At 61.8% G+C, this 56035-nt stretch carries 57 protein-coding genes and 1 tRNA gene (2 of these 58 only partly in view); 36 read left to right on the top strand and 22 right to left on the bottom strand.

Annotated features, from left to right (window positions below):
- The 3 genes in view from ahbB (DARO_RS16715) to ahbB (DARO_RS16705) are tightly spaced (each overlapping or abutting the next) and all read left to right on the top strand, a layout consistent with a single transcriptional unit that may run on beyond the window.
- Positions 1 to 47, top strand: the 3' portion of a protein-coding gene (ahbB, locus tag DARO_RS16715) for a siroheme decarboxylase subunit beta (RefSeq protein ID WP_011288995.1). The gene continues 922 nt to the left of window position 1, outside the view; the window shows 47 of its 969 coding nt (coding positions 923-969); its start codon lies beyond the left edge, outside the window; it ends in the stop codon at positions 45 to 47.
- A complete protein-coding gene (locus tag DARO_RS16710; RefSeq protein ID WP_011288994.1) occupies positions 40 to 498 on the top strand; it encodes an AsnC family transcriptional regulator in 459 nt (152 codons plus the stop codon). Before ahbB (DARO_RS16715) ends, DARO_RS16710 begins: the two co-directional genes overlap by 8 nt.
- Positions 495 to 971, top strand: coding sequence for a siroheme decarboxylase subunit beta (ahbB, locus tag DARO_RS16705; protein ID WP_011288993.1), 477 nt, complete (start codon positions 495 to 497; stop codon positions 969 to 971). The genes DARO_RS16710 and ahbB (DARO_RS16705) overlap by 4 nt, the downstream gene beginning before the upstream one ends.
- Before the next feature lie 75 nt (positions 972 to 1046).
- On the opposite strand, the gene DARO_RS22550 is transcribed toward ahbB (DARO_RS16705), so the two are convergent.
- The 6 genes from DARO_RS22550 to DARO_RS16680 form a co-directional block, all read right to left on the bottom strand.
- The gene (locus DARO_RS22550) at positions 1047 to 1253 is read right to left on the bottom strand and encodes a hypothetical protein (protein WP_083761547.1); all 207 of its coding nucleotides are present in this window, start codon (positions 1251 to 1253) and stop codon (positions 1047 to 1049) included.
- Between the two features lie 46 nt (positions 1254 to 1299).
- Positions 1300 to 2112: a ferredoxin--NADP reductase gene (locus DARO_RS16700; RefSeq protein ID WP_011288992.1), complete on the bottom strand. Its 813-nt coding sequence runs from the start codon at positions 2110 to 2112 to the stop codon at positions 1300 to 1302.
- A 232-nt stretch (positions 2113 to 2344) separates the two neighbouring features.
- A complete protein-coding gene (gene cphA, locus DARO_RS16695; protein WP_011288991.1) occupies positions 2345 to 4918 on the bottom strand; it encodes a cyanophycin synthetase in 2574 nt (857 codons plus the stop codon).
- A gap of 15 nt (positions 4919 to 4933) precedes the next feature.
- Positions 4934 to 7189, bottom strand: coding sequence for a cyanophycin synthetase (locus tag DARO_RS16690; protein WP_011288990.1), 2256 nt, complete (start codon positions 7187 to 7189; stop codon positions 4934 to 4936).
- A 131-nt stretch (positions 7190 to 7320) separates the two neighbouring features.
- Complete coding sequence (locus DARO_RS16685; protein WP_011288989.1) at positions 7321 to 7791, bottom strand: cyanophycin metabolism-associated DUF1854 family protein; 471 nt, start codon at positions 7789 to 7791, stop codon at positions 7321 to 7323.
- A 3-nt stretch (positions 7792 to 7794) separates the two neighbouring features.
- Positions 7795 to 10089: a cyanophycin metabolism-associated ABC transporter gene (locus DARO_RS16680; protein ID WP_011288988.1), complete on the bottom strand. Its 2295-nt coding sequence runs from the start codon at positions 10087 to 10089 to the stop codon at positions 7795 to 7797.
- Between the two features lie 126 nt (positions 10090 to 10215).
- Between DARO_RS16680 and nirJ the strand changes: the two genes are divergently transcribed.
- Positions 10216 to 11355 carry a heme d1 biosynthesis radical SAM protein NirJ gene (gene nirJ, locus DARO_RS16675; RefSeq protein ID WP_011288987.1) on the top strand — a complete coding sequence of 380 codons (1140 nt, stop codon included), beginning with the start codon at positions 10216 to 10218 and terminating at the stop codon, positions 11353 to 11355.
- The gene (locus DARO_RS16670) at positions 11352 to 12938 is read left to right on the top strand and encodes a cytochrome D1 domain-containing protein (protein ID WP_011288986.1); all 1587 of its coding nucleotides are present in this window, start codon (positions 11352 to 11354) and stop codon (positions 12936 to 12938) included. Before nirJ ends, DARO_RS16670 begins: the two co-directional genes overlap by 4 nt.
- Positions 12939 to 13326: 388 nt before the next feature.
- Here DARO_RS16670 and DARO_RS16665 read toward each other — a convergent pair whose 3' ends face one another.
- Both DARO_RS16665 and DARO_RS16660 read right to left on the bottom strand, forming a co-directional pair.
- Complete coding sequence (locus tag DARO_RS16665; RefSeq protein ID WP_049758755.1) at positions 13327 to 13629, bottom strand: hypothetical protein; 303 nt, start codon at positions 13627 to 13629, stop codon at positions 13327 to 13329.
- 78 nt (positions 13630 to 13707) lie between these two features.
- Positions 13708 to 14394 (bottom strand): carboxylesterase, encoded by a 687-nt coding sequence (locus DARO_RS16660; RefSeq protein WP_011288984.1) that lies wholly within the window; start codon positions 14392 to 14394, stop codon positions 13708 to 13710.
- Positions 14395 to 14915: 521 nt separating this feature from the next.
- Between DARO_RS16660 and DARO_RS16655 the strand changes: the two genes are divergently transcribed.
- The 7 genes from DARO_RS16655 (at position 14916) to DARO_RS16625 (ending at position 19750) form a co-directional block, all read left to right on the top strand.
- Entirely contained in the window at positions 14916 to 15632 is a 717-nt protein-coding gene (locus DARO_RS16655) for a L,D-transpeptidase family protein (RefSeq protein ID WP_157037239.1), read from the top strand.
- Between the two features lie 172 nt (positions 15633 to 15804).
- Complete coding sequence (locus DARO_RS16650) at positions 15805 to 17049, top strand: spore maturation protein (protein ID WP_011288982.1); 1245 nt, start codon at positions 15805 to 15807, stop codon at positions 17047 to 17049.
- Between the two features lie 88 nt (positions 17050 to 17137).
- Positions 17138 to 17221 (top strand) — tRNA-Leu (locus DARO_RS16645).
- A gap of 147 nt (positions 17222 to 17368) precedes the next feature.
- Positions 17369 to 18064, top strand: coding sequence for a hypothetical protein (locus DARO_RS16640; protein WP_011288981.1), 696 nt, complete (start codon positions 17369 to 17371; stop codon positions 18062 to 18064).
- 144 nt (positions 18065 to 18208) lie between these two features.
- Positions 18209 to 18784 (top strand): pseudouridine synthase, encoded by a 576-nt coding sequence (locus DARO_RS16635; RefSeq protein WP_011288980.1) that lies wholly within the window; start codon positions 18209 to 18211, stop codon positions 18782 to 18784.
- On the top strand, positions 18777 to 19220 hold the full coding sequence (locus tag DARO_RS16630) for a DUF192 domain-containing protein (RefSeq protein ID WP_011288979.1): 444 nt from the start codon (positions 18777 to 18779) through the stop codon (positions 19218 to 19220). Before DARO_RS16635 ends, DARO_RS16630 begins: the two co-directional genes overlap by 8 nt.
- Positions 19220 to 19750: a chorismate--pyruvate lyase family protein gene (locus DARO_RS16625; protein ID WP_011288978.1), complete on the top strand. Its 531-nt coding sequence runs from the start codon at positions 19220 to 19222 to the stop codon at positions 19748 to 19750. Before DARO_RS16630 ends, DARO_RS16625 begins: the two co-directional genes overlap by 1 nt.
- Positions 19751 to 19865: 115 nt before the next feature.
- Here DARO_RS16625 and DARO_RS16620 read toward each other — a convergent pair whose 3' ends face one another.
- Positions 19866 to 20483, bottom strand: a complete 618-nt coding sequence (locus tag DARO_RS16620; protein WP_011288977.1) for a TetR/AcrR family transcriptional regulator — start codon at positions 20481 to 20483, stop codon at positions 19866 to 19868.
- Positions 20484 to 20782: 299 nt separating this feature from the next.
- Here DARO_RS16620 and DARO_RS16615 point away from each other — a divergent pair, with 299 nt between their 5' ends.
- From DARO_RS16615 to DARO_RS16505, 23 genes are all read left to right on the top strand, one after another.
- The gene (locus DARO_RS16615; protein WP_011288976.1) at positions 20783 to 21604 is read left to right on the top strand and encodes an alpha/beta fold hydrolase; all 822 of its coding nucleotides are present in this window, start codon (positions 20783 to 20785) and stop codon (positions 21602 to 21604) included.
- Between the two features lie 13 nt (positions 21605 to 21617).
- Complete coding sequence (locus DARO_RS16610) at positions 21618 to 21917, top strand: hypothetical protein (RefSeq protein WP_011288975.1); 300 nt, start codon at positions 21618 to 21620, stop codon at positions 21915 to 21917.
- An 18-nt stretch (positions 21918 to 21935) separates the two neighbouring features.
- Positions 21936 to 22772: a DODA-type extradiol aromatic ring-opening family dioxygenase gene (locus DARO_RS16605; protein WP_011288974.1), complete on the top strand. Its 837-nt coding sequence runs from the start codon at positions 21936 to 21938 to the stop codon at positions 22770 to 22772.
- Positions 22773 to 22781: 9 nt separating this feature from the next.
- Positions 22782 to 23126 carry a non-heme iron oxygenase ferredoxin subunit gene (locus tag DARO_RS16600; protein ID WP_011288973.1) on the top strand — a complete coding sequence of 115 codons (345 nt, stop codon included), beginning with the start codon at positions 22782 to 22784 and terminating at the stop codon, positions 23124 to 23126.
- 18 nt (positions 23127 to 23144) lie between these two features.
- Positions 23145 to 24515 carry an aromatic ring-hydroxylating dioxygenase subunit alpha gene (locus DARO_RS16595; protein WP_011288972.1) on the top strand — a complete coding sequence of 457 codons (1371 nt, stop codon included), beginning with the start codon at positions 23145 to 23147 and terminating at the stop codon, positions 24513 to 24515.
- Entirely contained in the window at positions 24512 to 25048 is a 537-nt protein-coding gene (locus DARO_RS16590) for a 3-phenylpropionate/cinnamic acid dioxygenase subunit beta (protein ID WP_011288971.1), read from the top strand. Before DARO_RS16595 ends, DARO_RS16590 begins: the two co-directional genes overlap by 4 nt.
- Before the next feature lie 7 nt (positions 25049 to 25055).
- Positions 25056 to 25850 (top strand): 3-(cis-5,6-dihydroxycyclohexa-1,3-dien-1-yl)propanoate dehydrogenase, encoded by a 795-nt coding sequence (gene hcaB, locus DARO_RS16585; protein ID WP_011288970.1) that lies wholly within the window; start codon positions 25056 to 25058, stop codon positions 25848 to 25850.
- A gap of 58 nt (positions 25851 to 25908) precedes the next feature.
- Positions 25909 to 26913: a nitronate monooxygenase gene (locus tag DARO_RS16580; protein WP_011288969.1), complete on the top strand. Its 1005-nt coding sequence runs from the start codon at positions 25909 to 25911 to the stop codon at positions 26911 to 26913.
- A 24-nt stretch (positions 26914 to 26937) separates the two neighbouring features.
- Entirely contained in the window at positions 26938 to 27720 is a 783-nt protein-coding gene (locus DARO_RS16575; protein ID WP_011288968.1) for a fumarylacetoacetate hydrolase family protein, read from the top strand.
- Between the two features lie 63 nt (positions 27721 to 27783).
- Positions 27784 to 28929 carry an ABC transporter substrate-binding protein gene (locus DARO_RS16570; RefSeq protein ID WP_011288967.1) on the top strand — a complete coding sequence of 382 codons (1146 nt, stop codon included), beginning with the start codon at positions 27784 to 27786 and terminating at the stop codon, positions 28927 to 28929.
- 12 nt (positions 28930 to 28941) lie between these two features.
- Positions 28942 to 30741, top strand: a complete 1800-nt coding sequence (locus tag DARO_RS16565; protein ID WP_011288966.1) for a feruloyl-CoA synthase — start codon at positions 28942 to 28944, stop codon at positions 30739 to 30741.
- A 74-nt stretch (positions 30742 to 30815) separates the two neighbouring features.
- On the top strand, positions 30816 to 31760 hold the full coding sequence (locus DARO_RS16560; protein ID WP_011288965.1) for an acetaldehyde dehydrogenase (acetylating): 945 nt from the start codon (positions 30816 to 30818) through the stop codon (positions 31758 to 31760).
- An 11-nt stretch (positions 31761 to 31771) separates the two neighbouring features.
- A complete protein-coding gene (gene dmpG / locus DARO_RS16555) occupies positions 31772 to 32833 on the top strand; it encodes a 4-hydroxy-2-oxovalerate aldolase (protein WP_011288964.1) in 1062 nt (353 codons plus the stop codon).
- A gap of 5 nt (positions 32834 to 32838) precedes the next feature.
- Positions 32839 to 33840 carry an FAD-binding oxidoreductase gene (locus DARO_RS16550; protein ID WP_011288963.1) on the top strand — a complete coding sequence of 334 codons (1002 nt, stop codon included), beginning with the start codon at positions 32839 to 32841 and terminating at the stop codon, positions 33838 to 33840.
- A 22-nt stretch (positions 33841 to 33862) separates the two neighbouring features.
- Positions 33863 to 34912, top strand: a complete 1050-nt coding sequence (locus DARO_RS16545) for a branched-chain amino acid ABC transporter permease (protein WP_011288962.1) — start codon at positions 33863 to 33865, stop codon at positions 34910 to 34912.
- Between the two features lie 2 nt (positions 34913 to 34914).
- A complete protein-coding gene (locus tag DARO_RS16540; protein WP_198134195.1) occupies positions 34915 to 36702 on the top strand; it encodes a branched-chain amino acid ABC transporter ATP-binding protein/permease in 1788 nt (595 codons plus the stop codon).
- The gene (locus DARO_RS16535) at positions 36699 to 37445 is read left to right on the top strand and encodes an ABC transporter ATP-binding protein (RefSeq protein WP_011288960.1); all 747 of its coding nucleotides are present in this window, start codon (positions 36699 to 36701) and stop codon (positions 37443 to 37445) included. Before DARO_RS16540 ends, DARO_RS16535 begins: the two co-directional genes overlap by 4 nt.
- Before the next feature lie 2 nt (positions 37446 to 37447).
- On the top strand, positions 37448 to 37867 hold the full coding sequence (locus DARO_RS16530) for a PaaI family thioesterase (RefSeq protein WP_011288959.1): 420 nt from the start codon (positions 37448 to 37450) through the stop codon (positions 37865 to 37867).
- 21 nt (positions 37868 to 37888) lie between these two features.
- A complete protein-coding gene (locus tag DARO_RS16525; RefSeq protein WP_011288958.1) occupies positions 37889 to 38326 on the top strand; it encodes a hotdog fold thioesterase in 438 nt (145 codons plus the stop codon).
- Positions 38327 to 38398: 72 nt separating this feature from the next.
- Positions 38399 to 39085 carry a dienelactone hydrolase family protein gene (locus DARO_RS16520; protein WP_011288957.1) on the top strand — a complete coding sequence of 229 codons (687 nt, stop codon included), beginning with the start codon at positions 38399 to 38401 and terminating at the stop codon, positions 39083 to 39085.
- A 7-nt stretch (positions 39086 to 39092) separates the two neighbouring features.
- Positions 39093 to 39962: an alpha/beta fold hydrolase gene (locus tag DARO_RS16515; RefSeq protein ID WP_011288956.1), complete on the top strand. Its 870-nt coding sequence runs from the start codon at positions 39093 to 39095 to the stop codon at positions 39960 to 39962.
- A 305-nt stretch (positions 39963 to 40267) separates the two neighbouring features.
- Entirely contained in the window at positions 40268 to 41851 is a 1584-nt protein-coding gene (locus DARO_RS16510; RefSeq protein ID WP_011288955.1) for an alkaline phosphatase family protein, read from the top strand.
- A 103-nt stretch (positions 41852 to 41954) separates the two neighbouring features.
- Complete coding sequence (locus DARO_RS16505) at positions 41955 to 42677, top strand: hypothetical protein (protein ID WP_011288954.1); 723 nt, start codon at positions 41955 to 41957, stop codon at positions 42675 to 42677.
- A 50-nt stretch (positions 42678 to 42727) separates the two neighbouring features.
- Here the strand turns inward: DARO_RS16505 and DARO_RS21910 are convergent, their stop codons facing one another.
- The 7 genes from DARO_RS21910 to gspG are packed head-to-tail and all read right to left on the bottom strand — an operon-like array spanning position 42728 to position 48441.
- A complete protein-coding gene (locus DARO_RS21910; protein ID WP_011288953.1) occupies positions 42728 to 43249 on the bottom strand; it encodes a hypothetical protein in 522 nt (173 codons plus the stop codon).
- Entirely contained in the window at positions 43246 to 43803 is a 558-nt protein-coding gene (locus DARO_RS21905) for a GspMb/PilO family protein (RefSeq protein WP_198134060.1), read from the bottom strand. The genes DARO_RS21910 and DARO_RS21905 overlap by 4 nt, the downstream gene beginning before the upstream one ends.
- Positions 43800 to 44330: a PilN domain-containing protein gene (locus tag DARO_RS21900; RefSeq protein WP_049758751.1), complete on the bottom strand. Its 531-nt coding sequence runs from the start codon at positions 44328 to 44330 to the stop codon at positions 43800 to 43802. The genes DARO_RS21905 and DARO_RS21900 overlap by 4 nt, the downstream gene beginning before the upstream one ends.
- On the bottom strand, positions 44323 to 45090 hold the full coding sequence (locus DARO_RS16485) for a hypothetical protein (protein WP_011288950.1): 768 nt from the start codon (positions 45088 to 45090) through the stop codon (positions 44323 to 44325). The genes DARO_RS21900 and DARO_RS16485 overlap by 8 nt, the downstream gene beginning before the upstream one ends.
- On the bottom strand, positions 45071 to 46765 hold the full coding sequence (locus DARO_RS16480; RefSeq protein ID WP_011288949.1) for a GspE/PulE family protein: 1695 nt from the start codon (positions 46763 to 46765) through the stop codon (positions 45071 to 45073). The genes DARO_RS16485 and DARO_RS16480 overlap by 20 nt, the downstream gene beginning before the upstream one ends.
- A 9-nt stretch (positions 46766 to 46774) precedes the next feature.
- Positions 46775 to 47959, bottom strand: a complete 1185-nt coding sequence (locus DARO_RS16475; protein ID WP_011288948.1) for a type II secretion system F family protein — start codon at positions 47957 to 47959, stop codon at positions 46775 to 46777.
- Positions 47960 to 47970: 11 nt separating this feature from the next.
- On the bottom strand, positions 47971 to 48441 hold the full coding sequence (gspG, locus tag DARO_RS16470) for a type II secretion system major pseudopilin GspG (protein ID WP_011288947.1): 471 nt from the start codon (positions 48439 to 48441) through the stop codon (positions 47971 to 47973).
- A gap of 78 nt (positions 48442 to 48519) precedes the next feature.
- On the opposite strand from gspG, the gene DARO_RS16465 reads away from it, so the two are divergent.
- Entirely contained in the window at positions 48520 to 49158 is a 639-nt protein-coding gene (locus DARO_RS16465) for a lytic transglycosylase domain-containing protein (RefSeq protein ID WP_011288946.1), read from the top strand.
- Here the strand turns inward: DARO_RS16465 and DARO_RS16460 are convergent.
- The 6 genes from DARO_RS16460 to DARO_RS16435 form a co-directional block, all read right to left on the bottom strand.
- A complete protein-coding gene (locus DARO_RS16460) occupies positions 49127 to 49660 on the bottom strand; it encodes a type II secretion system protein (protein WP_011288945.1) in 534 nt (177 codons plus the stop codon). The two genes, DARO_RS16465 and DARO_RS16460, sit on opposite strands and share 32 nt — an antisense overlap.
- A complete protein-coding gene (locus DARO_RS16455; protein ID WP_011288944.1) occupies positions 49654 to 50034 on the bottom strand; it encodes a type II secretion system protein in 381 nt (126 codons plus the stop codon). The genes DARO_RS16460 and DARO_RS16455 overlap by 7 nt, the downstream gene beginning before the upstream one ends.
- Before the next feature lie 2 nt (positions 50035 to 50036).
- Positions 50037 to 50516, bottom strand: coding sequence for a type II secretion system protein (locus DARO_RS16450; RefSeq protein ID WP_011288943.1), 480 nt, complete (start codon positions 50514 to 50516; stop codon positions 50037 to 50039).
- Positions 50513 to 52516, bottom strand: a complete 2004-nt coding sequence (locus DARO_RS16445) for a secretin GspD/PilQ domain-containing protein (protein WP_011288942.1) — start codon at positions 52514 to 52516, stop codon at positions 50513 to 50515. The genes DARO_RS16450 and DARO_RS16445 overlap by 4 nt, the downstream gene beginning before the upstream one ends.
- Before the next feature lie 134 nt (positions 52517 to 52650).
- The gene (locus DARO_RS16440) at positions 52651 to 53946 is read right to left on the bottom strand and encodes a hemolysin family protein (RefSeq protein WP_011288941.1); all 1296 of its coding nucleotides are present in this window, start codon (positions 53944 to 53946) and stop codon (positions 52651 to 52653) included.
- 168 nt (positions 53947 to 54114) lie between these two features.
- Positions 54115 to 56035, bottom strand: the 3' portion of a protein-coding gene (locus tag DARO_RS16435; protein ID WP_011288940.1) for an OsmC domain/YcaO domain-containing protein. It continues 284 nt past the right edge of the window; 1921 of the gene's 2205 nt are visible here — the last part of the coding sequence; its start codon lies beyond the right edge, outside the window — the gene reads right to left on this strand; the stop codon is at positions 54115 to 54117.

Here is a 56035-nt window from a genome sequence, read left to right as displayed (position 1 = left end):
TGTTCTCTCTGACGCGCTTCAAGCAGAACGGTGCCCGCTATGCCTGAACTCTCCGATCTCGACCGGAAAATCCTCGCCCAATTGCAGGGCGACTTCCCGATCTGCGAACGTCCCTATGCCGAAGCGGCGGCACAACTCGGCATCGAGGAAGCCGAATTGCTGGCGCGCCTGCAAGCTTTGCTGGCCGACAAGGTGCTGACGCGTTTCGGGCCGATGTTCCAGATCGAGGAAATGGGTGGTGCTTTCGTGCTGGCCGCGCTGGCTGCACCGGAGGCGCGCTACGACGAGGTGACGGCGCTGGTCAATGCATTGCCCGAGGTTGCCCACAATTACCGCCGCGAGCATGAACTGAATATGTGGTTCGTGCTGGCCACCGAGACGAAGGAAGGTATTGCCGAGGCGATCGCCCGCATCGAGCGCGACACCGGCTTGCCGGTCTATGCCTTTCCCAAGGAACGCGAGTTCTTTGTCGAAATGAAGCTGGAGGCAAGGCGGTGATTGACGACATCGACCGTGCCCTGATCGTTGCGACGCAGGGCGGTCTGCCCCTTGTCTCGCGCCCCTATCACGCAATTGCCGAACAATTGGGCTTGAGTCCCGAAGAGGTCATGCAGCGCCTGCGGGCCATGCTGGCCTCGGGCATCATTCGTCGCATCGGTGCCGTGCCCAACCACTACGCCATTGGCTGGACAGCTAACGGCATGACGGTATGGGATGTTGCCGACGATCAGGTGGACGAACTGGGCGCCCGCATCGGCGCCCTGGATTTTGTCACCCACTGCTATCGCCGTCCGCGCGCCCTGCCAGCCTGGCCCTATAACCTGTTTGCCATGGTGCATGGTGCCTCACGCCAGGAGTGCTCGGCCAAGGCGGCTGAAATACACAGCCTGCTGGGCGATGCCTGTCGGACGAACGATATTCTCTACTCGACCCGAATCCTGAAAAAATCGGGTTTGCGCATCAGTCGCTGACGGAACGTTTCTGGCATATCTTTCCGGGGTCGGCAGAGGGAGAATGGGCCAGCTGCTTGATACGCGTCTGTCTCATCATGGGCGGCTATCCAGAAATGCCATCGGCGGCTCGCTTTCCTCATCAAGGATTCGCCAGGCATACATCAGGCTGGACTCGTTGAATTCCTGCCCGCTTTCCATGTCTCGCCACCAGACCTGGGAGCGAGCGTCCGCCCCGAGGTATCGCCAGCGACGAATCTCCCCGCTGCACAATTCGATGCGAAATATGGCTTGTGATCTCATTGCAGGCACAGCGAGCGCTTCCTTTCAGTTGGGCAGATCCCTTGCTTTACCAATAATTCTCGCAGGCAAAGTGGCCGGGGGCGCGCCCAAGGTCGGGGCGAAAGCCGCGTGCGGTCAGTACCTGGCGCACGTCGTCAAGCATTTGGGGGTTGCCACAGATCAGCATGCGAGCTCGCTCGGCATCGATGGGCAGGCCGATGCTTTTCTCCAGTTCTCCGTCGTGCAACAGGTCGGTCAGTCGACGATTCAGCATGCCGGGAACAGCTTCCCGCGTGACAATCGGGGCAAAGCGCAACTTGTGGCCATGCTCGGCGAAAGGCTCCTCCTGTGCGATGGAAGCAATCTCGTTTCGATAGGCGAGTTCGGAAATGTGGCGAACGCTATAGGCGAGCAGCAGATTGTCGTACTGTGCCCAGACCTCAGGGTCGCGCAGGATGGACAGGAATGGCGCAATTCCGGTGCCGGTGGCCAGCATCCAGAGATCCTGCCCGCCGACAAAGCGGCTTGTTGTCAGGTAACCGTAGGGCTGTTTTTCCACATAAAGGGTATCCCCGACCGAGGCTAGTGCCAGTTTTGTACTGAAGGCGCCATTGGGCACGATGATCGAGAAGAACTCCAGATGCTCATCGTAATTGGCCGAAACCATCGAGTAAGGGCGCCAGATCGTGCCGCCGCTGTCACTGGCGATGCCAATCCGCGCGAATTGGCCGGGCTGGAAGCGGAATGACACGTTGCGTGTCGTGCGCACGGAGATCAGCTTGTCGGTCCATCGCCGGATGTCGAGAATGCGCTCGGCAGTTGCTTTGTCGGTGGGCGCCGGAAGCGGGCCTCGGCGGAATGTTGAGGCGGGGGTCAGCATGGATGCGCTTTCAACTGTAGTCGTTACCGAACACCGTGTGACGTAGCGGCAATTTCTAGTCGCCCTATAGCGGGTGTTCCTATATAGGGTAGTCAGGCAATCCGCTAGCGAAGTTCCCAGCTGTACGATGTAATTCTGGGAAGGCCACCGGAACTATTCCAAATTCATGCTGGCTGGCCAAAAAAAGCCCGGCGTTGGCCGGGCTTTTGTCTTGCTTGGTGGGCCGCTTGCTTTAGCCGGCTGCTATCCGCTTTTCAATGTGCGCCAGAGCTTCTTCGACCTGATCGATCAGGATCAGGCAGAGGTCACCGGGTTGCAGGCGGTTCAGCGCAGTATCGATGGCCACGAATTCGCCGGTGATGGCGTCGATCTGCTTGGTGCGGCTGGCGTTGGCCAGGCCGTCACGCAACAGGCCGATCACTTCGCCATCGGCCCGGCCGCGCTGGCAGGCATCCTGATAAAGGATCACATCGTCGAAGGCTTCGCCGAGAATTTCGGTTTGCTGACGGATGTCTTCGTCACGACGGTCACCGGCGCCGCTGATGACGACTGAACGACGGACGGCCGGCATGTTTTCGACCGCCTTGACCAGCGCCTGGATGGCGTCCGGGTTATGGCCGTAGTCGGCAATCAGCGTTGCCCCCTTGAAATCGAACACGTTGAAACGGCCCGGCGCGGTCGTTGCATCGCTGACGAAATTAGCCAGCGCACGCTCGATGACCGGCCAGTCATAACCCAGGGCCCAGCCGGTGGCTGCCGCTGCCATGGCGTTCTCGACCTGGAAGCCGATGCTGCCGTTGCGGGTCAGCGGCACGTTGGCCAGTGGTACGCGGTGCTTCTTGCGGCCACCTTCGCCAAAAATGATCGCATCGCGTTCAACGTAGACGACCCGCTTGCCCTGCGCGCGGTGCGTGGCCAGAACGTGATGATTACGGTCGCGGGCGAAGAAGATGACATCACCCGGACAGTGGATGGCCATCGAGGCGACGATTGGGTCGGTTGCATTGAGCACTGCAGTGCCGTGCGGCGAAACATTCTCGACGATGACGCGCTTGACGACGGCCAGTTCATCGACCGTGGTGACGTAATTGAGGCCGAGGTGGTCACCGAGGCCGATGTTGGTGACGACGGCGACATCGCACAGGTCGAAGCCGAGACCTTCGCGCAGCACACCGCCGCGGGCTGTTTCGAAAACTGCGGCATCGACGTCCGGGTGCATCAGGACGTTGCGGGCGCTACGCGGGCCGGAGCAATCGCCGGTATCGATACGCTTGCCTTCGATGTAGATGCCATCGGTGCTGGTCATGCCGACGCGCAGGCCGTTCGATTCGAAAATGCGGCCGATCAGGCGGCTGGTCGTCGTCTTGCCGTTGGTGCCGGCGATGGCAACGACCGGAATGCGTGCATTGTCGCCATCCGGGAACATCATGCCGACGATGGCTTCGCCGACCGGGCGGCCCTTGCCGAAGGACGGGTCGAGGTGCATGCGCAGGCCGGGGGCGGCGTTGCATTCGACGATGCCGCCGCCTTGCTCCTCGAGCGGTTTGTGCATGGTGTCGCAGACGACGTCGATGCCGCAGATGTCCAAGCCAACCGTTTGTGCGGCAGCAACGGCAGCGGCGGCCAGTTCCGGATGGACGTCATCGGTGACGTCGGTGGCCGTACCGCCGGTGGACAGATTGGCATTGTTGCGCAGCACGACACGAACGCCGCGACCGGGTACGGAGTCAGCGCTGTAACCCTGCTCTTCGAGGCGGGCGAGGGCGATCTCGTCGAAACGGATCTTGGTCAGCGAGGTGGCGTGGCCGTCCGAGCGACGCGGGTCGCTATTGACGATATTGACCAGTTCGCGGACCGTGTGCGTGCCGTCACCAATGACCAGCGGCGGATCACGGCGGGCGGCGGCGATCAGCTTGTCGCCGATGACCAGCAGGCGCCAGTCGTGGCCGGAGAGGAATTTCTCGACCATGATGTCGTCGCGGTATTCGATGGCGACGCGGTAGGCACGACGGACTTGTTCCTCGGTGGTCAGATTGACCGAAATGCCCTTGCCCTGATTGCCGTCCTGCGGCTTGACGACGACCGGCAGACCGACTTCCTGGGCAGCGACCCAGGCGTCGTCCTCATCTTCGACCGGGCGGCCGTAAGGCACGGCAACGCCGGAGGCGTGCAGCAGCTTCTTGGTCAGTTCCTTGTCCTGGGCGATGGCTTCGCCGATGGCACTGGTGAAGCTGGTTTCGGCGGCCTGGATGCGCTTCTGCTTGCTGCCCCAGCCGAACTGGACCAGGCTGCCCTGGGTCAGGCGGCGGATAGGGATACCACGGGCAATGGCCGCAGAGACGATGGCGCCGGTTGAGGGACCAAGGCGGATGTCTTCGTCGAGGTCGCGTATTTCCTTGAGCACGCCATCGAGATCGAACGGGGTGTCGTCGAGGGCGGCCTGGCAAAGCTGCTCGGCGCGCTCGAAGGCCAGGAGGCCAACGTCTTCTTCGGAATACTCAACAACCACCTGATAGACGCCGGCATCGACCGTCTGGGTCGTCCGGCTGAAGGTGACCGGGCAGCCGGACTGGGCCTGCAGGCCGAGGGCACAGAATTCCAGGGCGTGAGCCATGGAAACGGTGTCAAGGTGATCCGACGGAATCAGGTCGCCGAGTTCCGGGAAGCGCTCGCGCAGGCGGGCTTCGAAGCCGGGCAGATCGGCAATGGCTAGTTCGGCACCTTCGCAGGTGACGATGGCCTGAATCGCGGTGTGGCGGCTCCACAGGTTGGGGCCGCGCAAGGCACGAATGCGGGAAACGTCCATGACGCTAAATCCTTGTTATTTCCGGGTGATCGCCGGCTTCTTGGCGGGTTGCGACTTGCGGGCGCTCTGCGGGAGCAGGGCTGCCGGGTCGGCGATTTCTAGGCTGAAAGTCTTGATACCGACGGTCAGCACTTCCTGGCTGAGGCCCATGGCCCAGCCTGCGGCAATGGCAGCCAGTACGTTGGCGATACTGGTCGGTTGCTTGGCCTTGCCGATATACGGTGCATCAACCAAGCGGCAAAGGCGGGTTTCATCGGCGCCGGAGCGCAGCACGATGCGGTTGTCGATCACCGTGACGCCGCGCTTGCCGGCCGCCAGATGGGCGACCAGCGTCGGATTGGCCGGGTCGCAGGCAAAGAAGATCACTTCGCCATCGCACAGTTCGGCGAAATCCGCGACCAGTTCGTCCTCGGCGTTGAGCACGGCATGGCCGTTCGGTAGCACGACATCGACCTGCGTCCGGTAGATCGAACGTGGCGTCGTATAGTACTCGCCGCCGGTCGGCTGGACATCCCAGCGCGACAGGTCTTCGACTTCAGACGAGATGTTGGTGACGATGCCAACCGAGCAGCGGTCGTAGGGCAGGCCTTCGCCGAGAATGACGTCGGGGCCGTTCTCGATCACGGCCGCTTGCGCGGCGCGATTGAGCAGCAGGCGACGTCCGCCTTCCCAGTTGGCGGCGCTGGTTTTCTGAACCTGGCGACGGGCCAGGAACATGCCGTCCGTGCAGGCCAGTCCGCCATGTTGGCCGGAAAGATAGATCAGGTGAGCAACCAGTTTGGCCACGGTGTTGCGGCCATGGGTGCCGGTGACGCCGACCAGCGGAATACGGCCACTTTCGTCGGCCGCAAACAGGTTATCGACGATGGCCTGGCCAACCGGACGCGGCTTGCCGATGCCTGGCTTGATATGCATCAGCAGGCTGGGGCCAGCGTTGACTTCAACAATGGCACCGCCTTGTTCGGCCAGCGGCTTCGAGATGTCCTTGCAGACCAGGTCGATGCCGGCGATGTCGAGGCCGACGACACGGGCGGCCAGCGAGGCAACAGCCGCAGTATCGGGATGGACTTCGTCGGTGCAGTCGAAAGCGTGGTTGGCGTTGCGCTGGATCAGTACTTCGCGGCCCTTGGCCGGCACGCTGTCAGCTTCCAGCTTCTGGCGTTCGAGTTCCATGCGGGCTGCCGTGTCGATCTTGATGATCGACAACGGGTGGAGTTCGGTGGTGCCACGGCGCGGGTCGGTATTGACCTGGCTGGCGATCAGTTCGAGCACGGTCGACTTACCGTCGCCAGTCACCGTGATCAGGTCGCTACGGTTGGCCGCGACCAGCTTGCCGCCGACGATCAGCAGGCGGTGTTCGATGCCCTGGATCGAGCGCTCGACGAGCACACCGGAGCCTTCCTCGGTCGCGATGGCATAGGCCTTGGCGACCTCTTCCTTGGTCGTCAGATCGATGAAAACACCACGGCCGTGGTTGCCGTCGGTGGGTTTGACGACGACTGGTACGCCGATGTCCTCGGCTGCTTCCCAGGCGTCGTCGGCGCTATCGACTTCACGACCTTCCGGCACCGGCACGCCGACCGAGGAGATCAATTCCTTGGTCAGGTCCTTGTCGCGGGAAATGGTTTCGGCGATGGCGCTGGTCTGGTCGGTTTCGGCCGTCCAGATGCGGCGCATCGCGGCACCGTAGCCGAGCTGGACCAGGTTGCCGTCGTCGAGCAGACGAATATGCGGGATGCCACGTTTTTCGCCGGCTTGCACGATGGCGGCGGTCGACGGGCCGAGGTACTTGCGGTCTACCCGGCGACGCAGCGGCTTGATCGCTTCTTCAAGGTCGAAGGGTTCGTTCTTGATCGCAGCCAGCAGCAGTTCGCGCCCGGTTTCGAGCGCCAGACGGGTACATTCTTCGTGGAAATTACTGACGACTAGTTTGTACACACCGCGGGTAGTGGTCTCGCGGGTGCGGCCGAAGCCGTCCGGCAGTCCGGCCAGCGTCATCAGTTCAAGGACGACGTGTTCGAGGATGTGACCGGCCCAGGTTCCTTCCTTCAGGCGCTGCAGGAAGCCGCCGCGTATGTCGTAGTTGCAGCGATGCTCAATCAGCCCGGGGAGCCAGGTAGACAGGCGTTCGTAAAGGCCGGGAATCTTGTCAGAAGGGAAGTCTTCAAGTTCGCCGATGTCGATCCAGGTTTCGATCGAAGGCGGGTAGGTCCAGATGCTCGGGCCGCGAAGCGAAATCGTGTCCCGGAAAATAATGTCCTTGTTCTTCATGCTCTTGGCTATGGCTCCAGTGGCCGGCAGTGATGAATGTCTTGTTTCAGCATTATTAACGCTTTCGCGTCGTTTGCGGCTGACCGCTGTGCAAAATTGTCACACTTCTGCACAGGCGGTTACACAACGAATTACAGGAAACGATCGAGCAGCTTGCGGCTGTTGCGATCAAGCAGGCTCAGGTCGCGGACCAGAAACTGGATACCGTTGGCGTCAGCGATCAGCAGACGCGTCTGGCTCAGGCGACGGATGTCTTCCTCGCCCTTGAGGATCAGTTCGGCCTTGCCGCGATTGGTGATGAGTTGCCAGGTGCTTGGGCAGGCGAAACTGGAGACTGCCTCAATGCGCTCGATTTCCGGCACAAACTCACGGCTGGCCAGGTCGGCCTCGATCAATTGGGCTATGGCCGGCGGCAGGTCGGCGAGATTCTCGATCCAGGCGACTTCATGGCCTTCGTAATTGACCAGCGACAAGCCTTCGTCGGGGGCGGCAATGGGAAAAGCGCGCACCGGGGTGACGCCTTCATGAAGGTTGCCGTTTTGGTCGGTCAAAACGAGTCGGCCGTAGCTGTCACGTTGCAGTTGGAAATTGGGGTTCGACATGGCTTATTCCGCGTGAGTCTTGGGCAGGCTGGTCGTACGCGGCAACATCGGTTCGGTGTCGACGTTGCGGGCCTGGGCCATATAGAGCTTGAAGTAATGGCCTTCCTTGGCCATCAGTTCGTCGTGGTTGCCCACCTCGACAATCTTGCCGCGATCCATGACGACCAGCCGGTCGGCCTTGCGCAGCGTGCTCAGACGGTGGGCAATGGCAATGGTGGTGCGGCCCTTGACCAGATTGTCGAGTGCCTTCTGAATTTCCTTCTCGGTCTCGGTGTCGACCGCCGAAGTGGCCTCGTCGAGAATCAGGATACGTGGGTCAATCAGTAGGGCGCGGGCAATCGAGATGCGCTGACGCTCGCCGCCGGACAGGCCCTGGCCTCGCTCGCCAACCAGCGAGTCATAGCCATGCTGCAGGCGCAGGATGAACTCGTGGGCGTGGGCGGCGCGGGCGGCGGCAATGATTTCCTGGCGCGTCGCGTTCGGCTTGCCGTAGGCAATGTTGTCGGCAATCGTGCCGAAGAACAGGAAGGGCTCCTGCAAGACGAGGCCGATGTGACTGCGGAATTCGGCGACCGGTACCGAGCGAACATCGACGCCGTCGATCAGTACCTGGCCTTCGGAAACGTCATAGAAGCGACAGATCAGATTGACCAGCGTCGATTTTCCGGAGCCGCTATGGCCAACCAGGCCGATCATTTCGCCGGGCTGGATGATCAGGTCGACGTCGCGCGTGACGGCACGGGTGCCATAGCGGAAGCCAGCCTTCTTCAGTTCGATCTGGCCGGTGACACCGGTCAGGTGAACCGGGCTGGTCGGTTCAGGAACGCTGGAGACATGGTCGAGAATGTCGAAAATGCGCTTGGTGCTGGAGGCCGCACGCTGGGTGGCCGAAACGATGCGGCTCATCGAGTCGAGACGGGTGTAGAAGCGGCCGATGTAGGCGAGGAAGGCAGTCAGCACGCCGACTGAACTGTTACCTTTGGAAATCTGCCAAATGCCAAAGACCCAGACGACCAGCAGGCCGACTTCGGTGAGCAGAGTGACGGTCGGCGTGAACAAGGACCAGGTCTTGTTCAGCTTGTCGTTCATCTGCAGGTTGTGTTCGTTGGCGGCGCGGAAACGTTCGCTTTCGCGCTTTTCCTGGGCAAAGGCCTTGACGACGCGAATGCCGGGAATGGTGTCGGCCAGCACGTTGGTCACTTCAGCCCAGACGCGGTCGATCTTCTCGAAGCCGGTACGCAGTTTTTCACGGACGAAGTGAATCATCCAGCCGATGATCGGCAGCGGCAGCAAGGTGACCAGGGCCAACCAGGGGTTGATGCTGAACAGGATGACGGCGGTCATCGTGATCATCAGCACGTCGGTGGCGAAATTGAGCAGGTCGAGCGATAGGAAGATGTTGATGCGGTCGGTTTCGTTGCCGATCCGCGCCATCAGGTCGCCGGTGCGCTTGCCGCCGAAATACTCCAGGGAGAGTCCCATCAGGTGTTCATAGGTGGTGGTGCGCAGGTCGCGGCCCATCCGTTCGGAAACCAGCGACAGGATGTAGGTGCGAATCCAGCCGAGCACCCAGGCCAGCATGGCGGCGCCGAACAGACCACCGAGATACATCGAGACCAGTGGCCAGTCGATCGGCTTGCCGTTCTGGAACGGGATCAGCACGTTGTCCATCAGCGGCATGGTCAGGTAGGGCGGGACCAGTTGGGCCGCGGTCGAGGCCAGCGTCAGCAGGAAGCCGGTGAGCAGTTGCCAGCGATAGGGGCGGGCGAAGCGCCAGAGGCGGAAAAGTGTCCAGGTGGACGGGGCGACGGTGGCTTCACGGTTGCAGATCGGGCACTCATCTTCACCCGGCGGCAACGGTGCCTTGCATTTTGGGCAGCAGTCTTCGGTGGTCCGCTGCACAGGTTGGCCGGACACGATGCTGTCGCGGTTCAGGTCAAATTCGCTGATGACGCGCAAGGCAGCCAGGTTCTTGGCCAGCGTGTAACGCCAGGTGGCCAGTTGGCCCTGTTCGTCGATCAGTTCGAGAGCGCCGACCCCGGCATGGTCGTGATGGTTCAGCGTCAGGCCGCCACGCAGTGGCCATTCCTGCCAGTCAGTCTCGCCCGCCGGCAGGGCAAGCAGGCGGCGATTGGTCACCAGGACCAGGCCGCTGGAAAATTTCAGGCGATTATCGAGGTCGATTTCCAGCCATGCCTGCGTTGTTTCGCCGGAGGTCAGCCTGGGCTCGATTGCGGCAGTCCAATGGCCGGGGAGCGCCAGCTCGGTGCTGGCTGAATTCAGTGGTTTCGCGCTCATCGTGGGAGTATACCGCAAGGGCGACGCCACGTACCTAGCCGCCCAATCTGGCCGTGATTGACGCAAGTCAAGGCATCGCGCGGCGTGCTGCCATTGAATGTCGCAGGACCCAACGTCAGGAAAATTATGTTTCGCATTTCACAATACATGCAGGAAATCGCCGAGCCAACGCCGCTTGGGCCAAAACGCAACCCGCCCGGTCCGGTGGTGATCTGGAACCTGATCCGGCGCTGCAATCTGACCTGCAAGCATTGCTATTCGATTTCCGCCGATACGAATTTCCCTGGCGAGTTGAGCACCGAGCAGGTTTTCACGGTGATGGATGACCTCAAGGGCTTCAAGGTGCCGGTGCTGATCCTCTCCGGCGGTGAGCCGCTGCTGCGACCAGATATCTACGACATCGCCAAGCGTGCCAAGGCCAAGGGGTTTTACGTTGGCCTGTCGTCAAACGGCACGCTGATTGACGAAAGCAACATCGGCAAGATCGCCGAGTGCGATTTCAACTACGTCGGCGTTTCGCTGGATGGCATTCGCGAAACGCACGACAAGTTCCGGCGTATGGATGGCGCTTTCGAGGCCTCGCTGAAAGGCATCCGCCTGTGTCGTGATCTGGGGCTGAAAATAGGCGTCCGCTTCACGATGACCCAGGACAACGCCCACGATCTGTCCGGTCTGCTCAAGCTGGTCGAGGACGAAGGCATCGACCGCTTCTATTTCTCACACCTCAATTACGCCGGGCGCGGCAACAAGAACCGCAAGGACGACGCCCAGCACAAGCTGACCCGCTGGGCGATGGACCTGTTGTTCGATACCTGCTGGGGTTACAACCAGCGCGGGTTGAACAAGGAATTCACGACCGGTAACAACGATGCCGACGGTGTCTATTTCCTGCACTGGGTGCGCCGGCGTTTCCCGGACAAGGCGGCGCATGTCGAAGCCAAACTGCGCCAGTGGGGCGGCAACTCGTCGGGCGTCAATGTCGCCAACATCGACAACCTCGGTAATGTGCATCCGGACACCATGTGGTGGCACCACAATCTGGGCAACGTCAAGGATCGGCCATTTTCGGAGATCTGGCCGGATACCTCGGATGAACTGATGGCCGGGTTGAAGCAGCACCCGCGGGCCGTCAAGGGGCGCTGTGGTACCTGTGCCTACCTGCAAATTTGCAACGGTAATACCCGCGTTCGTGCCCAGCAAATGACTGGCGATGCCTGGGCGGAAGATCCCGGTTGCTACCTTTCCGACGACGAGATTGCAGCATGAATTTACGCAGCATCGGGAAAATCCTGATCCCGGCCGGCTTTGCCGCCTATTTCCTGTTCGGTATGGCGCAACTGGCCGAAGCTGCCGATGTTGTCGCCAATTTCAAGCAGCATTGCGCCGCCTGCCATGGGGTAGATCGATTGGGTGGCATCGGCCCGGCGCTGTTGCCGGATAACCTGGCCCGGCTGCGCAAGCCGGAGGCCGAGAAGGTCATCCGCGAAGGCAGGCCTGCCACGCAGATGCTTGGTTTTGGCCAGCAACTGAATAACGAGGAAATTAAGGCGCTGGTTGAGTACGCCTACACGCCGATTACGCCGATGCCGGTTTGGGGCGAGAAGGAAATCAAAGCTTCGCGCATCGTCAATTTCGCCCCGGGCAGCCTGCCGGACAAACCGCAGTTCAAGGCCGACCCGTTGAACCTGTTCGTCGTTGTGGAATCGGGCGATCACCACGTGTCCATTCTCGATGGCGACAAGTTGGAGCCGATCTACCGTTTCCAGTCGCGCTTCGCCTTGCATGGCGGGCCGAAATTCACGCCGGATGGGCGCTACGTCTTCTTCGCCTCGCGCGATGGCTGGATCACCAAGTTCGATATGTGGAATTTGAAAGTGGTGGCCGAAGTCCGCGCCGGTATCAATACACGCAATGCGGCGGTTTCCGGTGATGGCAAGTGGGTGGCGGTGGCCAATTACCTGCCGCACAGCCTGGTCATTCTTGATGCCGAATTGAATATGGCCAAAATCCTGCCGGTGGCTGACAAGGACGGCAAGGTGAGCTCGCGCGTTTCGGCCGTCTACGATGCCTCGCCGCGTCAGAGCTTCGTCGCTGCGCTGAAGGACGTCAAGGAGGTCTGGGAGATCTCGTATAACCCGAAGGCGGATGCGATCCCGGCCGGCATGATCCACGACTACAAGTACCAGGAGGGCGCTTTTATTCCCGGCTTCCTCAACCCGCAGCGCACGCAGCTCGACGACTACCTCGACGATTTCTTCTTCACTCAGGGCTACGACGAACTGATGGGCGCTTCACGCAACGATTCGAAGAGTGTTGTCAGCGGCCAGGTGGTTAACCTCGATGCCCGCAAGAAAATTGCCGACCTCCAGCTACCCGGCATGCCGCACCTCGGTTCCGGCATCAGCTGGCAGTGGCAGGGCAAGACTGTCATGGCGACGCCCAATCTGAACGAAGGCCTGATCAGCATCATCGACATGAAAACCTGGCAGACGATCAAGCAGATCAAGACGCGCGGCCCAGGTTTCTTCATGCGCAGTCACGAAAACAGCCGCTATGCGTGGACCGATTCGATGATGAGCAAGGAGTTCAAGGACACCATGCAGATCATCGACAAGGAAAAGCTTGAAATCGTCGCCGAACTGAAGCCGGAACCGGGCAAGACTTTTGCCCACGTCGAATTTACTCGTGACGGCAAATACGTGCTGGCCAGCCTGTGGGAGATGGATGGTGCGCTGATCATCTACGACGCCGAGACGCTCAAGGAAGTGAAGCGCCTGCCGATGAAGAAGCCGGTCGGCAAATACAACGTGTGGAACAAGATCACCAAGTCGGAAGGGACTAGCCACTGACGAAACGCGTCAGCATTTCGATGCTGACGGGTATTCCGGAGAGATGGTGGTGGGCGGGGGCGGCAGTCTGCAGACCGTGGTCGCGGGTTATCCCTAGCTACCGTGACTTTTCACAAGCGCTATCCTTCGGTTCATGGCAAATCAATATATTCCATCGTGACCATTGAGCTGATGAGCACCATTGCTGCGTTGATCGTGGTACTCATTCTTTGGATTGCCCTGCGCAGCCACAAGCCACCTGGCGAGTAATTCGGGCAGGCATCAATTCGTCTTCGCTTCGATCGGGTAGTGTTGGCCATTGAAGCAGCGAAGCCGGGGCAAGGCGAGATTATGGCCAGTCCACATCGAGGGTAACGTCAGCGCTGCCGGAAGCATGCGTTGATTCGGCTCAGCCGTCAGAGGAGGGGCTGATCTTTTCTGCGGCCTTGTGCATGGCGTGATGAGTGGCTTCTGCTCCGCGCCGAATGCCTCGACCTGCCGCTGACAGGCCGACTTCAATGCCGTGCCCTGTCGCTTCTGCGCCGCGCTTGATCCCGTGACCGGCGGCTTCGGCACCACGTTTAATCCCGTGAATGGTGGCTTGGGTTCCCCGCTCGACAGCCGATTTTGTCTTGTCAATTACTCCGTCTTCTGCCTGTGCGGCGCCAAGCAGGCAGAGATTGAGAACAAGGATAATCACTGAACGTTTCATGGCTAATCTCCTTCCATTGATATCCATTAGATACCAGCAAAGGCGCAGTGGTTCTGTAGCAACGAGTAACTAAACGGCTCAGAACACGTGGCCCAAAGCCATTATCCTGGTGCTGAGCCAGGTACCGAGATCAGCAATCTCTTCGCTGCAGACCGAGTGAGGCATGTCGTAGGTCCGCCATTCGGGGCTCAATCCACACCGATGCAGGATTTCGATGGCTTGCTGGCCGAGTCCGATCGAAACGACATCATCGCTGGTTCCGTGCGCCACAAACAAAGGTATTTGTTGATTGGACCCGGATAGGTTTTCAGTGATTAGTCTGGCTTCGGGAATATAGGTGGACAGCGCGATGACGCCAGCTAACGGTTCCGGGTGTGTCAGCGCACTGAGGTAGGCTACCGCACCGCCTTGCGAGAAGCCCGCCAGGAATATCCGATGGCTTGGAATCCCCCGTTCCTGCTCGCGCTCAATCAGTCGTCGAACGATTTCCCTCGACTCCAGAAGGCCCGCCTCATCAATCTTTCGGCTATTCGGCTCCAGCGAAATGATGTCGTACCAGGCTCGCATGACATATCCGCCATTGCAGGTGACCGGGCGATAAGGCGCATTGGGAAAAATGAACCGGACCGCGGGTGAGTCGGCAAGGCCAAGCTCAGGAACCATCGCTTCAAAGTCACTCCCGTCCGCGCCAAGGCCGTGCAGCCAGATCACTGCGACAGAGGGATTCACTGCGCTCTCGACTTCGACAAGAGTAATTTCTGGCATGTGGATGTGATGTAACGAATGGATAGAAGGTGGTGGTGGGCAAATTAGCGGAATGTCCGGGTGTCAATCGACATGTTCGGTCGCTAAAAAGCAAGAAGCCCAAGCGTTTCAAGCGTGGGCTTCGTAAATCCAGAGCCGTGGCACTCATGACCGCGGCGCACGGCTATGAGCCGTTTGGGTGCTACTCAGTCATCACTAGATACTGCGGTGGACTATCAACCATAGAACCTCCAGTCATCCAACAAAACTGCCATTCAGGACCAACTTGCAACTTGCCTGAACTCAATTCCAGATTACTCTTTTGCATCGGAAAGTCCACTTTATTTCCGGGCAATTCGCACAATTTTTATCACTGTGCTGTGAGGGAGGCAGTGGTGTTTCACCGGCGAATCGACTGGCCGAATTGCTGCCTATTTGTCGAAGCGCGGTACAGGCATCGTTCTCAACTGGCGCCTGACTTCCTGCATCCAACTGGAAAATCAGCCAGAATCGAGGCCCGATCGGTTTCTATCGTTTTCATCATGTCTTCCGAACAAGCTTTCCAATTATTGATGTCGGCCACCCGACAACTAATTCTTGTCATCGCTGAAGATTGGGCGAGTAGTGGCGGGTGGTTGCGGCGTTTTGTCCGTGTTGGAGCCGACGAGGCATGGCAACCGCTTGGGTCTGCGGTGCCGGTGAGTCTGGGACGCTCCGGGCTGGCTTGGGGGCGGGGGCTGCATCCGGAAAGCGGCGGAACGGTGCCGGGGAAGCAGGAAGGGGATGGCCGGGCGCCAGCCGGGGTTTTCGCGATTACTGCGCTGTTCGGTGAGGCCGCGCCGGATAGTGCTCTGGGTCGTGCCGCCCGGTTGCCTTACCTGCAGGCCTCTATCAATCTCAAGGCCATCGATGACCCGGCGTCGCGCCATTACAACCGGATCGTCGATCAGTCATCCATTACCCAGCCCGATTGGGCTTCGTGCGAGGAAATGCTACGTAGTGACCAGCGTTATGCGATCGGGGCTGTCGTCGCCCACAACGCCGAGCCGCCGTTGCCGGGTGCCGGGTCGTGCATTTTTCTGCATGTTTGGGCAAGTGCGGGTGTGCCGACGGCCGGTTGCACGGCGATGTCGCTGGCCAATATGAGCGAGCTTGCCGGCTGGCTGGATGGCGCGGCGGCGCCGGCGCTGGTGCAGTTGCCGCGGGGCGAATATGAGGAATTGCGCGAGGCTTGGGGATTGCCGGACTTTTTGGTTTAAGGCGTAACAGCGGGTTGCCACGACCCGGTTCCGGATAGGCCTCTGATACGCCGGCCGACCGAGGGGGCGATTCTATGGACTGGCCGGCATCGCGCATTGCGGCCGTCTAGCGGTGACAGCCGACAGCCGGCCGGCTAGACTGCCTGTCTTTCAATCTCTTCCCTTCCTGCCTGTGCTCAATCGAATCTGGGTCGCCTTCATCCTCGTCGGCTTTGTCGCGGCGGTGGCGCAGTTGCTGCAAGGTGATCTCGACATCTTCACGCGGGTGTTGACCGGATTATTCGATACGGCCAGGACGGGTTTCGATATTTCGCTCGGCCTGGTCGGCGTGATGAGCCTCTGGCTCGGGGTGATGAAGATCGGCGAGCGGGGCGGGCTGATCCAGTTGTTCGGGCGCCTGGTGGGGCCGTTCTTCCGCCGCATCTTTCCTGATATTCCGACCGGTCATCCGGCTGGCGGCAGCATCGTGATGAATTTCAGCGCCAACATTCTCGGCCTCGACAATGCGGCGACGCCGCTCGGCCTGAAGGCGATGCGCGAACTGCAGGAGATCAACCCGCAGCCCGACACGGCCAGCAACCCGATGATCATGTTCCTGGTGCTCAACACGGCCGGCATCACGCTGATCCCGACGTCGGTGATCGCCATTCGGCAGAGCATTGCGCTCAAGCAGGGGCTGGTCGGCTTCAACGCGGCCGATATCTTTCTGCCGACGCTGCTCGGCACCTTCGTCTCGTTCTGCGCCGGGCTGGTAGCCGTTGCCATCTGGCAGCGTATCAACCTGTTCTGCAAGCCGGTGCTCGCCTTTTTTGCCGGATTCGCCGCGTTGATGGGTGGCCTGTACTGGTGGCTGGGCGGCATGCCGGCAGAGCAGATGGCGCAGATGATCGGGCTGCTCGGCAGCGGCATCATCGTCGCTATCATCGCGCTCTTCGTTGCCGTCGCCGCCTGGCGTGGCATCGACGTCTACGAGAGCTTCATCGAGGGGGCCAAGGAAGGCTTCGGCGTTGCCGTGCAGATCATTCCCTACCTGATTGCCATGCTGGTCGCCATCTCGGTCTTTCGGACGACCGGCGGCATGGACTACCTGATCGGCACCATCCGCGGAGCCGTGCTGGCGCTCGGGCTGAACGACGATTTCGTTCCGGCACTGCCGGTCGGCCTGATGAAGACGCTGAGCGGAAGCGGGGCGCGCGGCCTGATGGTTGATGTGATGACGACCTACGGTGTCGATTCCTTTCAGGGCAAGCTGGCGGCGATCATCCAGGGCTCGACGGAAACGACGTTTTACGTGCTGGCTGTCTATTTTGGCAGTGTCAATATCACCAAGACCCGCTACGCCCTGGCCTGCGGCCTGATCGCCGATGCCGTCGGGCTGGTTGGCGCCATCCTGATCGGTTACGCCTTCTTCCATTGATCAAAGAGCTTAACGGCGTTGCGATTTTTCGCTAGAATCTCGCCCCTTCATCGACGTACTAAGCACGCAAGTATCTCCGGATGCCGCAGCCTTGGTGGTGAAATTGGTAGACACGCTATCTTGAGGGGGTAGTGGCGCAAGCTGTGCGAGTTCGAGTCTCGCCCAAGCACCAAATGCTTTACGTCGAAGTCCAGAGAACCCGCCTGAGTGCGGGTTTTTTGTTGTCTATATCCTGTCGCTTCAGGAGGCGCTATCTAGTTTGTAAGCGGCGCTGCAGTTGCTATGCTGAATTCAGCGGCAGCAAAAAAAGGGGGGCAGAATGAAGCGATGCGCGGTTTTGTTGGCGGTGCTTGTGCTGTCGGCTTGCGCTGTCGTCCCAACGGTTCCTCCTCCTGTTAATGCGCAAAGTTCCGCCTTGGGAATGTACGTTGAGGTTGCTGTTTCCGGTTTGGCGACTTATCGGGCGGATACCGTCTATTTCGTAAAGCGCTGTCCGAGCGAAGCGTTGTGTGAGGAGCGCTTGATCACTTCCAATTTTGCGAAGGATGGGCGGATTTATTTGTTGAATGCGGAGCCTGGGGAGTACCAGGCGGTGGCGGCTGCTTTCGAGAGCGGGATGTTCGGGGATAGCAGTATTTACTTTGCGTATTTCCCGGCTTCTTTGGTCAAGGTTTCGGCTACCGCTATCAAGGCTGGGGGATTTGCCTATGCCGGGCGCTACAGGTTGGCGACATCGTATGGGCTGTGTGCAGACAACGCGGAGCCAGGGCAGTTGAAATACGCTCAGATGATCGCGCCGGATTCCCCGAAGTGTGGTTTTTGGCGACCGTTGGTGCATAAGCTGAGTTCCGGCGACTTCATGTTCATTGCTGGCAAGGCTTATCCGGTTGGGCAGCAGACTTACCACTATCGCGGTACGGGCTACGAAATGATGCCGGAGTCGAACGATGCCGAGGCCTTCTTTGATCAGGCGCGGGGTGATCTTTCCGGGGCGGGCTGGGTGATTGCCAAATAGCGGCGAGGGCCAGGCAAGAGGAAGCGGAAGGCGGGTTTTCTGTCTTGTGCGGGTTGCGCCCAGCGAAGCAAGCGCAGGTGCTAGGGGCAGGCGCCAAAATCGGCGAAAATTGGGTTCTCGCTTAGCCTAAGAAATTTTTCGTTCGTGTCCTCTCTTGTTTTTTTCAACAAGCCTTACGGTGTTCTCAGCCAGTTTACGCCGGAGGGCAAGTGGCGGGCGCTGAACGAGTTCATCACGGTCAAGGATGTTTACGTGGCCGGCCGGCTTGATGCCGACAGCGAAGGCCTGCTGATTCTGACTGATGACGGCAAGTTGCAGGCGAAGATTGCCGACCCCAGGCACAAGCTGGAAAAGACCTACTGGGCGCAGGTTGAGGGTGTACCGGATGAGGCGGCCCTGGACAGGCTGCGTGCCGGCATCGAGCTGTCCGATTTCACCGCCAAGCCTGCCAAGGTGCGGCTAATTGATGAACCGGCCGGCTTGTGGCAGCGTGATCCGCCGATCCGCTTCCGTGCGGCAATTCCGACTTCGTGGCTGGAAATCCGTATCAGCGAAGGCAAGAACCGCCAGGTGCGGCGGATGACGGCGGCCATCGGTTATCCTACGCTACGTTTGATACGGGCGGCCATCGGGGCGGCGACGCTGGATGGTCTGGCGTTGGGGCAATGGCGAAAAATCGATGGCAGTTACCAGGATTTGCAAGGAAGATTCAATGAATAAGACACTCGTTGGCGCGTTGATCGGCTTGGCCATCAGCGCTGCTGTCTGGGCGCAGAATGCCATGCCGACCATGGAGTTGACGGCCGGCTTTTATCGCATTGAGGCCGAAGTGGCCGCCACCGATCCGAATCGTCAGCTTGGCCTGATGAACCGCAAGGCGATGCCGACCCAGCACGGCATGCTCTTCGTCTTCACGCAGAACAACACGCATTGCATGTGGATGCGCAACACGCTGTTGCCGCTGTCGGTGGCCTTCATGGATGAGGAAGGCAAGATCATCAATATCGAAGACATGCAGCCGCAGACCGAAGACAACCACTGCGCCCGCCGGCCGGCCCGCTTTGCGCTCGAAATGAATCTCGGCTGGTTTGCCCAGCGCGGCATCAAGCCGGGCATGAAGCTGAACGGTATTGAAAAGGCGCCGCGGCCGCAGTAATGAAACGCAGCAAATGGCGGACTCGCTTCGCCGGCGCTTATTGCGACCCCATTCTCCGCTCCTGGCTGACTGAGCCGGATTCACTGACGGCTCGTTGTCAGCGGGCGAGTTCGGCTTTTCGCGTGCGCCTGTTGCGCTACGGCAAGGGTCAGGCACTGGCCGATGAAGCGGTTGAGGGCAAGGCCGGCCGGCATTCGGCCTGGGTGCGCGAGGTGGTGCTCGAATGCGATGGCGTGCCGGTGATCTTTGCTCACACGACTTTGTCGACGGCCCGGAGAGGCCGGATGACCCGCTGGATGGCCGGTCTGGGCAGTCGTTCGCTGGGTTCCCTGCTTTTTGCCTATCCAGGGTTCAAGCGAGGGGGTATCGAGTTTCTCCGGCTTGATCGGTGTCACCCGCTGTATCGGCGTGCCGCGGCCTTGGGGGCAGGGCGCAAGTCCCTGTGGGCGCGCCGCTCACTGCACCGGCTCGGCGGGCAGCAGGTGCTGGTGACGGAAGTCTTTCTGCCGGCCATCACGCTGCTGAAGTGAGCCGCTAGGTATTGGGCTTCGCTCGCTGGCGAGTGTCGGAGCCGAGCCTGTCTCTGGTTGTCTTTCGGTGATCTGATGCGCCTTGTTGCTCGCAAAATCGCGAGCTCGCCTGGGGTCAGGCGTCTGATTTTTTCAGCAAGAGATTTTTGATGAAATCCCGCCGCTGCTGGCGCTGGGATTCGGTGCCCTGGCCGCGCATCAGCGATTCGCTGATCATGTAGCTGTAGAGCAGGAAGGCGCGCATGCCGGCTTCCTGGAAACTGAAGCCGAGAGCGACAAAACACTGTGAGACGTAGGACAGCCGCTTGGCGTCAACTTCGTCTACGACCTGTCGGGCCATGTCGTCACGGCGTGCCCAGGCGCGAATGGCCAGTTCGATCGAGGCGGAATTGACGGCTGCCTGGCCCCGGAAAGGCAGGGCGGCGAGCTCGCTGATCAATGCTTCCGGGTCGGCGCCGCTGCGTTCAAAACGGCTGATGATCTGCTCGGTCGCCGCATCCCGCCAGGACTTGAGCAGTTGGCGGAGCAGGTCATCGCGATCCTGAAAGTGCCAGTAAAAACTTCCCCGTGTCACCTTCATTCCCTTGGCCAGTACATCGACGCGCACGGCATCGATGCTTTTGTCGACCAGCACTTCGGTTGCAGCCTTGATCCAGTCGGCGGGGGTCAGCTGGATCTTGCTGCCGTGATGGCTGGCGGGGGCGGCTGGGGGGATGGATTCGGTTTCGGACATTGGATGGGGCCTGGAGAGGTCGAATTATATCAGCCGCGATCTGTGCGGTACTCCTGGTCGCGGTCTGTTTCGGGGTGGTTTTTGTTCGCGATCAAACAATACAGTACTGTATGTTGTTACGTAATACGGTATAGGTGTTGATATGGTGAATTTATTTCTCATTTCATAATACAATGAAAAATAACGAAAATATGCAATATCAGGCGTTTTAAAGTGTTGATCTATATCAAGGGTTGTTGCTTTGATTTGTAATTTATGTACCATACACATACACACGTGTATTGACCAAGGAATAAAAAATGGAAAAGCACCCCGGCATCGGCAAGACCCTTTTGGCAGCAGATCATCAAACGAATTACCTGGAGCAGGGCGAGGGCAAGCCGCTGTTCCTGTTGCATGGTTCCGGCCCTGGCGTTTCGGCCTGGACCAACTGGAGCAAGGTCATGCTCGACCTGGCGCAAAACTTTCGCGTCATCGCACCGGATATCGCCGGCTTCGGTTTTACCGAGTTCAAGTCCGACAACAAGTACGACATCAAACTGTGGGTTCGCCACCTGACCGGCATCATGGATGCGCTGGGTATCGACAAGGCGTCCTTCGTTGGTAACTCCTTCGGCGGTGCGCTATCGATCGGCCTCGCCCTGTTTGCGCCGCAGCGTGTCGACAAGCTGGTACTGCTTGGCACGCCGGCCGGTGAGTTCGTGCAGACCCCCGGCCTGCGTTCGGCCTGGGAATATGAGCCGTCGATGGAAAACATGGAGCGGACGATGCGCCTGTTCCCGTTCAACCAGGCCATCATCACCGAAGAAATGATCCGCACCCGCTACGAGGCCAGCGCCCGTCCCGGGGCTCAGGATGCCTTGCGCCGGCTGTTGCCTAGGCCGAATGCTGAAGGCCCGACTATGGTCAAGGGCTTCCCGGAGGCTTCGGTCGCCAAGATCGAAGCGCCGACGCTGGTCCTGCATGGCCGCGAAGATGCAGTCGTGCCGCCGCAGTGCGGCTTCCTGCTGGCCAATGCCATTCCCAAAGCCGAGTTGCATCTGTTCGGACAGTGCGGGCATTGGGTTCAGACCGAGCATCGTGAGCGCTTCCTGCAACTGGTGCGCGATTTCTGCGCCTGATCCGGAGAAGACGATGAGTCGCAATGTGCTGGAAAAGCTGATGCACCAGTTGTGCGTCGATCGCAGCGTCAAGCAGCGTTTCAAGGAAGACCTCGAAGGCCTGCTGTCGCGTTATGTGCTGACCGAGGAAGAGAAGGCCATGGTGCGCAACTTCGATGTGGCCGGGATGCAGAAGCATGGGGTCAACGCCATGTTGACCTTGGGTTTCTGGTCGGAAAACGCAGCCAATCGCCACCCCGCCGCCTACATGAAGGCGCTGCGTGGCAGCCAGTCCGGCGGTGAGATTTTCTCCGCAGCGCTGAAGCAAAACTAAGTCAATCAGGAGTTTCTCGTGGGAAAAATTGTAGGCGGCTTTTTGGTGCCGCATGACCCGGTCATGTTCGTGATTCCTGATGCGCCGGCGCCCGATGTGGCAAAGCGCATGTGGAGCGCGTTCGAAACCTGTGCCGAACGCCTGGCTGCGTTGAATGCAACCAGCGTCGTAATCATCGGGGCCGACCACTATTTCAATTTTGGCACCGGCTGCCTGCCGCAGTACCTGATCGGCACCGGTGACGTCGATGGTCCGCTCGATGTCCTGCCCGGCCTGAAGCGCCAGGTCATTCCGGCCAGCGAAAAACTGGCGAGTTTCATTGCCGAGCATGGTCACGACAACGGTTTCGACTGGGCGGTAGCACGTGCCTTCACGGTCGATCATGCCGTGGCCATTCCGGATCGCCTGATTGTCGATCCGGTACGCGCCAAGGGGCAGGCTATCGGCACCATTCCAGTCTATATCGCGGCCGGCGTCGATCCGTTCATCAAGATGAAGCGGGCCATCGAACTCGGTGGCGCCATCAAGGCGGCTGTCGAGGCCATGCCCGATGACGAGCGCGTGGTCGTGATCGGCAGCGGCGGCATCAGCCACTGGGTGGGTACGCCCGAGATGGGCAAGGTCAACGAGGCTTTCGACCACGAAATCATGGGCTATGCCTGTGCCGGTGATCTGGCAGCCATGCAGGCATTGAGCGACGACTACATCCTCGAAAACGGTGGCAACGGTGGCATGGAAATCCGCCAGTGGGCCGTGGCGATGGGCGCGATGCCCGGCGCCAAGGGCGAAATCATCGACTACGCCCCGGTCAGGGAATGGGTGACCGGTCTGGGCTTCGTCCAATTGTTTGCTTGAGGTAGCACCATGTCCGAACCCGTATTCGTGATGAAAAAGAATGAACTTGAGGCCGGCAAGGTCCGCAAGTTCGATCTCTGCGGCAACGCGATTGCCGTCTACAACCTGAACGGTACGTTCTACGCCACTCAGGACAACTGTACGCATGCAACCGCCTCGCTGTCGGAAGGAGACATTGTCGACGACGAGTGCATTGCCTGCCCGGTCCACGACGGCACCTTTCACATTCCCACGGGGCAGCCGATGAGCTTCCCGTGCGAACACGCCATCCGGACCTACAAGGTGATCGACCAGGGCGATGCCGTCATGGTCGATTTCGATCAGGAAGCCGACGAAGCGGCTGACGCTATTTAATCAGGGAGACAAAAAACAATGTGTACTGCCAATGACGGAAGTCCGGTGCGCCTGAAACGGCGGCCAATTGCCGAATCGGTCGCCAATCTCGACCGCTTGATGGATCTCGACAAGGGCCGCATGTCACGCGACCTGTTCTGGGATCGCGACATCTACGAACAGGAACTGGAGCGGATCTTCGCCCGCTGCTGGCTGTTCGTGGGGCACGAGTCGCAGATTCCCAAGGCCGGTGACTACGTGTCGACCTACATGGGTGAGGACAACGTCCTGATCGTTCGCCAGAAGGATGGCAGCATCAAGGGCTTCCTCAATACCTGCCCGCACCGCGGCAACAAGGTCTGCTTCGCCGATCTCGGCAACGCCCGCCAGTTCGTGTGCAATTACCACGGCTGGGCCTTCGGTATCGACGGCGGACTGAAGGGCATGCATGCGTCCGAGGCCTACGAGGAAACCGGGATGGACAAGGCCGAGCATGGCCTGCACCCGGTGGCCCATATCGACAGCTATCGCGGCCTAATCTTCGCGACGCTCGACCCGCAGGCGCCAACGCTGGCAGAGTACCTCGGCGACATGCGTCATTACCTCGACGCCATCTTCGACATGGACGAGGGCGGTACCGAGTTTGTGGGCGGCTGCGTCAAGTCGGTGATCCAGTGCAACTGGAAATATGCCTCCGAGAACTTCGTCGGCGACATCCTGCACGCCGGCTGGACCCACGACTCGGGAGCCAAGGCGATGGTCGGTGGTTCGGTGGCCGAAGTTCACAAATTCCCGGATCAGTCCTACCAGGTCAATTTCAACGGCCACGGCTGGGAGTTCAACCAGGACATCGTTGGCAACTGCGCGACGCTGGGCGAAAAGGACCTGCTCAAGTACCTGTACGTGCTGCAGCCCAAGGTGGCCGAGCGCCACGATGACTTCCGCTCGCGGATGATCGGCGCCATTTCGTCCTGCACCTTGTTCCCGAACACCTCCTTCCTGCCCGGGCAGAACACCTTCCGTACCTGGCATCCGCGCGGCCCGGGCCAGATCGAGCTGCACACCTGGACCTTCGTCAACAAGAACGCCCCGCAGGACATCAAGGACAAGTGGCGCAAGGGCACGATGATGACCTTCAGCCCGTCCGGCGTGTTCGAAATGGACGACGGCGAAAACTGGGAATACTCAACGCGTTCCAATGCCGGCTACGTGACCCGCCAGCAGGATCTTTACCTTGGTCTGGGCCAGAACAGCAAGCTCGACACCGATCTGCCGGGCAACGTCTATCGCGGCCAGATCAATGAAGCCAACCAGCGCGCCTTCTACCAGCGCTGGCTCGACCTGATGAAGTCGGAAAGCTGGAAGAGCGTCCCGCAACGCGACATCCCGAAAATGAAGGAGGCCGTATGAGCGCCAAACAACAACTGAAGGAAGTGCCGGTCGACCGCGACACCCTGCACAAGGTTGAACAGTTCCTCTATCGCGAAGCCCGCCTGCTCGACAACGAGCGCTGGGACGACTGGCTGGCGCTGATGGCCGAAGACATCCACTACTGGATGCCGACCATGGAAAACCGCCGCCGGGCCGACAAGAACGGCGCCTATGCCGTCGATCGCGGCGCGCTGTACAACGACAACCTGCTCGACCTGACCCGCCGCATTACCCGCTTCAAGCAGCCGACGGCCTGGGCCGAGGATCCGGCGACCCGCCACGCCCATGTCGTTTCCGGCATCGAGGTTTATCAGGGCGACAAGGCCGACGAGTTCGTCGTTCATAGCAGCTTCGTGAACTACCGCAGCCGGGTCGAGAAAGACAACGACCTGCTGGTCGGTCGGCGCGAGGATGTGCTGCGGGCCGACGGTGACAGCTTCAGGCTGGCTCGGCGCAAGATCATCATCACCCAGTCGGTGCTGATGGCCAAGAACCTCAACACTTTCCTCTGAGAACGACATGGGCTGGCTCGATGGCTACGTGGCGCTGGTGACAGGCGGTGGTTCCGGAATCGGACGCGCCGTGGTCAAAAGATATCTTCAGGAAGGCTGCACCGGGGTCGGTGTGATGGCGCGTAGCCAGAAGCAGGCCGACAGCCTGGTTGCCGAGTTCGGCGACCGGGTTGTCGTCAGCCTGGGCGACGTGCGTTCCGGGGCGGATAACCGGGCCGCGGTGGACACCACCGTCGGGCGCTTCGGCAAGCTCGATACGCTGGTCGGCAACGCCGGGGTCTGGGACTTTTTCACCCGGCTCGAAAAGATGAGCCTGGAAGATATCGACCGCAGCTTCGACGAAATCTTCGGGGTCAATGTGAAGGGCTATGTGCTGGCTGCCCGCGCTGCTGCCGAGGCGCTGCGGGCCAGCCGGGGCAGCATGATCTTCACGCTGTCCAACTCGGCCTACTACGCCGGGGGCGGCGGGCCGCTCTATGTGGCTTCCAAGCACGCTGGGCTTGGCCTGATCAAGCAACTGGCCTACGAGTTCGCGCCGGATGTCCGCGTCAACGGCGTGGCACCGGGCGGGACGGTGACGCCGTTGCGCGGGCCGGAAAGTCTTGGCAAGGGCGAGCGCCGACTGTCGGAAATTCCGAATTTCCAGGAAAGCGTCGCCAGCGTCATGCCGCTGAAGATGATAGCCCAGCCGGAAGACCATGCCGGTCATTACGTGCTGCTGGCCTCGAAAGAGAACAGTCGGGCGACAACGGCGGCGGTGATCCAGAGCGATGGTGGGTGGGAGATAAGGCCGATGAGATGAGTCGCTGATAACAACCAATAACTAAAACGAACAACTAAAAATTCCCAACGGAGGAAACATGAAGGCCAAGCGTCACCTGACTGCGCCGCAGCAGGACTTTCTCGACATCATCGCCCACGGCACGCTGCCGCTGATGGCGGCGCCGATGTTTCTGGTCTCCGGGCCGGAACTGGTCATCGCCTGCGCCGAGGCCGGCATCATCGGTTCCTATCCGGCCGCCAATGCCCGCAATGTCGACATCCTGCGCGGCTGGATGAGTCAGACCCGCGAGGCGATTCAGGCCAAAAAGCCGGGGGCGCCGTGGTCGCTTAACATGATCGTGCACAGCAGCTACGACCGCTTCGAGGCCGAACTGGCGCTGGTCGCCGAGTTCCAGCCGAAAATCGTGTCGACCGCGCTGGGCAGCCCGAAGCGTGTGCTCGAGACAGTGCATGGCTACGGTGGCATCGTGATGGCCGATGTGATCAATCCGACGCTGGCCAGAAAGGCTGCTGATGCTGGAGCCGATGTGCTGGTTCTGGTCACCAATGGAGCGGGCGGGCATACCGGCAGCTATCACCCCTTTGCGCTGATCGCCGAAGTGCGCAAGTTCTGGTCCGGCCCGCTCGGGCTGGCCGGGGCCATCACCAGCGGCACTGACATTCGTGCTGCCCAGTTGCTGGGCGCCGACTTCGTGCTGGCCGGCACCCGCTTCATTGCGACCACCGAAAGCCTGGCCGAAGCCGATTACCGCGAGTTGGTGGTTAGCAGCGGCATCGAAGATCTGGTAGCGACCAAGGCAGTTTCCGGCGTGCTCGCCAACTGGCTGAAGCCGACGCTGGAAAAGGCGGGCATTACCGCCGATCAGCTGCGCGAGGAGAAGAAGATCGATTTCTCCGGCGACATCGTCGCTGCGCCCAAGGCCTGGAAGACCGTCTGGTCTGCCGGTCATGGCGTTGGCGGCATCGAACGCGTTGCCGGAACGGGCGAGGTTGTCGAGCAGTTGTATCGGGAGTACGCCGATTGCCTGAACGACGAAGTCGCCGAGGTCGAACGCCTTCACCGGCGCTATCCGCTCCGCTGAACCCAACCCCAACAGAGACAACCGATGAATAACGAAAACATCCAACAAGCCGCCGCCGCACTGCGTCAGGCGCGCGCCAGCCGGGCCGCCATTCCGCGCATCTCGGAAACCTTCGGCATCGAAGGCGCCGCTGCGGCTTACGCCGTTTCCCGTTGCAATACTGAACTCGATCTGGCCGCCGGCCGCCGCGTTTCCGGCAAGAAGATCGGCCTGACCTCGCAGGCCGTGCAGCAGCAACTGGGCGTCGATCAGCCGGATTACGGCGTGCTGTTCGCCGACATGGAATTCCTGTCGGGCAGCGAAGTGCCGGCCAGCCGCCTGATCCAGCCGAAAGCCGAAGGCGAGATCGCCTTCGTTGTCGGGCGCGACCTGAATGACGAAAACCTGAGCTGGGGCCGCTTCCTGCATGGTCTCGAATACGCCCTGCCGGCCATCGAGATCGTCGATAGCGCGATTCAGGACTGGAAACTGACGCTGGTCGATACCGTCGCCGACAACGCCTCCTGCGGCCTCTACGTTCTGGGCCTGGAGCCGAAAGCCATCGGCAACGTCGATTTCTCGCTGGCCGGCATGGATTTTCGCAAGAACGGCCAGACCGTTTCGGTTGGCAGCGGCGTTGCCTGCCTCGGAAATCCGCTGCTTGCCGCCTACTGGCTGGCCCGGAACATGTTGCAGCTCGGTGACCCGCTGAAGGCCGGTGACGTGATCCTCTCCGGTGCGCTGGGGCCGATGTTCCCCTTCGTTGCCGGTGACTACCTGCACCTGTCGATTGCCGGTCTCGGCACCGTCGATTGTCGTACCGCCTGATTTTTGTAGCACCTGCCGTTCCTGATTTACACCCAACAACACCTATATCGGAGATAACTCAACATGAAACGTCGCCAGCTTCTCTCTGTTCTGTCTGCCGCCTGCCTGCTTGCCTTCAGCGGCATCAACCATGCCCAGGCGCAAACCGTCACCATTGGCGTCAGCGTCAGCTCGACCGGCCCGGCCGCTTCGCTCGGCATCGCCCAGAAGAACACCATCGAACTGCTGCCGAAGACGCTGGGCGGCATGCCGGTGAACTACGTCGTGCTCGACGACGCCTCCGATCCGACATCGGCCGGCAAGAATGCCCGTCGCTTTGCCGATGCCGATCACGTTGATGCCATCATCGGTTCAACCACCGTGCCGACCTCGCTGGCCGTGGCCGAAGTGGCCGGCGAAGCGAAGATTCCGCAAATCGCCCTGGCCCCGTTCCCGCCCAAGCAGATCCAGTGGGTCTTCCCGCTGCCGCACGGGGTTGGCGTGATGTCCGCCGCACTGTTCGAGGAAATGAAGAAGCGTGACACCAAGACCATCGCCTTCATCGGCTTTTCCGACGCCTACGGCGAAGCCTGGCTGAAGGATGTCGAAAAGCGCGCCGAAGCCAACGGCATCAAGCTGGTCGCCGTCGAGCGCTATGCCCGCACCGACCAGTCGGTCACGGCCCAGGCCCTGAAGCTGGTTGGCCAGAAGCCGGACGCCATCTTTATCGCGGCTTCCGGAACCCCGGCCGCGCTGCCGATGCGTGCTTTGCGCGAACGTGGCTTCAAGGGCCAGTTCTATCAGACCCACGGCGCCGCCAATAACGACTTCCTGCGCGTCGCCGGTAATTCCGACGAAGGCGTGATCCTGCCGACCGGGCTGGTGCTGGTGGCCGAGCAACTGCCGGACAGCAATCCGAGCAAGAAGGTAGCACTCACTTACCTGAAGGCTTATGAAGGCAAGCACGGTGCCGGTTCGCGCAACCCGTTCGGCGCCTATGCCCATGATGCCTACCTGCTGCTCGACAAGGCCGTGGCCGCCGTCGGCAAGAAGGCCGTACCTGGTACGCCGGAATTCCGCGCCGCCTTGCGCGATGCGCTGGAAAAGACCAACAATGTGCCTTTGACGCACGGTAGCGACACCATGTCGGCGACGGATCACTCGGGTTTGGGCGAAGGGGCGCGGGTATTGATCACGATCGAGAAAGACAGCTGGAAGCTGTTGAAGTAAGCGGAGACCAGCATGAGCTTTTTTGACAATCCGGGCATGCTGGCACCCCCACGGGTGACCCGCATCGATCTTTCCAAGGGCGGGTTCATCCTCGCCTGTTCCGAGCCGCTGGGCGAGGTCACGCGCTGTATCGGCGACTGGCTGGAGCTTTGGGCTGAACGCACGCCGAACCAGCTGTATCTGGCCGAGCGCGGTGCCGATGGCGAATGGGTCAAGCTGACCTATGCCGAAGTTCGCGACAAGGTCGGTCGTCTGGCCCAGGGGCTGCTCAACCTGGGACTGGGGCCGACCGCCCCGGTGGTCTGCCTGTCGGACAACAGCCTGGATCAGGCGCTGCTGATGCTGGCCACGCTGCATATCGGCCGGCCGTTTGCCACGGTCTCCAGCGCCTATTCCCGTCTGGCCAAGGATTTCACGAAGGTGTCGACGATCCTGAGCGAGCTGGCGCCCGGCGCGGTCTATGCCGGCGACGGTGCGGTCTATGCCTCGGCGATCCGCGCCAGTGCCGTCAAATGCCCGGTGCTGCTGAGCAACAACGCCTATCAGATCGAAGGCAGCATCACGCTGGCCGAACTGCTGCGCACCCGGGAAACGCCGGCCGTGATGGAAGCTTTCGCCAAGATCACGCCGGAGACGCACGCGAAGTATCTGCTCACTTCCGGCTCAACCGGCCGGCCGAAGATCGCCATCAATACGCACCGCATGCTGTGCGCCAACCAGAAGCAGGTGCAGCAGTGCTGGCCCTTCCTGCACAACCTGCGGCCGGTGATCGTCGATTGGCTGCCGTGGAGCCATACCTTCGGCGCCAACTTCACCTTCAACATGGTGCTGGCCAACGGCGGCAGTTTCTACATCGACGAAGGCCGCCCGGTACCCGGCTTGATGGAAAAGTCGGTGCGCAATCTGCGTGAAGTGCAGCCCAACCTGTACTTCAACGTACCCAAGGGCTTCGACGCCCTGATCGCCTTCCTGGAGCAGGATGAATCCTTCGCTCGCGACTTCTTCGGTCGTCTGCGCGCCGTGTTCTACGCGGCCGCCGCCCTGCCGCAAACGACCTGGGATCGCCTCGAACGCTCGGCCAAGAAGGTGATGGGCGAGGATGTCTGGTTTACCTCGGCCTGGGGGGCAACCGAATCGGCGCCGGCGCTGACCAACGTGCACTGGCGTCTCGACGGGCCGGGTTGCATTGGCCTGCCGATGGCCGGCACGTCGATCAAATTCCTGCCCAACGGCGACAAGCTGGAAATGCGCGTCAAGGGGCCGCAGGTCTTCCAGGGCTACCTGAACAACCCGGAAAAGACGGCCGAAGTGTTCGACGAGGACGGCTACTACAAGATTGGTGACGCCGGTGCCCTGATCGATCCTGATCGTCCGGAAAAGGGCATCGCCTTCAATGGCCGGGTGGCCGAGGATTTCAAGCTGACTACCGGGACCTGGGTCTCTGTCGGTACGCTGCGCGTCAAGGCGGTCACCGCGCTGGCGCCGTATGCGCAGGACGTGGTCGTTACCGGCCATGACCGTGATGAAGTCGGCCTGCTGGTCTTCCCAAGTCCCGGGGCCAAGGACGTGCCGGTCGAACAGTTGCATGCCCATATCCGCGAAGGGCTGAAAAAGCTGCGCACGGATGGGGGCGGTGGTGCTTCGCAAAGCCCGACCCGAGCCATGCTGCTCGACGATTCGCCCAATCTCGATGCCGGTGAAATCACCGACAAGGGCTACATCAACCAGCGTGCCGTGCTGGCCCGACGGGCGGCCGACGTGCTGATGCTGCACACCTCGCCCAAGCTCGACCGCGTCGTTTTCCTCAAATAACTAGACAGGCAGTGAAGCCTCTGGCCGATGGCGGCCGGGGCTCGCTCATCCTGAAATTCCCCACGGAGTCATTGATGAACAAGAAATTGAAGGTGGCGATCATCGGTCCGGGCAATATCGGCACCGACCTGATGATCAAGATCATGCGCCACGGCGAGCACCTCGAAATGGGCGCCATGGTCGGTATCGACCCGCAATCCGATGGTCTGGCCCGGGCCCAGCGCATGGGCGTGGCGACGACGCATGAAGGCGTCGAGGGGCTGACCCGTCTGCCGGTCTTTGCCGACATCGACATCGTTTTCGATGCGACCAGTGCCGGTGCGCATGTCCGCAACGATGCCTTCCTGCGCTCGCTGAAACCGAATATCCGCATGGTCGACCTGACGCCGGCGGCGATCGGCCCCTACTGCATTCCGGTGGTCAATGGCGCCGCCCACGACGAAGCATTGAACGTGAACATGGTCACCTGCGGCGGTCAGGCGACCATCCCGATGGTGGCGGCGGTCAGTCGTGTCGCCAAGGTGCATTACGGCGAAATCATCGCCTCGATCTCCAGCAAGTCGGCAGGCCCCGGCACTCGGGCCAATATCGACGAATTCACCGAAACCACCTCGAAGGCCATCGAGGCGGTCGGCGGCGCGGCCAAGGGCAAGGCGATCATCATCCTGAACCCGGCCGAACCGCCGCTGATCATGCGCGACACGGTGTATTGCCTGTCCGAGCTGGTCGATGAAGACGAGATCGCCGCTTCCGTCGCCCAGATGGCGGCCGACGTGCAGAAGTACGTGCCGGGCTATCGCCTGAAGCAGAAGGTGCAGTTCGACATCATTCCGGCTTCGCGCCCGATCAACATTCCGGGCGTTGGCCAACGCATGAGCGGCCTAAAGACCTCGGTCTTCCTCGAAGTCGAAGGCGCCGCCCACTACCTGCCGGCCTACGCCGGCAACCTCGACATCATGACCTCGGCCGCCAAGACCACGGCCGAGCGCATGGCCGCCCGCATCCTGTCTGCTGCCTGAGGAGAATGACGATGAACCCGAACAAGAAAATCTACATCTCCGACGTCACGCTGCGCGACGGCTCGCACGCCATTCGCCATCAGTACAGCGTCGAAAACGCCGTGCAGATCGCCCGTGCGCTCGACAAGGCCAAGGTCGACTCGATCGAGGTCGCCCACGGCGACGGCCTGCAGGGCTCCAGCTTTAATTACGGCTTTGGTGCCCACACCGATCTGGAGTGGATCGAGGCGGTGGCCGACACGGTCAAGCACGCCAAGGTCGCCACCCTGCTGCTGCCCGGCATCGGTACCGTGCATGACCTGAAGGCGGCCTACAGTGCCGGCGCCCGCATCGTCCGCGTCGCCACGCACTGCACCGAGGCCGACGTTTCCCGCCAGCACATCGAAGTCGCCCGCAATCTCGGCATGGAAGCCGTCGGCTTCCTGATGATGAGCCACATGACGACGCCGCAGGCACTGGCCGAGCAGGCCAAATTGATGGAAAGCTACGGCGCGACCTGCTGCTACGTGGTCGATTCCGGCGGCGCGCTGTCGATGAACGATGTGCGCGACCGTTTCCGCGCCTTCAAGGAAGTACTGAAGCCGGAAACCGAAACCGGCATCCACGCCCACCACAACCTCAGCCTCGGCGTTGCCAACAGCATCGTCGCGGTCGAGGAGGGCTGCGATCGCGTCGACGCCAGTCTGTCCGGCATGGGCGCCGGGGCCGGCAATGCGCCGCTCGAGGTGTTCATCGCCGCGGCCGACCGCATGGGCTGGAACCATGGTTGCAACCTCTACACCCTAATGGATGCCGCCGACGATATCGTCCGCCCATTGCAGGATCGCCCGGTCCGTGTCGACCGCGAAACCCTGGCCCTCGGCTACGCCGGCGTCTATTCCAGCTTCCTGCGCCACTCCGAAGTCGCCGCCAAAAAATACGGCCTGAAGGCGGTTGATATCCTGGTCGAGCTGGGCCGTCGCCGCATGGTCGGCGGCCAGGAGGACATGATCGTCGACGTCGCACTCGATCTGCTCAAGGGCCACGAGCATGACGCCGAGCACGCCATTCCGACCATGAGCGAAGCAGGCTGACCATCATGTCCGATAAATTCACCATCCAGCTGGCGCCCAATGGCGGCAGCTTCGAGTGCGGGCCGGAGCAGAGCATCCTCGATGCGGCGATGGCGGCCGGCTACTGGCTGCCACATAGCTGCCGAGCCGGTAGCTGCAATTCCTGTCATCTGCCACTCAAGGAAGGCAGCGTTCGCCATGCCGCACCACCGTCGGACGGCATACCCGTCGCTGAGGGCGAGTGCCGGACCTGTCTGGGGTATGCCCTGTGCAACCTGACGCTGGAGGCGCCGAGCGTGCCGAAGGAAGCCGGTCAGCGCATCGTCACCACCGGTGCCAAGGTCGTCGAGGTCGAACGGCCATCGCACGACGTGGCCGTGATCAAGCTGCAGGTGCCGGCGCAATCCGGCTTCGCCTTCCAGGCCGGGCAGTACGCCAGCGTGTTGATGAAGGACGGGGCGAAGCGCAGTTACAGCATGGCCAATGCGCCGAACGAGGACGGTGTGGTCGAGTGGCACGTCCGCCGCATGGAGGGCGGTCGTTTCTCGACCCACGCCTACGACAAGCTGAAGGCCGGCGGCATGCTGCGGATCGAGGGGCCGTTCGGCACCTTCCTGCTGCAGCCGGGCGATGCGCCGGTGGTGCTGCTCGCTTCGGGCACCGGTTACGCGCCGATCGCCTCGTTGCTCAAGACGCACGGCCCCGAACTGGCGCGCCGCAAGGCGGTGCTCTATTGGGGCGGCCGGACCTGGGCCGATCTCTACGCAGTCGACAGCATCGAAAGCTGGGAAGCCGAGTACCCGGGCATCCGCCTCGTTCCGGTGTTGTCGGAGGCCGGGCCGGAATGGGCCGGGCGCACCGGCTTTGTCCATGCGGCCGTGCTGTCCGACTTGCCGGATCTGTCCGGTCACGAGGTGTATGCCTGCGGCAATCCGCTGATGATCGATGCCGCCCGCGCCAGCTTCACGGCCGAGGCCGGCTTGCCGCCCGAGCGCTTCTTCGCCGATGCCTTCGTGGTCAATCACTGAATCCGGGTAGGGGGAAACAAACATGGATTTCGGTATCTTTGCCGTCCTGGCTCAGGATGGCGTGACCAACGGCGCGGTTTATGCGCTATTGGCCATGGCGCTGGTGCTGGTCTTTTCGGTGACCCGCATCATCTTTCTGCCGCAAGGCGAATTCATCGGTTTTGGCGCCTTGACGCTGGCCGCCCTGCAAGGGGGCCAGTTTCCGAAACTGATCTGGCTGCTGATCGGCATTGGCATCCTGACTTTTCTGGTCGAGCTCGGCTCGGCGCTGCGGCAAGTCCGCTACAAGCCGTTGCCGAAGCGCCACCTGATGTGGAGCGGCGTCGAGAACCTGTTCTACCCGCTGTTCGTCTGGGCGCTGGCTCATCTCTTCAACTGGCAGGGCATGCCGATGGTGGTCCAGGTCCTGTTCACGCTGGGGGTGACCGTGCCGCTCGGCATCATGATCTATCGCATTGCCTTCCAGCCGATGGCCGAGGCTTCGGTGCTGGTGCTGCTAATCGTCTCGGTCGGCGTGCATTTCGCGATGCTTGGCATGGGCCTGTTCATCTTCGGGCCGGAAGGTTCAACCACGCTGCCGTTCACCGACTGGAGCACCGAGCTCGGCGCCATGCTGGTTTCCGGCCAGAGCGTCGTGGTTATGGCGGTTTCCGCCAGCCTGATCGGTGGCCTCTACCTGTTCTTTGACCGTACCCTTTACGGCAAGGCCCTGCGGGCCACGGCGGTCAATCGCAAGGGGGCGCAACTGGTCGGCATCGGCACTACACAGGCCGGGCGCATGGCCTTCGGCCTAGCCGCTGCACTGGGCACGCTGGCCGGCACGCTGATCGCCCCGCTCAATACGGTCGGTTACGACACCGGCTTTGTCGTTGCGCTGAAGGGCTTTGTCGCCGCCATCGTCGGCGGTCTGGCCAGCTATCCGCTGGCGGCGGCCGGGGCGATCCTGGTCGGCCTGCTCGAAAGCTATTCCTCGTTCTGGGCCAGTGCCTACAAGGAAGTCATCGTGTTCACGCTGATCATTCCGGTGCTCGCCTGGCGCTCGCTGACTTCCGGTCATGGAGATGAAGAATGAAGATGTCCACCAAAAAACTTCAGTGGCTGATGTTCGGCTGGTTCTTCCTGTTCCCCTTCCTGCCGGTGCCGGGTTACTGGATCACCATCGGCAACTACATCGGCCTCTATTCCATCGTCGCGCTCGGTCTGGTGCTGCTGACCGGTATCGGCGGCCTGACCTCCTTCGGGCAGGCGGCTTTTGTCGGCCTTGGCGCCTACACCACGGCCTACCTGAGTACGACGCTCGGTTGGTCGCCATGGATCGGCCTCGGGGCCGGACTGGTCGTCTCCGGGCTGGCCGCCGGCTTGATCGGCAGCATCACCGTGCGCCTGTCCGGTCACTTCCTGCCGCTGGCGACCATCGCCTGGGGGCTGTCGCTGTACTACCTGTTCGGTACGCTGGAATTTCTCGGCAAGTACGATGGCCTGTCCGGCATCCCGCCGCTCAGCCTGTTCGGCCTCGACCTGTCGTCGCCCCGGGTCATGTACGGGATGATCTGGTTCTGTCTCGGTGGCTGCCTGTGGCTGGTACTCAACCTGCTCAACTCCCGGCCGGGCCGGGCCATCCGGGCTCTGGCCAAGGGCAAGACCATGCCCGAGGCGATGGGCATCAACACCGCCCAGTACAAGATTCTGATCTTCGTGCTGGCAGCCTTGATGGCGAGCCTTTCCGGCTGGCTGTACGCCCATCTGCAACGTTCGGTCAGCGCGACGCCCTTCGGTCTGAACATGGGTATCGAATACCTGTTCATGGCAGTGGTCGGTGGCGTTGGTCACGTCTGGGGCGCCATCCTCGGCGCCGTGGTGATGACCGGCCTGAAGAGCCAGTTGCAGGACTGGTTGCCGTTGCTGCTCGGGAGTAATGGCAATTTCGAGATCGTCGTCTTCGGCGTGATGATCGTGCTGCTGCTGTTGTGGTCGCGCGATGGTCTGTGGCCGTGGGTGGCTGCGGTGTGGGCGAAGTTTCATCCGCCCGAGCCGGAGGTCGTCGCACCGGCCATTGCACCGGATGGTTATGGCGACATGAAGCGTCGTTCCAAGCCCGAGCCTGGGGCGCTGATCCTCGAAGTGAATGAGGCGCGCAAGCAGTTCGGCGGCCTGGTCGCCGTCAAGGACATGACCTTCGAGATCAAGGCGGGCGAAGTGGTCGGTCTGATTGGTCCGAACGGCGCTGGCAAGTCGACGATGTTCAATCTGGTGACCGGCGTGCTGCCGGCCAGCAGCGGCGAGATCCGCTTCGGCGGCGAGCGCATCGACCAGCTCGATTCCCGTCGCATCGTGCAGATGGGGATCGGCCGCAGCTTCCAGCATGTGCATCTGATCCCGCATCTGTCAGTGCTGGAAAACGTTGCCATGGGCGCCCATCTGCGTGGCAAGAGCAGCCCATTGAGTGCGGCGTTGCGCACGGATCGTCATGAAGAGGCGCAGCTGCTTTTCCTGGCGGCCGAGCAGATCCGCCGCGTTGGCCTAGGCGACTACATGCATACGCCGGCCGGTAGCCTGGCTCTCGGCCAGCAGCGGATTCTCGAAATCGCCCGTGCCTTGTGCACGGACCCGACCCTGCTGCTGCTCGATGAACCGGCGGCCGGCCTGCGCTTGAAGGAAAAGGAAGCACTGGCGGCATTGATCAAGCAATTGAAGGGCGAAGGCATGTCGGTGTTGCTGGTCGAGCACGACATGGATTTCGTGATGGGCCTGACCGACCGTCTGGTCGTCATGGAATTCGGTAGCAAGATCGCCGAAGGTCTGCCGGTCGAAATTCAGAATAACGAAGCCGTCTTGGCGGCTTACCTCGGAGGCATCGAATGAGCACCGACAATGCAAAACCGGTCCTCGAGACTCGCAACCTGTGTGTGCGCTACGGCAAGGTCGAGGCCCTGCGGGCTGCCTCGATCAGCCTGCGGGCCGGCGAGATCGTTACCGTCATCGGCCCGAATGGCGCCGGCAAGTCATCGCTGCTCAACGCCATCATGGGTGCCTTGCCCAGCGAGGGGCAGGCGGGAGGCGAGGTGCTCTACCAGGGGCACGACGTGTCGCATCACGCCATCGAACTGCGTCTCGGCAAGGGACTGGCACTGGTGCCGGAAAAGCGTGAATTGTTCACCAGCATGACCGTCGAAGATAACCTGGTGCTCGGCGCCTATCGCCGGCGCAAGGATGGCTGGTCCTACCGCGATGGACTGGAGGGCATCTACAGCGTTTTTCCCCGGCTCAAGGAGCGCCGCAAGCAGCTGGCTGGCACGATGTCCGGTGGCGAGCGGCAGATGGTGGCGATTGGCCGGGCGCTGATGAGCGATCCCAAGGTGCTGATGCTCGACGAGCCGTCGCTCGGCCTGGCGCCGCGCGTCATGGCCGAGGTCTTCCACGTCATTTCGCATCTGCGTGAAACCGGGGTTGCCACGCTGCTGATCGAGCAGAACTCGCGGGCAGCCTTGCAGGTCTCCGATTACGGCTATGTGCTGGAAGTCGGCGACATCACGCTGGAAGGCAAGGCCAAGGATTTGGCGCAGAATCCGAAAGTGATCGAAGCCTACCTTGGAGCCAAGCATTGACCATGAGCAAACTGCGCCCGGAATTCACCGTCGACCGTCTCAATCGCGATGCCGAGAATTGCCTGCCCGGACACCTCGGCGTCGAATTCCTGACGCTGGAGCAGGGCAGGGCGAGCGGCCGGATGGCCATTCGCCCCGAACACCTGGCGCCGAATGGCCGCCTGCACGCGGCAAGCATCATCGCTCTGGCCGATACGATGACGGGCCACGCGACGATGTCGCACTTGCCGGAAGGGGCAAAATCTTTTGCCACCATCGAATTGAAGAGCAATCACCTGGGCACGCTGACCGAAGGGGCCATTGCCTGCGTCGCCAGCGCCCAGCACCTCGGGCGGACAACGCAGGTCTGGGATGCGGTGGTCACCGATGAAGCGACCGGCAAGCAACTGGTGCTCTATCGCTGCACCCAGATGATTCTGTAAAACGAAATAAAAGGACATCCAATGACGATCTGGCACAAGCCGTTTTCCCTCGAAGAAGTCAATCAGCGTGGCCAGGGCTGCGCCAATGGTCACCTCGGTATCGAACTGATCGAAATCGGTGACGACTACCTGCGTGGCCGCATGCCGGTCGACGAGCGTACCCGTCAGCCGGCCGGCGCATTGCACGGCGGCATCTCGGTGGCGTTTGCCGAAACGCTGGCCTCATGGTCGGCGGCGCATGTCGTCGATCGGGAAAAGCACCACTGCGTCGGGCAGGAAATCAACGCCAACCATGTCCGGGCCGTCACTGAAGGCTGGGTCTATGGCGAGGCGCGGCCGTTGCACCTCGGGCGCACGACCCAGGTCTGGGACGTGCGCATTAGCAATGAAGAGGGCAAGCTGGTCTGCGTGTCGCGGGTGACGATTGCGGTACTGAATACGCCGAGCCGCTACCATTGAGCGTTCGGCAGGATTACTCTGTGGGACTTTTCGGCCATCGTTGATGGCCGTTTTTTTGAAACAGGTGGAGCAATGGAACAGCAGATCGGCACTGAGGGCCGGATGATCGAATTCAAGCGTCCCGATGGCTCGGCTTGCCAGGGGTATTACGCCGAGGCCGGGCAGGATAGGCCGGGCATCGTGGTCATCCAGGAATGGTGGGGGCTGAACCCGCAAATTCGCAGCGTGGCCGACCGTCTTGCCGCCGTCGGCTTCAATGCGCTGGCGCCCGATCTTTACCATGGCCGGGTGGCGCAGGATGTGGATGAGGCCAGCCACATGATGAACGGACTGGATTTTCCTGGCGCCACTTTTCAGGATATCCGCGGTGCCGTGGGGCATCTGCTGGCAAGCGGCAAGGGTAAGGTGGCCGTCATGGGCTTCTGCATGGGCGGCGCGCTGACCGTGGCCAGCGCCGTGCATTTGCCCGAGGTGGCTGCGGCGGTCTGCTATTACGGCATACCGCCCAGGGATTTCGCCGACCCGGCCGCGATCCGGATTCCCTTCCTCGGCCATTTCGCCACCCGCGACACCTGGTGTACGCCTGATGTCGTGGCCCAACTCGAAAGCGCCATGCTGGCAGCCGGACAGAAGCCGGTGCTCTATCGCTACGAGGCCGAGCATGCCTTCTTCAACAAGCTGCGGCCGACGGTCTATGATCCACAGGCGGCCGAGTTGTCGTGGGAGCGTACGCTCACTTTCCTGAACCAGCACCTGTAAAACTGACATGTCGCCAACTAGCACCACCGAACATATCGATATCCGTGGCCTGCGTTATCACGTCCGCCACTGGGGAGCGGTTGATGCGCCGAAGATCTTCCTGCTGCACGGCTGGATGGATTCGTCGGCCACCTTCCAGTTTGTGGTCGATGCCTTCGAGAAGTCCTGGCATGTTATTGCGCCGGACTGGCGCGGCTACGGCGATAGTGAATGGCTGGGGCGGCCCTACTGGTTTCCCGATTATTACGCCGATCTCGAAGCGCTGCTCCAGCATTACTCGCCGGATGAGCCGGCGCAACTGGTCGGGCACAGCATGGGGGCGAATATTGCCGCGACCTTTGCGGCCTTGCGCCCGCATCGGGTGGCGCGGCTGGCCATGCTGGACTTTCTCGGTCTGAAGCCGGAGCCGAGCATCGATGCGCCGACCCAGATCGGCAAGTGGCTGGACGAGATTGCCGACCAACCCCGCCTGCGGGTCTATCCGGACCATGCCGCACTGGCCCGCCGCCTGCGCTTCGCCAATCCGCGCCTGACGGCCGAGCGGGCTGAATTTCTCTCCCGTGCGGTCAGTCGGACAACCGCCGACGGCTCGGTCGAAATGGCCTGCGACCCCTGGCACAAGGTGGCCTCGCCGGCGCTGTACCGGGTCGAGGATGCGATGGCAGCCTGGCGAAAGATTACCTGCCCGGTGCTGATGCTGATCGCCGACAAGGGCTTTGTCCGCATGCGCTTTGGCCGGGATACACCTGAATTCCAGCAGCGGATCGAATCTTTCGCTGATGTTCAGGCGAAGGACATTCCCGAGGCGGGGCATAACCTGCAACACGATCAGCCTGAACTGGTTGCGGCCGAACTCGAGGGATTCCTTCAGCGGTAGATTTTGCAGGCAATAACCGAGCCGAACTGCGATTGGAGAGGTGAGACAGAATGGGCGCTCTGAACATGCCTGCCCCATGAAGAGATGCTGGTGCCCGGCCGCGTACGCGAACTGGATAGGCCGCTGATTCGGGTGTTTTTGGTTTTGATGCCGGCGTAATGTCCATGCAATGATGAGGAAATATTCCTTGGCTACGATGGGCGGCGCCTTGCATCGCTGGAAATAAAAACAATCGCTGGCGATTGCGGCATTCAAGCGCCCTTAGTTATCCGGCTTCATGCCCATCCCAATCAGGAGTCTCGTTCATGCACAAGTTCGTTCGCACTGCCACCGCCGTGGCTGTTGCTTTCGCAGTTTCCGCCGGTGCCACCCCGGTATTTTCTGCTGCTCCCGTCGTTCAGGGTCCGGAATCCGTTCAGGACTGGTACAAGCAGGGCCAGAATTTCATTCGCCACAGCGAAAGAATGGTCGATAACCGTCATCACGCCAAGAATGTGATTCTCTTCGTTGGCGATGGCATGGGTATTTCGACGATTACCGCTGCCCGCATCCTGGAAGGCCAGCTCCATGGCAAGCCGGGCGAAGAAAACCGCCTGTCCTTCGAACATTTCCCGAACGTCGGTCTTTCCAAGACCTACTCCTGGGATCAGCAGACCCCGGATTCGGCGCCGACGATGACCGCCATGGTCACCGGCTACAAGGCCCGTGAAGGCATGCTGTCAGTCGACCATCTGACCTCCCGTGGCGAATGCGATGCCGCCGTGATCGCCAAGCACGCGCTGCCGACCATCCTCGAGCAGGCTGCCGCTGCCGGCAAGTCGACCGGTGTCGTGTCGACCGCCCGCCTGACCCACGCCACCCCGGCTGCAACCTACTCGCATACCTCGGTGCGCGACTGGGAATCCGATTCGGACATGAATTCCTTCTTCGCTGCCAATGTGGCGACCTGCAAGGCCAAGGGCGTGACGCTGGTCAAGGATATCGCACGCCAACTGATCGAAGTGTCGCCGGCCGTCAGGGCCAGCCTGAAGGTGGCGATGGGCGGTGGCCGCAGCTACTTCCTGCCGAAGACCTTGACCGACCAGGAATACGCCAAGAGTGGCAAGCGCAGCGACGGTCGTGATCTGACCGCCGAATGGGTCAGCACCCGCGGCGCCAAGGCCCAGTACGTCTGGAACAAGGCTGGTTTCGAAGCAATCGATCCGGCCAAGACCGAATACCTGCTCGGCCTGTTCGAAAACTCGCACATGCAGTACGAAGCTGATCGCGCCACCGACAAGGCTGGCGAGCCGTCGCTGACCGAGATGACTGAAAAGTCCATCAAGATGCTCGACAAGAACAAGCGCGGCTACTTCCTGCACGTTGAAGGCGGTCGTGTTGACCACGCTCACCACGCCGGCAATGCCCAGCGTGCGCTGCTCGATGCCATCGAACTGGCCAAGGCGGTCAAGAAGGCCTACGAAATGACCGATCCGCGCGAAACGCTGATCATCGTGACGGCCGACCACAGCCACACCTTCACCATCGCCGGTTACCCGCACCGCGGCAACAACATCCTCGGCTTGTCTGCCGCCGTGCCGGCCAATGACGGCGATCCGGTCAGCAACGACAAGGCCAGCGATGGCCTGCCCTACACCACGCTGGGTTACCAGAATGGTCCGGGTGCTGTTGGCGGTTCGTCGGCTGCCGTCAGCCGCAGTACCGATCTGACCAGTGTCGATACCACCGCGCTGAACTTCCTGCAGCAGGCTTTGGTGCCGTTGGGTTCGGAAACCCATGCCGGTGAAGATGTCGCCATCTACGCGACGGGTCCGAAGTCCTCTCTGGTTCATGGCAGCATGGAACAGAACTGGATCTACCACGTCATGAAGGAAGCCTTCGGCTTCTGATCCCGGTTCGGGCGGCGGCCGAGCCGTCGCCTGTTTCCGGAATTAGTGCTTAAACAAGGGCGCCTCATGCAGGCGCTCTACGCATTTGAAGAGGAACGTAGCGGTGAACGCGAAAATATCGACGATTTTTGTTTCCGTAGTGCTGGGTTTTTTGGGTAATGCACTGGCTCACGAAGGGCATCATGAGCATTCAGCCGAGGTGGCCAAGCCGGTCATGGCCATTGAGAACACCACGCCAATGTCGCTGGCCGCACGCTATGACCTGAAAAGCGGCAAGGTGAACAGCGACTGGTACCTGTGGCGCAGCGCCAACCGTGTCGAGATCGCCGATCTGACAACCGGCCAGAACAACATCTGGGAACGCAGCGGTCAGCACGACTACAGCTATCAGCGCGTGTTCAACAAGGATCAGCGCGTCATCGAATATTCGGTCGGCGAAATCCGCACCCGCCATGCCGAGCCGGACTGGAGCAAGCTGGTTTCCGTGGTTTCGCCGCAGCTTTTGAAGTCGCTGCAACGCGGCGAAAGCAGGATCGATTTCGATCAGACGGTGGTGCACTACACCGGCGTGGTGAACGGTCAGCAAGTTGATCTGTGGTGGCTGGAACAAGCACAACTGCCGGCAAAACTGTCGATTTCCGGTCAGCAGTCGCTGGAAATGATCCTCAGGGAAATCCACGCCCAGGCGCCTGCAGCCTGGCCGCAAGCGACTGACGAGAAACTGGCAGCGTACGGCCGGATCGATGCGTCCGATTTCGGTGACATGGAGAACGATCCCTTCGTGGCCCGTGTCTTGCGCCAGGATGGCCACGAGCATTCGCACTAGCGCCACGTGATCGGCGAACCCGGCACCAGCCCGGGTTCGCGCCACTGCGTTCAGGCAGCGCTGATAGGCAGTGTCTGTTGTCGCTTGAGTGGCAGATAGACAAAGACCACTTTGCCGCCATCGATGGCTTCGACGGCATATCGGCCATCGATCTGATCGCCAACCTTGATCGTCAGGTTACGCCCCTGGTGGTCGATAAAGACCAATATCTGGCCATCTTCGACCAGTTGCCCGAGGTAGCGGAAGGGCAGCGGCGGTGCCACCGGCTCGGGCGGCGGAGGCGGTGGCGGCGCGATATACCAGCTCTTGCTGCGGAAGGGATCGATGGTCTCGGCTGATTGTTCGGTGCTCCCTGTATCGGCCACCTGCGCCGCTTCTGGATCTGGTTGCTGTTGGGCCAGGGAAACGGTGTCCGCCATGGACTCAATGTTGGCGGGCATCCTGCGCCTGCTTGGCCGTTCAGTCGGTTCGGAAGCGACTGGATCGTCGTCGACAAAAACGGCGGCCGCTACCGTGCCGAGCAACAGGGCGCCAAGAATCAGCCAGCGCTGGCGTGGTCCGGGCTTTTTCATCGGGCCCCCTGGTGACGGAAGAAGATGACCAGGCGCAGTTGCGCATCGATGGTGCTGGCCCCGATGTTTTCCCGGCGCAGCGTGACGTCCTCGATGGCCAGCGCCGGGAACTCGCTGCGGATGGTCGTCAGGTAAGCGCGCAGGTCGCGGTAGCTGCCCTGCACCGGCAGGTTCAGCACATAGCGGTCGAACAGCTTGTCCTTGCCGGCCAGTAGCCGATATTCGCCGGCCGATAGTTGCAGGCCTTTTTGATCGGCCAGTTCAAGCAGGCGACCGAGTTCGGCATGCAGGCGCGCCTCGTCCGGAAAGCGCTCGAGCAGGCTGAGCCGCGCCTGTTCCGGCGTGGCTTGGGCGAGTTGGCGATCGATCCGGGCGCGGCGGCTGGCACGTTCGGTCTGCTGCAGTTGTTGTTCGCCGGCCTCGATCAGGGTTTCGCGGCTGGGCAGGAGAATCAAGTGCAGGCCGGCGGCAATCAGCACCAGCAGGCCACCGGCCAGCGGCAGCCACTGCGGATAGGCCACGGCGAAACGGCCACGGGCGAGCCAGGTGTTCATGGCGAGCTGGTCCATGTCGCGGCGATTTCGAAGCTGACCGGGCGTTGCGGGTCATCGGTCTTGATCTTGTGGGAGAGGAGACTGACCTGCGACAAGGGCGGCTGGCGCAAGGCGTCGACAAAGCCGAGCGCTGCCTGCAGGTGGCGGGCCTCGCCGGAAATCTGCACCGATCTGGCGGCGGCATTCGGCGTGATGGCGAGCAGGCTGACCTCTTCCGGCGTCGCCCGCTCGATCTGCCGGTACAAGCCTTCCCAGTCGAGGCCGATCGCCGCAACTGCCTGTTGCAGCGCCTTGCCTTGTTCGGCCGGCAGGGCGGCGTCACGCTGCGCCGCCTCGCGACTGGCCATCGTCAGCCGGTCGGCCCGTCGCTTGGCCAGTTCCTGACGCGCTTGCAGGTCGGCCAGTTGCGCATTCTGCTGGCTGGCCTCCAGCCAGGCGTCGGCGCAGAGTACGGCCCCGACCAGTACCAGCATCAATGGCAACAGGCCGGGGCGACGGGGCTGGAAATCGAGGCCGAGATCACGCATGGGCACCGCCTTCGAGCAGCGACATCTGCTGTTCGATCTCCCAGTCGCCGAGCGTCTTCGGCCAGTCGCCGCGACTGAAGATGCGCACTTTTTTGTGGTCGACTGCCGCATGCTCGGCGGCCAGCAGCCCGAGCAACTCGTTGCCCAGTTGCTCTGGCTCAGTGTGCATCCGATGGTTGCGCAGCAGCGTGATGTTGCCGTTGCGCAGGCCGAGCAGCGTCAGCCAGTCATCGTCCGGGAAGGCGACGTAGCCATCGTTCAGCGAGTGGCGGCAAGTCGCCAGATCGCTGGTCAGGCGCGGTTGAAGGCTGTCGAGGCGCAGGCGCCGGGTTTTGGCTGTCTGGCGCAGTTCCGTCAGCAGACTGGCGGGAATGCCTGCCGCAAGGCCATTCAGGCCGAAAGCAGGGTTATCCAGGGCAATCTCCAGGCGTTCGGCCTGGTCGCCCAGGCTGTTGCGCAGCAGAGCCTTGGCCATGCCGAGTCGTGCCTTGTCGCCGAGTACGCTGTCACTCCATGGCAGCAAGGCGAAGCGGACGAACTGGTTGGCGATGATGATCCGCAAGCGGCCAAAGGGGCTTGCCTTTGTGGTGAGCAGGGCGCCGGCGGCCGTCAGCGCTGGTTGCCAGTCGGCTTCGTCGGGCTGGGCGGGCGGCACTTCGGCCGTCAAGCGCTGGGCCGGGCCGCGCCATGGCTGGCGTTCGAGCACGACTTGCCGGGGATGGACGAGCAGGGTGTGCCGGTCAAGCCACGAAAGTGACACGGTTGGCCTCCTCCAGACTGGTGATGCCGACCTTGACCAGATCGAGCGCCGATTCGCGCAGCGAGCGCGTGCCGCCGCGCCGGGCGGCGTCCTTCAGTTGGCGGATCGGGGCGCGGGCCAGGATCAGTTCGCGAAGTTCATCGTCGAGGGCCAGCAGTTCGGCAATCGCCCGCCGGCCGCGATAGCCGGTGCCGCGACAGCTGCCGCAACCGACGGCCTGGCGGAACTGCCAGTCGGCGGCCGCCAGCGGGTCGATCTCGGCATTGGCCAGCGCTTCGGGCATCGGCGTCGTCGGGCTGGCGCAGGCCGGGCACAGCGTGCGGATCAGGCGCTGGGCAACGACGCCATTCAGCGCCGAAACGAGGTTGTAGGGATCGACTTCCATGTGCAGGAAGCGGCCGATTACGTCGAAGACGTTGTTGGCATGCACCGTGGTGAACACGAGGTGGCCGGTCAGCGCCGCCTGCACCGCAATCTGCGCGGTTTCCGAATCGCGGATTTCGCCGACCATGATCTTGTCCGGGTCGTGGCGCAGGATGGAGCGCAGGCCGCGGGCGAAACTCAGCCCCTTCTTTTCATTGACCGGAATCTGCAGCACGCCGGACAACTGGTATTCGACCGGGTCCTCGATGGTGACGATCTTGTCCTCGCCGCGATTGATTTCCGATAGCGCCGCATAGAGCGTCGTCGTCTTGCCGCTGCCGGTCGGGCCGGTGACCAGCAGCATGCCGTAGGGTTCGGCCGACAGGCGGCGGATACGGTACATGGTGTCGGCATCGAAGCCCATCACGTCGAGGCGCAGGCCGTCGAGATGGTCACTCAGGGCCTGCTTGTCGAGGACGCGCAGCACGGCATCCTCGCCCCAGATGCTGGGCATGATCGAGACCCGGATGTCGATTTCTCGGCCCTGCCAGTTGACCTTGAAGCGGCCGTCCTGCGGCACCCGGCGCTCGGCAATGTCGAGTTCGGACAGCACCTTTATGCGCGAGATCATCTGTTCGGCCGTGTCGCTGCCGTCGATGGCGCCGGCAAAATTGAGCACGCCGTCGATCCGGTACTTGATCGCCAGCCCGCGGTTGTTGGCTTCGATGTGGATGTCGCTGGCGCCGGCTTTCAGGCCGTCATGCAGGGTCGAGCGGACCAGCCGCACGATGTTGCTGCCTTCTTCCGAAATGCCCTGCAGCGACAGGTCTTCAGCGTTTTCGCCCGTGCTGACCTGAGATTTGTCGCCATTGAAGTCGCCATCCAGCGCCCGGACGCGAGACTCTTCGCGAGCCAGATAGGCGGCGATCACCGAAGCCGGCGCCAGGCGCCAGTCGATGCGCCGGCTCAGTGGCAGCAGGCCCTCCAGCCAGTCGCGCAGGCCGGCATCAAGCGGATTGGGGGCGACGACCAGACAGGCGGCTGCGGTGTCGATGACCAGCACCTGGCGCCGGAGGTATTCAGCGAAGGAGGCCAGCGACAGGGCCAGGGCGTGTTCCGGCAACTCGCTGAGGCGGATGCTCGTCAGGCCGAATGCGGCAGCGGTGATGTCGGCGGCCTTCTGTTCGTCGATGCCGTGCGCCGACTGCAAACCGATGATGGCGGCCGACATGCCGCTGAGCCGCGTTAGCTGACGTGCCGCATCCAGCAGGGTGTCGTGTTCAAGCAGGCCGGGATCGACAAGTGTGTTCATGTTCAGTCTCTACTGGAAATTGCCGGCCAATTCGAATATCGGCATGTACAGAAGAAGGACGATGCCGCCAATCACGCCGCCAATAACGGTCATCAGCAGCGGCTCGAAGAGGCGGCTGAAGGTATCGACCAGACGGTTGATTTCCTCGTCGTAGAAGCTGGCCACCGACTCCAGCATGTGGCCGAGCTGGCCGCTTTTCTCGCCAACAGCGATCATGCGCCGGGCGATCGGTGTACTCAGGCCGCCGTGCAGGGCGGCATCGGAGAAGGCCTGCCCGTGCTCGATATCGCTGATCGCCCGCTGCAGGCCCTCGCGCAAGGCAACCGGCAGGATGTCGGCAACCATGAGCAGCGTGCTGCGCAGCGGAATGCCGGCGCGCAGCAGCATGCCGACCGTGCGGTAGAAACGGGCAAGATAGACGATGCGCAGGCGTTCGCCAATCGCCGGCAGGCGCCAGAGCAACCTGGCCAGCATGGCGCGGACGGGGGGCAGCGAGAGCAGGGCAGCGATACCGACAGCACCGAGCAGGCTGCCAATGGCCAGGCCCGCCGCATGCTGGTTGACGAAATCGCCCCAGATGAACAGCAGCGAGGAAAGGCCTTCCGGCTGCCGGCCGCTGTCGGCAAAGACCAGCGCAAAGCGCGGCACGACGAAGCCAAGCAGGAAGAAGGTGACGAGCAGGCCGACCGCAAGCAGCAGGAGCGGATAGATGGCGGCGCTGACCAGCTTTTTCTTCAGTTCGCGCAGCTTTTCGTCGAAAGTCAGGTAGCGGCGCAGGGATTCCGGCATGTCGCCGGTCCGTTCGCTGGCCTTGACCGTGGCGACATAAAGTTCCGGGAAAACCTCCGGGAAGCGCTGCAGCGCGGTCGACAGCGATTGGCCCTGGCGCAACGCGGTGAGCAGGCCGTTCAGGACTTCGCTCGAGCCTGAGCCCTGATCCTGCTCGGCCAGTGTTTCCAGCCCCTCGACGACATTGAGGCCGGCTTCGAGCAGCGACAGCAACTGGCGGGTAAACAGGGGGAGCTGGAACTTGCCGCTGCGACTCTTGCCACGTTTTTGCCCGACCGGATCGGCCGAGACGATGACGGCGCCAAGCAGTGAGGTCGCCTGCGGCAGGTCGCTCGCGCTATCGGCGGCGACGCGCAGGCGCGATACGCCTTGTCCGGGAAACACCGCGACGACGTCGAATTCCATTGGGCGGACGCTCACCAGTTGCCGATGTCGGCGGCTTCGCCCTCACCGCCGGGCTTGCCATCCTTGCCCAGCGAAAAGAGATCGAATTCGCCGTGTTCACCGGGCTGGACGTACTGGTAGGGTTGGCCCCACGGATCGGCCGGTACTTCCTTGCGCAGGTAAGGGCCCTGCCAGCGGTTCTCGGAAGGCGGCCGCTTCATCAGCGCGGCCAGGCCGTTTTCGCTGGTCGGATAGCGGCCGACATCAAGGCGATATTGATCCAGCGCCTTTTCCAGCGCGTCGATCTGGGCACGCGCCGCCTTGACCTCGGATTTGCCGATCTGGGCGAAGTATTTGGGTCCGACATAACCGGCCAGCAGGCCGATGATGACCATGACGACGAGCAGTTCGAGCAGCGTGAAACCGCGCTGGAGCGACAGGACGAGCGAACGGGGAAGAAGCGCCACGGTATGCAGACGATGAATGACAGGACCGCTGATCATATGGCTGCTGCATTACATAAAAATGACATTGGCAGCGTCAAACCGCTGTAACAGAGCGGTCTTATTCTTGCTTGCATCATGCCTTTGACCATCCGCTCCGCCTTCCTCGTGCTGTTCTGCGCCGTGAGCTTGCCGGTGGCCGCGTCGGCGAGCGGCGCAATTTACGGGTTTGTCGACGAAGATGGCGTCGAGCGTTTCAGCAATGTGCCCGACGACCGGCGCTACAAGCTGGTGCTGACCGACCGGCTGGCCCCGGCCACGGCCGCCTTGCAGGTGCCGCGTGGTGTCTTCGCCCTGCCTTACGAGCAGCGCCCTTTCCATGGCGCGATTCACGAGGCCAGCCGCAGTACCGGCGTCGACGCGGCCTTGCTGCATGCCGTCATCTCGGTCGAGTCGGGCTACCGGGAGCACGCCGTTTCAGCCAGGGGGGCGAGCGGACTGATGCAGCTGATGCCGGCCACGGCCCGCCGCTATGGCCTGGTCAATCGGCAGGACCCGGCCGAGAACATCCGCGCCGGCGCCCGTTACCTGCGCGACCTGCTGGCCCTGTTCGACAACGACATCGAACTGGCGCTGGCCGCCTACAATGCCGGCGAGAATGCGGTGCTGCGCTTTGGCCGGCGCATCCCGCCCTACGGGGAAACCAAACGCTACGTCCCGCTCGTCATGGCCCACTACCAGCGAATCAGCGCGACTCCCCGGCGTCGTGAATATTGATCCGGCGTCGACTCGGCGTGTTGCCTGAATGGATGAATTGCCAGTCGGCATAACGGACAGCATTCTCGAATTCAGCTTGCTCGGGCGGGAAACCGGCCACCTTGATTGGCGGTGCAGAGGATGGGCTGGCGACACCGACGATCCGGCCCTGGCGGCGAATCAGCTGCCACTGGCCGTCGAGGCTCATCGGTTCCGGATAGAGGCGGCGCAAATGGCGGACCGGCATCGGGAAGCGCGGATCCTGCAGCAGATCAGCCAGTTTGACCGGGTATTGCGGGTCACCCGGCGAGTTGTCGACATAGCTGGCGATGGCCTGGCGATATTCCTCACCGGCGAACAGCAGTTCCTTTTCCTTCTCGCGCCGGGTTTCCATTTGCCACAGCGCCCCGGTGCCGGCCAGTGCAATGCCGCTGATGGCGATGGTGAACAGCACGGCCAGGAAGGTGATGCCCTTCTGGTGTTTGCCCGAGATGCCCGGCTGGCCGCCACGTATCGCTACCATGTCCGATAGTCGCTGCCATCCCGCCCCTGGCCTTCGGCCCCGCTCTGCACGTCCCAGACCTTGCGCTGCCCCGGCTCCTCGGGCGGCGGCACGATGATCCAGCTTTCGGTGCTCTCGGTAATCGGGTCGGGCGGCACCTTGCGCAGATAGTGCCGGCTGACCAGATCGTCCAGGCTCTCCGGATAGTGCCCGAGGTCGGCCCGGTATTTGTCAATGGCGTCGCGCATCACGGCCAGCGATTCGCGCAGGGTGGCTTCGCGGGCCCGGTCGAGGTGCTGGAAGTAGCGCGGCACGGCAATGGTCAGCAGGGTGGCGATCACGGCCATGACGACCAGCAGTTCGATCAATGTGAAACCGCAGCGCCGTTTGATCATGGCTACCACTCGCGGTACGGAATGCCGTTGCTGCCGCGCTCGTCGGAGAGCGAATAGACATCGAAGACATCGATGCCTTCCTGCGGCAGGTCGGGCGGACTGGCGTAGCTGCGCTTGCCCCAGGTCTGCGCGGCGTTCAGGTCGCGATCCCGGCTGAACGGGTCGCGCGGCAGACGGCGTAGCAGGTAAATTTTCCCCTTGGCCGGATCCTGGCGGTTCTCGACGCCCATGAATAATTCTTCCAGCCGGGCCGGATAGCCGCTCTCATCGGCCTTCTTGGCGATTTTTCCGTCATCCACCGCCTGCCGGTAGGCGTCGATCGCGCTGCGAATCTCGCGCAGCGCGGCGCGCAGTTCGGACTCCTTTTGTCGCCGCACTGTCGTTTCCAGCAAGGGCGAGGCAGCCAGCGCCAGAATGCTGACGATGGCGACCGTGACGACCAGCTCGATCAGCGTGAAGCCGCGTTGTGACCGAGCGCTCATCGTTCCGGCTTCGGTGCTTCGGTTGTCGCCGGCTTGGCCTGTCCGACCGGCGGGTCATCGGCCTCGGGCGGGGCATCGTCTTCGGAGGTGGCGTTGTCTCGGGCTGCATTGTCCCGGGTGGTCGCCATCGGCATGCCGCCACCATTGCTGCGCGAACTCATCGATAGCGCGCGGCCGCCCTGCGTCCGGACGCCCATCGGTGCTGCGCCGACAGCGTTTTCCGTGCCGGAGGAAATCACCGGCTGGACGTATTCCGGGCGGTGGATGTTGCGCACGATACGCGGTGTGATCAGCAGGATGATCTCGGTCTTGGTCGAGGTGTCCTTGTGGCTGCCAAAAGCGCGGCCGACAACGGGTATTTCGCCCAGTCCGGGGATGTGGCTGGTCGTCTTGCGTTCCTCGTCGCTGATCAGGCCGGCGAGCACCTGTGTTTCGCCATCCTTCAGGCGCAGCGTGGTGCTGGCACTGCGGGTGCCGATCTGGTAGGCGAGGGAATTGGAGGGGCCGGTGATTTCCTTGACGATGCTGCTCACTTCCAGTCCGACCTTGATCGATACCTCGTCATCGAGCGTGACATTGGGTTCGACGTCGAGCTTGAGACCGACATCAAGATAATTGACCGAGGCCGAAACGCCGACATTGGCCGTGGCGGTGGTGGTGAACACCGGCAGCTTGTCGCCGATATGCACCTTGGCCTTTTCCCGGTTCTTGACCCGGATGCGCGGGTTGGCCAGCACGTTGGTGTCGGCGTTCTGCCCCTTGAGGTTCAGGGTCAGGCCCGGGTTGGCGACAAAGCTGGTCAGCCCGCCCCGGTTGCGCAGGTTGATGTAGCCGTTGGCCAGCGTGCCACCGGGCGTGACCGTCGTGGTGTAGCCGGCCGCCGTCGCCGTCGTCGTGCTCAAAGTGTCCTGCAACAGGCCATAGCCGACCGAATCCGGCCAATCGACGCCAAACTGGTTGAGCCGGCTGCGCGTCACTTCCAGCACCTCGACTTCCAGCATCACCTCGGGTTCGGCCAGGTCAAGCGAGTCGATCAGGCGTTCAACCAGGCGCATGGCGTCCGGCGTGTCCTTGACGATCAGCAGGTTGAGCTTTTCGTCGGCAAAGACATCCTTGCTCTTGGCCACCGTCTTGACCAGATTCTGGGCCTGCTTGACGTCGGTATTGGCCAGGTAGAAATTGCGGACCACCAGTTCCTGATACTCCTTGGACTTGGCCGGTGTGTTTGGATAAATCAGGAAACTGTTGTCGTTGAGCTGGCGCTTATCCAGCTGGTTGGTCGTCAGGATCAGGCGCAGGATGTCTTCGAGCGGGCTGTTGCGGACAAATAGCGTGACCTTGATGTCGCCTTTGATGTCCTTGTCGAATACGAAATTGAGACCAGAGGCGCGCGACAGGACTTCAAATACCGATTTCAGGCTGGCGTCGCGGAACTCCAGTGTCACCGGTTTGGCCAGCGCTGCCCGGCTCTCGGGCGTCGATCGGCCATTGTTTTCGCTGTCGCGCTGGCGGTCGATCTCGGTCTGCAGGCGACGGGCCTCGGCATTGAGTGGGTCATGCCCCCGAACGGTCCGCACCAGGCGCTCGGCCCCCAGCGGATCGTTCTTGCCCAGCATCTGGCCGGCCTGCGCCAGCAGCGAAGCATTCCGGCGATCCTGGCCGATCTGTTCCAGGCCCTGCATGGCGCGCGTGTTCCGGTTGTCCAGCGCCAGCGCCCGGCGGTAGGCCAGCTCGGCGGCATCCCACTGGCCGGCTGTCCGCTGCCGGTCGGCTTCGCGCAGATGGCCGTCGAGGGCTTCCCCCTTGTTGCGGATCAGGGCAGCCTTGATCTCCGTATCGCGCGGTTTTTCCTGGGCGGCCTTTTCCAGCGAGGCGACCCCTTCATCCCGACGTCCGTCAGCGATCGCGGCCATGCCATCGCGGAAGGATTTGCTGCTGCAGCCGCCGATTGCCGCGGCCATCATCAAGATGGAAAGGGGTTTGCCTATTTGTCGAATCATTCCGGATCGCCTGAGAGACGCGAAAACAAAATCTCTCGATGCTAAGCACCCGGTATTACAGATTCATGAATTTTGGGGACGGACAGGCAATCCAGCCAACGGCACAGGTGCTGGCCGCCCGGATTGCGCTGCGTTTAGCTGGGCAATGCGGTGACGCGCGTGGCCAGTACTTCGTCGACCCGGTTCTTTTCCATGTCCATGATCTCGAAGTGCCAGTCACCCCAGTCGAAAGCTTCCGTCTTTTTCGGAATCCGGCCGAGATGAACGATCACGAAGCCGCCGACTGTATGGAAGTTGCCCAGATCCTCCTCGGGCAATTCCTTGATGCCGAGCAGCTCCTTCATCTCGTCGATGGCCAGCAGCCCGTCGAGCAGCCAGCTGCCGTCGCCACGCTGGATGGCCAGCGGCGACTCGACCGCACCCGACAGCACATCGCCGACCACGGTGCCCATCAGGTCGGAAAGCGTGACCAGCCCTTCGGTCGCCCCGAATTCGTTGGCGACCAGTGCCGTTTGCGTCTGGTTGGCCTTGAAGAATTCGAGCAGACCGATCAGCGATAGCGTGCCCGGCACGTAGTGCGGCGGATTAGGCGACAGCTTGCCGAAATCCAGGTCCTTGCCGTTAAGCAGGACCTGCAGCAGCTCGCGACTTTCGACAAACCCCAGGGCATTGGCGATCCCGCCCTTGCACACCAGAAAACGGGAAACTGCCCGTTCCTGCAAGGTCTTCAGGTTCTCTTCGCGGCTGATGCTGAGGTCCAGGCAGGCGATGGCGGCCGCCGGTGTCATGATCCCGGCGACCCGCCGGTTGTCGAGTCGAAAGACGTTGCCCAGGATTTCGCTCTCCGTCTGGTCGAGGTTTCCGTCCTTGCGGCCAGCTTCGATCAGGAAGCGGATTTCATCGGCGGCCGTCGCCTCGGCCGAGCCCTTGCTCGGAAAGAGGGCCAGTATCCAGTCCGCCGTCCGCGAGACGACCAGCACCAAGGGGTGGGCCAGCCGGAGTAGCACGGAGATCAGCCCGGCCAGCGCTTCGGCCAGCGCTTCCGGATGGGACAGCGCGAGACGCTTCGGGATGACCTCGCCGAAAACAATCGAGAAGAAGGTGATGACGGTGACGACGATGCCCAGCGCGATGCCGTAGGCCGGCCCGTCGGCCAGGGGAAGCAGGCCGGAAAGCCACGCCTGCAGGCGCGGCACCCATAGCGCTTCGCCATAAACCCCGGACAGCATGGCCAACGCAGTGATGCCCAACTGGGTCGTGGCCAGCAGGCGGCTGGCGTGCTGGCGAAACCCCAGCACCGCAGATGCCGCCGCCGAACCCTGCTCGGCCCGCATGGCGAGATGGGAGATGCGGCTTGCCCCGACGGCCATCTCGGCCATGGCCAGAACGCCACAGCCCAAGATCAGCGCCACCAGAATCCAGATTTCCATGTCCACTCCTTTTGCCCCGACCGGGCCGGGCAATACCCGTCAAATCAATGCTGGCACAAGCGGGCGGTTTTGGGGGGTGAAATTGCAGCGATCGGCGTGCCGGATGCCAAGCTGGTGACAAGTCTGTGAGGCCTTCCCATCCCCCGCTACTCGGCCATGCCTCGACCCCTAACTGGATGATGCCGCCACCTTGGCCCGTGCCGTGTGTAGTTTTTGGTAGCTATCGATCAGGCGCTGGTGCCTGGCTAGCCCTTCCAGTTTCAGGCTCGTTGGCGTCAGGCCGTAGAAGCGCACGCTGCCGTCCACTGAGCCGAGCACCGCATCCATCCGCGGGTGGCCGAACATGCGGCGGAAGTTGGCCTCGTAATCTTCCAGTTCCAGTTCGTCGTCGAGCAGCACTTCCAGCACCACGTTGAGCGCCTGGTAGAACAGGCCGCGCTCGACGGTGTTTTCGTTGTACTGCAGGTAGGCCTCGACCTGTTCCTTGGCGGCCTCAAAATCCTGCAGGGCGAGGTTGATCAGCAGCTTCAACTCGAGGATCGTCAGCTGACCCCAGTCCGTATTCTCGTCAAACTCGACACCGATCAAGGTGATGATGTCGGTGTAATCATCCAGCTCACTGTCTTCTAGGCGTTCCAGCAATGCTTCGAGGGCCGCATCATCGAGACGGTGCAGGTTCAGGATATCGGCGCGGAAGGCCAGCGCCTTGTTGGTGTTATCCCAGATCAAATCCTCGATTGGGTAGATTTCCGAATAACCCGGCACCAGGATGCGACAGGCGGTGGCGCCAAGCTGGTCATAGACCGCCATGTACACTTCCTTGCCCATGTCTTCGAGAATGCCGAACAGGGCGGCGGCTTCCTCGGCATTGGATTCTTCACCGTGGCCGGAGAAATCCCATTCGACAAAATCGTAATCGGCTTTGGCGCTGAAAAAGCGCCACGACACCACGCCACTGGAGTCGATGAAGTGTTCGACAAAGTTGTTCGGCTCGGTGACGGCATTGCTTTCAAAGGTCGGCCGGGGCAAGTCGTTCAGGCCTTCGAAGCTGCGTCCCTGCAGCAACTCGGTCAGGCTGCGTTCGAGCGCGACTTCCAGGCTCGGGTGCGCGCCGAAGGAGGCGAAGACGCCGCCGGTGCGCGGGTTCATCAGGGTGACGCACATCACCGGGAATTCGCCGCCCAGCGACGCATCCTTGACCAGCACCGGGAAGCCCTGGTTTTCCAGCTCGGCAATGCCGGCCAGGATGCCGGGGTATTTCGCCAGTACGTCGGACGGCACATCCGGCAGCGCGATTTCGCCTTCGAGGATTTCCCGCTTGACGGCGCGCTCGAAAATTTCCGACAGGCACTGCACCTGCGCCTCGGCCAGCGTGTTGCCGGCGCTCATGCCGTTGCTGAGGAACAGATTGTCGATCAGGTTGGTCGGGAAATACACCGTCTCGCCGTCCGACTGCCGCACGTAAGGCAGCGCACAGATGCCGCGTTCGGTATTGCCGGAATTGGTGTCATAGAGATGCGAGCCGCGCAACTCGCTGTCCGGGTTATAGATTTCCAGGCAGTAGTCGTCGAGCAGGCCCTTCGGTAGCGCGTCCTTCTTGCCCGGCTTGAACCAGCGTTCGTGCGGGTAATGCACGAAGGGCGCGTTGCCAATGTCTTCGCCCCAAAACTGGTCGTTGTAGAAATGGTTGCAATTCATCCGCTCGATGAATTCGCCCAAGGCCGAGGCCAGCGCGCTTTCCTTGGTCGCGCCCTTGCCATTGGTGAAGCACATCGGCGAATGCGCATCGCGGATATGTAGCGACCACACATTGGGCACCAGATTGCGCCACGACGCGATTTCGATCTTCATGCCGAGGCCGGCCAAAATGCCGGACATGTTGGCGATGGTTTGTTCCAGCGGCAGGTCCTTGCCGGCGATATAGGTGCTGGCTTCCGAATCCGGATTCAGCGTCAGCAAGGCCTGCGCATCGGCATCGAGATTCTCGACCTCCTCGATCACGAACTCCGGACCGGTTTGCACCACCTTTTTCACGGTACAGCGGTCGATGGAGCGCAGAATGCCCTGCCGGTCCTTGGCGGAAATATCT

The sequence above is a fragment of the Dechloromonas aromatica RCB genome (genome assembly GCF_000012425.1).
This window is presented reverse-complemented; position numbering and strand designations above follow the sequence as displayed.

Excerpts from the sequence above, each read along its gene's own strand:
- DARO_RS16710 (WP_011288994.1), top strand. The coding sequence starts at position 40 with ATGCCTGAACTCTCCGATCTCGACCGGAAAATCCTCGCCCAATTGCAG.
- DARO_RS22550 (WP_083761547.1), bottom strand. The coding sequence starts at position 1,253 with ATGAGATCACAAGCCATATTTCGCATCGAATTGTGCAGCGGGGAGATT.
- DARO_RS16700 (WP_011288992.1), bottom strand. The coding sequence starts at position 2,112 with ATGCTGACCCCCGCCTCAACATTCCGCCGAGGCCCGCTTCCGGCGCCC.
- cphA (WP_011288991.1), bottom strand. The coding sequence starts at position 4,918 with ATGGACGTTTCCCGCATTCGTGCCTTGCGCGGCCCCAACCTGTGGAGC.
- DARO_RS16690 (WP_011288990.1), bottom strand. The coding sequence starts at position 7,189 with ATGAAGAACAAGGACATTATTTTCCGGGACACGATTTCGCTTCGCGGC.
- DARO_RS16685 (WP_011288989.1), bottom strand. The coding sequence starts at position 7,791 with ATGTCGAACCCCAATTTCCAACTGCAACGTGACAGCTACGGCCGACTC.
- DARO_RS16680 (WP_011288988.1), bottom strand. The coding sequence starts at position 10,089 with ATGAGCGCGAAACCACTGAATTCAGCCAGCACCGAGCTGGCGCTCCCC.
- nirJ (WP_011288987.1), top strand. The coding sequence starts at position 10,216 with ATGTTTCGCATTTCACAATACATGCAGGAAATCGCCGAGCCAACGCCG.
- DARO_RS16670 (WP_011288986.1), top strand. The coding sequence starts at position 11,352 with ATGAATTTACGCAGCATCGGGAAAATCCTGATCCCGGCCGGCTTTGCC.
- DARO_RS16665 (WP_049758755.1), bottom strand. The coding sequence starts at position 13,629 with ATGAAACGTTCAGTGATTATCCTTGTTCTCAATCTCTGCCTGCTTGGC.
- DARO_RS16660 (WP_011288984.1), bottom strand. The coding sequence starts at position 14,394 with ATGCCAGAAATTACTCTTGTCGAAGTCGAGAGCGCAGTGAATCCCTCT.
- DARO_RS16655 (WP_157037239.1), top strand. The coding sequence starts at position 14,916 with ATGTCTTCCGAACAAGCTTTCCAATTATTGATGTCGGCCACCCGACAA.
- DARO_RS16640 (WP_011288981.1), top strand. The coding sequence starts at position 17,369 with ATGAAGCGATGCGCGGTTTTGTTGGCGGTGCTTGTGCTGTCGGCTTGC.
- DARO_RS16630 (WP_011288979.1), top strand. The coding sequence starts at position 18,777 with ATGAATAAGACACTCGTTGGCGCGTTGATCGGCTTGGCCATCAGCGCT.
- DARO_RS16625 (WP_011288978.1), top strand. The coding sequence starts at position 19,220 with ATGAAACGCAGCAAATGGCGGACTCGCTTCGCCGGCGCTTATTGCGAC.
- DARO_RS16620 (WP_011288977.1), bottom strand. The coding sequence starts at position 20,483 with ATGTCCGAAACCGAATCCATCCCCCCAGCCGCCCCCGCCAGCCATCAC.
- DARO_RS16615 (WP_011288976.1), top strand. The coding sequence starts at position 20,783 with ATGGAAAAGCACCCCGGCATCGGCAAGACCCTTTTGGCAGCAGATCAT.
- DARO_RS16610 (WP_011288975.1), top strand. The coding sequence starts at position 21,618 with ATGAGTCGCAATGTGCTGGAAAAGCTGATGCACCAGTTGTGCGTCGAT.
- DARO_RS16600 (WP_011288973.1), top strand. The coding sequence starts at position 22,782 with ATGTCCGAACCCGTATTCGTGATGAAAAAGAATGAACTTGAGGCCGGC.
- DARO_RS16595 (WP_011288972.1), top strand. The coding sequence starts at position 23,145 with ATGTGTACTGCCAATGACGGAAGTCCGGTGCGCCTGAAACGGCGGCCA.
- DARO_RS16590 (WP_011288971.1), top strand. The coding sequence starts at position 24,512 with ATGAGCGCCAAACAACAACTGAAGGAAGTGCCGGTCGACCGCGACACC.
- hcaB (WP_011288970.1), top strand. The coding sequence starts at position 25,056 with ATGGGCTGGCTCGATGGCTACGTGGCGCTGGTGACAGGCGGTGGTTCC.
- DARO_RS16580 (WP_011288969.1), top strand. The coding sequence starts at position 25,909 with ATGAAGGCCAAGCGTCACCTGACTGCGCCGCAGCAGGACTTTCTCGAC.
- DARO_RS16575 (WP_011288968.1), top strand. The coding sequence starts at position 26,938 with ATGAATAACGAAAACATCCAACAAGCCGCCGCCGCACTGCGTCAGGCG.
- DARO_RS16570 (WP_011288967.1), top strand. The coding sequence starts at position 27,784 with ATGAAACGTCGCCAGCTTCTCTCTGTTCTGTCTGCCGCCTGCCTGCTT.
- DARO_RS16565 (WP_011288966.1), top strand. The coding sequence starts at position 28,942 with ATGAGCTTTTTTGACAATCCGGGCATGCTGGCACCCCCACGGGTGACC.
- DARO_RS16560 (WP_011288965.1), top strand. The coding sequence starts at position 30,816 with ATGAACAAGAAATTGAAGGTGGCGATCATCGGTCCGGGCAATATCGGC.
- dmpG (WP_011288964.1), top strand. The coding sequence starts at position 31,772 with ATGAACCCGAACAAGAAAATCTACATCTCCGACGTCACGCTGCGCGAC.
- DARO_RS16550 (WP_011288963.1), top strand. The coding sequence starts at position 32,839 with ATGTCCGATAAATTCACCATCCAGCTGGCGCCCAATGGCGGCAGCTTC.
- DARO_RS16545 (WP_011288962.1), top strand. The coding sequence starts at position 33,863 with ATGGATTTCGGTATCTTTGCCGTCCTGGCTCAGGATGGCGTGACCAAC.
- DARO_RS16540 (WP_198134195.1), top strand. The coding sequence starts at position 34,915 with ATGTCCACCAAAAAACTTCAGTGGCTGATGTTCGGCTGGTTCTTCCTG.
- DARO_RS16535 (WP_011288960.1), top strand. The coding sequence starts at position 36,699 with ATGAGCACCGACAATGCAAAACCGGTCCTCGAGACTCGCAACCTGTGT.
- DARO_RS16530 (WP_011288959.1), top strand. The coding sequence starts at position 37,448 with ATGAGCAAACTGCGCCCGGAATTCACCGTCGACCGTCTCAATCGCGAT.
- DARO_RS16525 (WP_011288958.1), top strand. The coding sequence starts at position 37,889 with ATGACGATCTGGCACAAGCCGTTTTCCCTCGAAGAAGTCAATCAGCGT.
- DARO_RS16520 (WP_011288957.1), top strand. The coding sequence starts at position 38,399 with ATGGAACAGCAGATCGGCACTGAGGGCCGGATGATCGAATTCAAGCGT.
- DARO_RS16515 (WP_011288956.1), top strand. The coding sequence starts at position 39,093 with ATGTCGCCAACTAGCACCACCGAACATATCGATATCCGTGGCCTGCGT.
- DARO_RS16510 (WP_011288955.1), top strand. The coding sequence starts at position 40,268 with ATGCACAAGTTCGTTCGCACTGCCACCGCCGTGGCTGTTGCTTTCGCA.
- DARO_RS21910 (WP_011288953.1), bottom strand. The coding sequence starts at position 43,249 with ATGAAAAAGCCCGGACCACGCCAGCGCTGGCTGATTCTTGGCGCCCTG.
- DARO_RS21905 (WP_198134060.1), bottom strand. The coding sequence starts at position 43,803 with ATGAACACCTGGCTCGCCCGTGGCCGTTTCGCCGTGGCCTATCCGCAG.
- DARO_RS21900 (WP_049758751.1), bottom strand. The coding sequence starts at position 44,330 with ATGCGTGATCTCGGCCTCGATTTCCAGCCCCGTCGCCCCGGCCTGTTG.
- DARO_RS16480 (WP_011288949.1), bottom strand. The coding sequence starts at position 46,765 with ATGAACACACTTGTCGATCCCGGCCTGCTTGAACACGACACCCTGCTG.
- DARO_RS16475 (WP_011288948.1), bottom strand. The coding sequence starts at position 47,959 with ATGGAATTCGACGTCGTCGCGGTGTTTCCCGGACAAGGCGTATCGCGC.
- gspG (WP_011288947.1), bottom strand. The coding sequence starts at position 48,441 with ATGATCAGCGGTCCTGTCATTCATCGTCTGCATACCGTGGCGCTTCTT.
- DARO_RS16465 (WP_011288946.1), top strand. The coding sequence starts at position 48,520 with ATGCCTTTGACCATCCGCTCCGCCTTCCTCGTGCTGTTCTGCGCCGTG.
- DARO_RS16460 (WP_011288945.1), bottom strand. The coding sequence starts at position 49,660 with ATGGTAGCGATACGTGGCGGCCAGCCGGGCATCTCGGGCAAACACCAG.
- DARO_RS16455 (WP_011288944.1), bottom strand. The coding sequence starts at position 50,034 with ATGATCAAACGGCGCTGCGGTTTCACATTGATCGAACTGCTGGTCGTC.
- DARO_RS16450 (WP_011288943.1), bottom strand. The coding sequence starts at position 50,516 with ATGAGCGCTCGGTCACAACGCGGCTTCACGCTGATCGAGCTGGTCGTC.
- DARO_RS16445 (WP_011288942.1), bottom strand. The coding sequence starts at position 52,516 with ATGATTCGACAAATAGGCAAACCCCTTTCCATCTTGATGATGGCCGCG.
- DARO_RS16440 (WP_011288941.1), bottom strand. The coding sequence starts at position 53,946 with ATGGAAATCTGGATTCTGGTGGCGCTGATCTTGGGCTGTGGCGTTCTG.